The 47,274-nt window shown below is 44.7% G+C and carries 48 protein-coding genes, 1 riboswitch and 1 other annotated feature (1 of these 50 cut by a window edge); of the genes, 27 read left to right on the top strand and 21 right to left on the bottom strand.

Annotation, left to right across the window (positions count from 1 at the left end; translation table 11 throughout):
• Positions 1-143 (top strand): transposase (locus tag AB6E30_RS07265; RefSeq protein WP_229648106.1); only part of this gene is annotated, 143 nt, incomplete at its 5' end.
• Between the two features lie 173 nt (positions 144-316).
• Positions 317-583, top strand: coding sequence for a DksA/TraR family C4-type zinc finger protein (locus tag AB6E30_RS07260; protein ID WP_017060251.1), 267 nt, complete (start codon positions 317-319; stop codon positions 581-583).
• A gap of 124 nt (positions 584-707) precedes the next feature.
• Here AB6E30_RS07260 and bioA read toward each other — a convergent pair whose 3' ends face one another.
• Positions 708-1,985, bottom strand: coding sequence for an adenosylmethionine--8-amino-7-oxononanoate transaminase (bioA, locus tag AB6E30_RS07255; protein ID WP_372103089.1), 1,278 nt, complete (start codon positions 1,983-1,985; stop codon positions 708-710).
• Positions 1,986-2,146: 161 nt separating this feature from the next.
• Between bioA and bioB the strand changes: the two genes are divergently transcribed.
• The 4 genes from bioB to bioD are packed head-to-tail and all read left to right on the top strand — an operon-like array spanning position 2,147 to position 5,881.
• On the top strand, positions 2,147-3,199 hold the full coding sequence (gene bioB / locus AB6E30_RS07250) for a biotin synthase BioB (protein WP_016792500.1): 1,053 nt from the start codon (positions 2,147-2,149) through the stop codon (positions 3,197-3,199).
• A complete protein-coding gene (bioF, locus tag AB6E30_RS07245; RefSeq protein WP_372073140.1) occupies positions 3,186-4,397 on the top strand; it encodes an 8-amino-7-oxononanoate synthase in 1,212 nt (403 codons plus the stop codon). The genes bioB and bioF overlap by 14 nt, the downstream gene beginning before the upstream one ends.
• Positions 4,398-5,201: a malonyl-ACP O-methyltransferase BioC gene (gene bioC / locus AB6E30_RS07240; protein WP_017060254.1), complete on the top strand. Its 804-nt coding sequence runs from the start codon at positions 4,398-4,400 to the stop codon at positions 5,199-5,201.
• Positions 5,198-5,881 carry a dethiobiotin synthase gene (gene bioD / locus AB6E30_RS07235; protein ID WP_017060255.1) on the top strand — a complete coding sequence of 228 codons (684 nt, stop codon included), beginning with the start codon at positions 5,198-5,200 and terminating at the stop codon, positions 5,879-5,881. Before bioC ends, bioD begins: the two co-directional genes overlap by 4 nt.
• 114 nt (positions 5,882-5,995) lie before the next feature.
• Here the strand turns inward: bioD and AB6E30_RS07230 are convergent, their stop codons facing one another.
• The gene (locus AB6E30_RS07230) at positions 5,996-6,163 is read right to left on the bottom strand and encodes a hypothetical protein (protein WP_017060256.1); all 168 of its coding nucleotides are present in this window, start codon (positions 6,161-6,163) and stop codon (positions 5,996-5,998) included.
• Positions 6,164-6,440: 277 nt separating this feature from the next.
• Between AB6E30_RS07230 and htpX the strand changes: the two genes are divergently transcribed.
• On the top strand, positions 6,441-7,304 hold the full coding sequence (gene htpX / locus AB6E30_RS07225; RefSeq protein WP_372090168.1) for a protease HtpX: 864 nt from the start codon (positions 6,441-6,443) through the stop codon (positions 7,302-7,304).
• A gap of 314 nt (positions 7,305-7,618) precedes the next feature.
• Here the strand turns inward: htpX and purB are convergent, their stop codons facing one another.
• The 3 genes from purB to mnmA form a co-directional block, all read right to left on the bottom strand.
• Positions 7,619-8,989 (bottom strand): adenylosuccinate lyase, encoded by a 1,371-nt coding sequence (gene purB, locus AB6E30_RS07220; protein WP_372103086.1) that lies wholly within the window; start codon positions 8,987-8,989, stop codon positions 7,619-7,621.
• Between the two features lie 143 nt (positions 8,990-9,132).
• The gene (gene hflD, locus AB6E30_RS07215) at positions 9,133-9,750 is read right to left on the bottom strand and encodes a high frequency lysogenization protein HflD (protein ID WP_017060259.1); all 618 of its coding nucleotides are present in this window, start codon (positions 9,748-9,750) and stop codon (positions 9,133-9,135) included.
• 43 nt (positions 9,751-9,793) lie between these two features.
• Positions 9,794-10,930, bottom strand: a complete 1,137-nt coding sequence (mnmA, locus tag AB6E30_RS07210) for a tRNA 2-thiouridine(34) synthase MnmA (RefSeq protein WP_017060260.1) — start codon at positions 10,928-10,930, stop codon at positions 9,794-9,796.
• 204 nt (positions 10,931-11,134) lie between these two features.
• On the opposite strand from mnmA, the gene AB6E30_RS07205 reads away from it, so the two are divergent.
• Both AB6E30_RS07205 and AB6E30_RS07200 read left to right on the top strand, forming a co-directional pair.
• Positions 11,135-11,404: a hypothetical protein gene (locus AB6E30_RS07205; RefSeq protein WP_010439986.1), complete on the top strand. Its 270-nt coding sequence runs from the start codon at positions 11,135-11,137 to the stop codon at positions 11,402-11,404.
• A 102-nt stretch (positions 11,405-11,506) separates the two neighbouring features.
• Positions 11,507-12,811: an inosine/guanosine kinase gene (locus AB6E30_RS07200; protein ID WP_017060261.1), complete on the top strand. Its 1,305-nt coding sequence runs from the start codon at positions 11,507-11,509 to the stop codon at positions 12,809-12,811.
• 194 nt (positions 12,812-13,005) lie between these two features.
• On the opposite strand, the gene AB6E30_RS07195 is transcribed toward AB6E30_RS07200, so the two are convergent.
• Complete coding sequence (locus AB6E30_RS07195) at positions 13,006-13,416, bottom strand: H-NS family nucleoid-associated regulatory protein (protein WP_017060262.1); 411 nt, start codon at positions 13,414-13,416, stop codon at positions 13,006-13,008.
• Positions 13,417-13,781: 365 nt separating this feature from the next.
• Positions 13,782-13,959: riboswitch (Lysine riboswitch) on the top strand.
• A 112-nt stretch (positions 13,960-14,071) separates the two neighbouring features.
• Between AB6E30_RS07195 and AB6E30_RS07190 the strand changes: the two genes are divergently transcribed.
• The 9 genes from AB6E30_RS07190 (at position 14,072) to hisIE (ending at position 23,318) form a co-directional block, all read left to right on the top strand.
• On the top strand, positions 14,072-15,664 hold the full coding sequence (locus tag AB6E30_RS07190) for a Na+/H+ antiporter NhaC family protein (RefSeq protein WP_017060263.1): 1,593 nt from the start codon (positions 14,072-14,074) through the stop codon (positions 15,662-15,664).
• 190 nt (positions 15,665-15,854) lie between these two features.
• Positions 15,855-15,990 (top strand) — a sequence feature (His leader region).
• 53 nt (positions 15,991-16,043) lie between these two features.
• Positions 16,044-16,940 (top strand): ATP phosphoribosyltransferase, encoded by an 897-nt coding sequence (gene hisG / locus AB6E30_RS07185; protein ID WP_017060264.1) that lies wholly within the window; start codon positions 16,044-16,046, stop codon positions 16,938-16,940.
• Entirely contained in the window at positions 16,940-18,241 is a 1,302-nt protein-coding gene (gene hisD, locus AB6E30_RS07180) for a histidinol dehydrogenase (RefSeq protein ID WP_017065318.1), read from the top strand. The genes hisG and hisD overlap by 1 nt, the downstream gene beginning before the upstream one ends.
• 9 nt (positions 18,242-18,250) lie before the next feature.
• Positions 18,251-19,291, top strand: coding sequence for a histidinol-phosphate transaminase (hisC, locus tag AB6E30_RS07175; RefSeq protein WP_017068074.1), 1,041 nt, complete (start codon positions 18,251-18,253; stop codon positions 19,289-19,291).
• A 131-nt stretch (positions 19,292-19,422) separates the two neighbouring features.
• A complete protein-coding gene (gene hisB / locus AB6E30_RS07170; protein WP_017067390.1) occupies positions 19,423-20,511 on the top strand; it encodes a bifunctional histidinol-phosphatase/imidazoleglycerol-phosphate dehydratase HisB in 1,089 nt (362 codons plus the stop codon).
• A 9-nt stretch (positions 20,512-20,520) separates the two neighbouring features.
• Positions 20,521-21,135 (top strand): imidazole glycerol phosphate synthase subunit HisH, encoded by a 615-nt coding sequence (hisH, locus tag AB6E30_RS07165; RefSeq protein WP_017060268.1) that lies wholly within the window; start codon positions 20,521-20,523, stop codon positions 21,133-21,135.
• Positions 21,136-21,178: 43 nt separating this feature from the next.
• Positions 21,179-21,916 (top strand): 1-(5-phosphoribosyl)-5-[(5-phosphoribosylamino)methylideneamino]imidazole-4-carboxamide isomerase, encoded by a 738-nt coding sequence (gene hisA / locus AB6E30_RS07160; RefSeq protein WP_012604374.1) that lies wholly within the window; start codon positions 21,179-21,181, stop codon positions 21,914-21,916.
• Complete coding sequence (gene hisF, locus AB6E30_RS07155; protein WP_017060270.1) at positions 21,898-22,671, top strand: imidazole glycerol phosphate synthase subunit HisF; 774 nt, start codon at positions 21,898-21,900, stop codon at positions 22,669-22,671. The genes hisA and hisF overlap by 19 nt, the downstream gene beginning before the upstream one ends.
• A complete protein-coding gene (gene hisIE, locus AB6E30_RS07150; RefSeq protein ID WP_017060271.1) occupies positions 22,668-23,318 on the top strand; it encodes a bifunctional phosphoribosyl-AMP cyclohydrolase/phosphoribosyl-ATP diphosphatase HisIE in 651 nt (216 codons plus the stop codon). Before hisF ends, hisIE begins: the two co-directional genes overlap by 4 nt.
• Before the next feature lie 201 nt (positions 23,319-23,519).
• Here the strand turns inward: hisIE and AB6E30_RS07145 are convergent, their stop codons facing one another.
• From AB6E30_RS07145 to AB6E30_RS07130, 4 genes are all read right to left on the bottom strand, one after another.
• A complete protein-coding gene (locus AB6E30_RS07145; RefSeq protein ID WP_102319771.1) occupies positions 23,520-24,032 on the bottom strand; it encodes a YchJ family protein in 513 nt (170 codons plus the stop codon).
• A 127-nt stretch (positions 24,033-24,159) separates the two neighbouring features.
• Positions 24,160-25,377 (bottom strand): EAL and HDOD domain-containing protein, encoded by a 1,218-nt coding sequence (locus AB6E30_RS07140; protein WP_102319772.1) that lies wholly within the window; start codon positions 25,375-25,377, stop codon positions 24,160-24,162.
• A 123-nt stretch (positions 25,378-25,500) separates the two neighbouring features.
• Positions 25,501-26,235, bottom strand: a complete 735-nt coding sequence (gene lpxH, locus AB6E30_RS07135; protein WP_017060274.1) for a UDP-2,3-diacylglucosamine diphosphatase — start codon at positions 26,233-26,235, stop codon at positions 25,501-25,503.
• 77 nt (positions 26,236-26,312) lie between these two features.
• Positions 26,313-26,807 carry a peptidylprolyl isomerase gene (locus AB6E30_RS07130; RefSeq protein ID WP_017060275.1) on the bottom strand — a complete coding sequence of 165 codons (495 nt, stop codon included), beginning with the start codon at positions 26,805-26,807 and terminating at the stop codon, positions 26,313-26,315.
• Positions 26,808-26,996: 189 nt separating this feature from the next.
• On the opposite strand from AB6E30_RS07130, the gene cysS reads away from it, so the two are divergent.
• Positions 26,997-28,382: a cysteine--tRNA ligase gene (gene cysS / locus AB6E30_RS07125; protein ID WP_017060276.1), complete on the top strand. Its 1,386-nt coding sequence runs from the start codon at positions 26,997-26,999 to the stop codon at positions 28,380-28,382.
• A gap of 98 nt (positions 28,383-28,480) precedes the next feature.
• Entirely contained in the window at positions 28,481-29,059 is a 579-nt protein-coding gene (locus AB6E30_RS07120) for a thymidine kinase (RefSeq protein WP_017060277.1), read from the top strand.
• 149 nt (positions 29,060-29,208) lie between these two features.
• On the opposite strand, the gene AB6E30_RS07115 is transcribed toward AB6E30_RS07120, so the two are convergent.
• The 3 genes from AB6E30_RS07115 to AB6E30_RS07105 all read right to left on the bottom strand — a co-directional run bounded on the left by AB6E30_RS07115 (position 29,209) and on the right by AB6E30_RS07105 (position 31,066).
• The gene (locus tag AB6E30_RS07115) at positions 29,209-29,874 is read right to left on the bottom strand and encodes a YdcF family protein (protein ID WP_372103084.1); all 666 of its coding nucleotides are present in this window, start codon (positions 29,872-29,874) and stop codon (positions 29,209-29,211) included.
• Positions 29,867-30,721, bottom strand: coding sequence for an NAD(P)H-binding protein (locus AB6E30_RS07110; protein WP_017060279.1), 855 nt, complete (start codon positions 30,719-30,721; stop codon positions 29,867-29,869). Before AB6E30_RS07110 ends, AB6E30_RS07115 begins: the two co-directional genes overlap by 8 nt.
• 114 nt (positions 30,722-30,835) lie before the next feature.
• Complete coding sequence (locus AB6E30_RS07105; RefSeq protein ID WP_017060280.1) at positions 30,836-31,066, bottom strand: TIGR02647 family protein; 231 nt, start codon at positions 31,064-31,066, stop codon at positions 30,836-30,838.
• A 257-nt stretch (positions 31,067-31,323) separates the two neighbouring features.
• On the opposite strand from AB6E30_RS07105, the gene AB6E30_RS07100 reads away from it, so the two are divergent.
• Positions 31,324-32,631 carry an ATPase gene (locus AB6E30_RS07100; RefSeq protein ID WP_050650227.1) on the top strand — a complete coding sequence of 436 codons (1,308 nt, stop codon included), beginning with the start codon at positions 31,324-31,326 and terminating at the stop codon, positions 32,629-32,631.
• Between the two features lie 362 nt (positions 32,632-32,993).
• Positions 32,994-33,836, top strand: a complete 843-nt coding sequence (gene focA / locus AB6E30_RS07095) for a formate transporter FocA (RefSeq protein WP_017068071.1) — start codon at positions 32,994-32,996, stop codon at positions 33,834-33,836.
• 318 nt (positions 33,837-34,154) lie between these two features.
• Here focA and AB6E30_RS07090 read toward each other — a convergent pair whose 3' ends face one another.
• The gene (locus AB6E30_RS07090) at positions 34,155-34,949 is read right to left on the bottom strand and encodes an ABC transporter permease (RefSeq protein WP_136979658.1); all 795 of its coding nucleotides are present in this window, start codon (positions 34,947-34,949) and stop codon (positions 34,155-34,157) included.
• Between the two features lie 437 nt (positions 34,950-35,386).
• On the opposite strand from AB6E30_RS07090, the gene torE reads away from it, so the two are divergent.
• From torE to torA, 3 genes are read left to right on the top strand one after another with little or no spacing between them, the layout of a single operon-like run.
• Positions 35,387-35,569 carry a trimethylamine N-oxide reductase system protein TorE gene (torE, locus tag AB6E30_RS07085; RefSeq protein ID WP_017060298.1) on the top strand — a complete coding sequence of 61 codons (183 nt, stop codon included), beginning with the start codon at positions 35,387-35,389 and terminating at the stop codon, positions 35,567-35,569.
• 51 nt (positions 35,570-35,620) lie between these two features.
• The gene (gene torC / locus AB6E30_RS07080) at positions 35,621-36,802 is read left to right on the top strand and encodes a pentaheme c-type cytochrome TorC (RefSeq protein WP_017060299.1); all 1,182 of its coding nucleotides are present in this window, start codon (positions 35,621-35,623) and stop codon (positions 36,800-36,802) included.
• Positions 36,803-36,826: 24 nt separating this feature from the next.
• Positions 36,827-39,289, top strand: coding sequence for a trimethylamine-N-oxide reductase TorA (gene torA / locus AB6E30_RS07075; RefSeq protein WP_372103081.1), 2,463 nt, complete (start codon positions 36,827-36,829; stop codon positions 39,287-39,289).
• A gap of 294 nt (positions 39,290-39,583) precedes the next feature.
• Here the strand turns inward: torA and AB6E30_RS07070 are convergent, their stop codons facing one another.
• Positions 39,584-40,798 (bottom strand): putative manganese transporter, encoded by a 1,215-nt coding sequence (locus AB6E30_RS07070; RefSeq protein ID WP_102332940.1) that lies wholly within the window; start codon positions 40,796-40,798, stop codon positions 39,584-39,586.
• A 201-nt stretch (positions 40,799-40,999) separates the two neighbouring features.
• On the opposite strand from AB6E30_RS07070, the gene AB6E30_RS07065 reads away from it, so the two are divergent.
• Both AB6E30_RS07065 and AB6E30_RS07060 read left to right on the top strand, forming a co-directional pair.
• A complete protein-coding gene (locus AB6E30_RS07065; protein WP_017065328.1) occupies positions 41,000-41,905 on the top strand; it encodes a manganese-dependent inorganic pyrophosphatase in 906 nt (301 codons plus the stop codon).
• A 149-nt stretch (positions 41,906-42,054) separates the two neighbouring features.
• Positions 42,055-42,444, top strand: a complete 390-nt coding sequence (locus tag AB6E30_RS07060) for a DUF2750 domain-containing protein (RefSeq protein WP_004734596.1) — start codon at positions 42,055-42,057, stop codon at positions 42,442-42,444.
• A 98-nt stretch (positions 42,445-42,542) separates the two neighbouring features.
• Here AB6E30_RS07060 and AB6E30_RS07055 read toward each other — a convergent pair whose 3' ends face one another.
• The 6 genes in view from AB6E30_RS07055 to sapA are tightly spaced (at most 36 nt apart) and all read right to left on the bottom strand, a layout consistent with a single transcriptional unit that may run on beyond the window.
• The gene (locus AB6E30_RS07055; RefSeq protein ID WP_136979662.1) at positions 42,543-43,322 is read right to left on the bottom strand and encodes a DUF2927 domain-containing protein; all 780 of its coding nucleotides are present in this window, start codon (positions 43,320-43,322) and stop codon (positions 42,543-42,545) included.
• Between the two features lie 36 nt (positions 43,323-43,358).
• The gene (locus AB6E30_RS07050) at positions 43,359-44,141 is read right to left on the bottom strand and encodes an ATP-binding cassette domain-containing protein (protein ID WP_017060304.1); all 783 of its coding nucleotides are present in this window, start codon (positions 44,139-44,141) and stop codon (positions 43,359-43,361) included.
• Positions 44,138-45,139 (bottom strand): oligopeptide/dipeptide ABC transporter ATP-binding protein, encoded by a 1,002-nt coding sequence (locus AB6E30_RS07045; RefSeq protein ID WP_017060305.1) that lies wholly within the window; start codon positions 45,137-45,139, stop codon positions 44,138-44,140. The genes AB6E30_RS07050 and AB6E30_RS07045 overlap by 4 nt, the downstream gene beginning before the upstream one ends.
• The gene (gene sapC, locus AB6E30_RS07040; RefSeq protein WP_017065331.1) at positions 45,139-46,026 is read right to left on the bottom strand and encodes a putrescine export ABC transporter permease SapC; all 888 of its coding nucleotides are present in this window, start codon (positions 46,024-46,026) and stop codon (positions 45,139-45,141) included. The genes AB6E30_RS07045 and sapC overlap by 1 nt, the downstream gene beginning before the upstream one ends.
• Positions 46,013-46,975 (bottom strand): ABC transporter permease, encoded by a 963-nt coding sequence (locus tag AB6E30_RS07035; protein WP_372103078.1) that lies wholly within the window; start codon positions 46,973-46,975, stop codon positions 46,013-46,015. The genes sapC and AB6E30_RS07035 overlap by 14 nt, the downstream gene beginning before the upstream one ends.
• A protein-coding gene (sapA, locus tag AB6E30_RS07030; protein WP_017060308.1) for an ABC transporter substrate-binding protein SapA crosses the window boundary here: on the bottom strand, positions 46,975-47,274 show its final stretch. The gene runs 1,323 nt beyond the window's last position; only the last 300 of its 1,623 coding nucleotides appear in the window; its start codon lies off the right edge, out of view; the stop codon is at positions 46,975-46,977. The genes AB6E30_RS07035 and sapA overlap by 1 nt, the downstream gene beginning before the upstream one ends.

Below are 47,274 nucleotides of genomic sequence, written 5' to 3'. Positions count from 1 at the left end.
CGGCAAGTTATCCGCTAAACACCTGCACCCTAGAAGGGATAAACAACAAGATAAAGCTAATCAAGCGAATGGGGTATGGGTATCGAGATACCGACTACTTCTTCTTGAAGATAAAAGCGGCTTTCCCCGGAAAGCCGCGATGAACCTTTTTTATTGCCTATAGAATAGTGCAGTGGCGAGAAATAAATAATTTTTGTTACCTATGTGTAATAGTGTTTTATTGATTTTGATAATTATTACAATCCTTAAATGTGGCTATAATATGCTCTTACCGCGGTAGGTATAGATTTTCTCGTTCAAATACTGAGGAGGGCTTATGGCCGTAGGATGGGCTGGTGACGATAGTGTCAGCCAGCAAATACAAAATACCATTGATGATGAGATCTCTCGTGTAAGAGGAAACCTTCGAGGTGGTGAGGGTTTGCGTTATTGTGATGAGTGTGGTGATGAGATTCCGGAACAAAGACGACGCGCGATCAAAGGCGTTCGTTTGTGTATAGAATGTCAGTCAATATTAGAGCATGACGCACATCGACATTCATTGTTTAACCGTCGAGCAAGTAAAGATAGCCAATTACGTTAAACTGACGGTTACCTTCAAGCAGTTAAGGCCTTACTTTTATGTAAGGCCTTTTAGTTTAATTAAATGATTTATTAATGAAGATATATAGAAATAATCGTCGCTCTTGTTTAGAGCAATAAACGCCTTATTTAAAGCAATGAGTATTTTGTAATGCAGTGTCGATAGCAGCGACCAATTGCTCAATATGTTGTGGTTTGATAATAAACGGAGGCATCATATAAATTAGCTTACCAAACGGACGGATCCAAACGCCTTGCTCTACAAAGTGAGCTTGAATGGCTTCCATATCGACGGGTGTGTGAGTTTCAACGACGCCAATAGCGCCTAACCAACGCACGTCTTTAACCAGTTCATGTTCTCGCAACGGTGGTAACAACTCAGAAAAGAGCTGTTCAATCTGTTGAGTCTGATTTTTCCAATGGCCTTGCTCGATGATGGATAAACTTGCCGCACCGACTGCGCAAGCCAATGGGTTGCCCATAAAGGTTGGCCCATGCATAAAGCAGCCTGCTTCACCGCCACATACCGTGTCAGCAACTTCCTTACTCGCAAGCGTCGCTGACAATGTCATATAGCCACCAGTTAAAGCTTTGCCTACGCATAAGATGTCCGGTTGAACATCGGCATGCTCACAAGCGAATAGTTTCCCTGTACGGCCAAACCCGGTCGCAATCTCATCCAAGATCAGCAATACGTTGAATTCATCACACAGTAAGCGAACTTGTTTTAGGAACTCAGGGTGGTAGATGCGCATGCCACCAGCCCCTTGAACGATTGGCTCTAAGATCACCGCTGCGACTTCTTGATGGTGTGCTGCTAGCTTTTCTTTAAAACTATCGATGTCACTTGAGTTCCACTCATCCCAAAAGCCTGTTTTTGGCGAATCAGCGAAAATATGTTCCGGCAAAAAGCCTTTGTAGAGGCTGTGCATCGAATTGTCAGGGTCGGTCACTGACATCGCCGCAAAGGTATCACCGTGGTAGCCATCTCTTAGTGTGAGGAACTTTGAACGAGGTTGTCCTTTAGCGTGCCAATATTGCAATGCCATCTTGAGGCTAACCTCTACGGCAACTGAACCTGAATCGGCCAAAAATACATGCTCAAGATTACTTGGCGCGAGATTCAAAAGCTTCTTACATAGATCGATAGCGGGCTGGTGGGTGATGCCACCAAACATAACGTGTGAAACCTTATCGATTTGACTATGAGCTGCAGCGTTTAGCTCTGGATGATTGTAGCCGTGGATGGTTGACCACCAAGATGACATACCATCAATAATTCGTTTTCCGCCTTCTAATTCTAGGTAAACACCGTCTGCGTTGGTGACTGGGTAGCAGGTCAGAGGTGTTAACGTTGATGTGTAGGGATGCCAGATATGCTGGCGATCAAAGGCGAGATCCATAGTAACTTCCATTCTTGGTGTGATTAAAAAATAACCAGATGTAAACTTTTTATATTATCAATGTGTTGACAGTCTAAAGCTTGTCGGTAGACTAGCCAAGCATAAATGCAAACTCTAGACACAGAGTTGTAACATCAAAAAAATAAAAAAAGGATCGACACGTGGAAGTTCGTCATGACTGGACAGTTGCTGAAGTAACAGCGCTGCTTGAAAAACCGTTTATGGATTTAATGTTTGAAGCTCAAGTCGTTCATAGACAGTACCAAGAGCACAACCACGTGCAAGTGAGTACGCTTTTATCGATAAAGACAGGTGCTTGTCCTGAAGATTGTAAGTATTGCCCTCAAAGTGCTCACTACCGAACGGATGTCGACAAAGAACGCTTAATGGAAGTTGAGCGTGTTTTGGATGCGGCGCAAAAAGCCAAGAATGCGGGCTCAACTCGCTTCTGTATGGGCGCGGCATGGAAAAACCCGAAAGAGCGCGATATGCCTCACCTAACTGATATGATCAAAGGTGTGAAAGGCATGGGTCTAGAAACCTGTATGACATTGGGCATGTTAACGCCGGATCAAGCAGGCGAGCTAGCCGACGCAGGTTTGGACTACTACAACCATAACCTTGATACGTCTCCCGAGTTTTACGGCAGCATCATCACCACTCGTACTTACCAAGATCGTTTAGATACGCTATCTCACGTACGTGATGCCGGTATGAAGATCTGTTCTGGTGGCATTATTGGTATGGGCGAAAGCACCAATGACCGAGCAGGTCTTCTTGTAGAGCTGGCGAACCTTCCAGTGCACCCTGAAAGTGTACCAATCAACATGCTAGTAAAAGTGAAAGGCACACCGATGGAAAACGTCGATGATGTCGAATCTTTTGACTTCATCAAGTTGATTGCGATTGCTCGTATCATGATGCCAATGTCTGCGGTTCGTCTATCTGCAGGTCGTGAGAATATGAACGAACAGATGCAGGCGATGTGCTTCATGGCAGGCGCGAACTCAATTTTCTACGGTTGTAAGCTACTGACGACACCGAATCCAGATGAAGACACGGATATGCAGTTGTTTAAGAAGCTGGGTATCAACAGCCAACAAGTGGCTCAAAAGCCAGACGAAATTCAAGAAAACGAACTGTTAGATCAAGTGGTGGAGCGCGTTGCGGCTCGTCCAACGAAAGATGACATGTTCTACGATGCCACTGTTTAAATCCCGTATCAAAGATGCCCTTGTTCAACGCCGTGAGCAGGGGCTAACTCGTCAACTTAAAGTGCTCGAAAACAGTAATGGTCCTTTGCTTAATTGCGAAGGTTCTCGCTTTATTAATTTTTCGAGCAATGATTACTTAGGCTTGGCGAACGACCCTGAATTGGTGAATGCATGGCAAACAGGGCTCTCCCAATATGGTGCTGGAAGTGCTGCATCACCATTGGTCACAGGGTTTAGTTCCGCTCATCGAAATTTAGAGGCTCAGCTGTGTGAATGGTTGGGTTTCGAACGTGCCATTCTCTTTAGTTCTGGTTTCAGTGCTAACCAAGCCTTGTTGTTTTCTCTGCTCGAAAAAGACGACTCATTGCTGCAAGACAAACTTAACCACGCCTCTTTGATGGAAGCGGGGATGCTTTGTCCTGCAGCAATGAAACGCTTTAAACACAACGACACGCAGCATCTAGAGTCTCTATTAAGCCGATCTCTACAATCCTTGGTCGTCACTGAGGGCGTATTCAGCATGGACGGCGATCAAGCGCCTCTCAGCCAGATATCTAACCTGACTCATCAATACGACAGTTGGTTGGCGGTTGATGATGCCCACGGTATCGGCGTATTAGGTGATAAAGGAGCTGGGAGTTGCAGTGCAGCACAAATCTCCCCCGATATTTTGGTGGTGACCTTTGGCAAAGCATTTGGCGTTTCTGGTGCTGCGATTCTTTGTTCGTCAGAAGTGGGTGATTACTTAACTCAGTTTGCTCGTCATCATGTGTACTCGACGGCGATGCCACCTTCACAAGCGGTGGCTTTATCTCATGCCTGTAAGATGACTCAAACTCAAGAGTGGCGCCGAGAAAAGCTGACTGAGTTAGGGTCTCTCTATGCAGAGCAGGTGAGCGGCTTGAAAGGCTTTGTGGATACTCAGACTCCGATTAAGCCATTTGTGATAGGTGAAGCACAAGCGGCATTATCAATAGCTGAAGAGTTAAAGCAAAACCAAGTTTGGGTGACCGCAATAAGGCCGCCAGCCATACCTGCTGGAACTGCTCGATTACGAATCACGTTAACAGCTAACCATAGCCCAAAACAGATTCTCCAGTTAACCAGGTCGTTGCATCAAGCCATTGAACGAAACATCGACTTAAGCACTGAACCGGGTATCCATCCAAGCTTTGAATCAAATAAAGAGGCTCAGTAAATGTCACAAGAAGCAGTAGTGCATAATTACGTTGGCCAAGATAAGAGTGCGATTGCCGAAGCCTTTGGTAAAGCGGCAACAACCTATGACAAACACGCTGAATTTCAACGCGATGTTGGCCACCGATTACTGGATAAATTACCCAGCGATCTGTCAGGCTTTAAGGTGCTGGATCTAGGTTGTGGTACTGGCTATTTCTCCGAGCAACTTGTAAAACGAGGAGCCGAAGTGGTTTGCGCTGATCTTTCTGTTGGAATGCTAGCAACAGCAGAGAAGCGGTGTGGTGCATCTGTATCTTTATATCAACAAGCCGATGCCGAACAATTGCCGTTTGAAGATGGGTGCTTTGACATCGTTTTCTCTAGCCTTGCGTTGCAATGGTGTGACGATTTGTCGTCGCCTTTGAGAGAGATGAAGCGTGTTACAGCGGCTGGTGGGCGTGTTATTTTCTCAACTTTGCTTGATGGGTCGCTGTTTGAACTGAAAAAGTCGTGGTCCAAAATTGACGCACATCAACACGTTAACCATTTTATTACAATCAATAAGGTAAAAATTGCGTTAGCGCAATCTAGCTGTACCGTTCATCAACTAGACTTGCCCACCATCACCGTTTGGTACGACACTGCGTTTGAACTGATGCGCGACCTTAAAGGTATCGGCGCTAATCACGTAAGTGGTCGCTCACAAGGTTTAACAAGTCGTCGCATGTTGCAGCTTGTTGATCGGGAATATCGAGAGTTTAAGAACCATCAAGGTTTCTTACCAGCAACATATCAAGTTTGTTTAGGGGTTATTCAATTATGATTGATGCATTATTCATTGCAGGTACGGATACCGAAGTGGGAAAAACTGTGGTTTCAAAAGCGATTCTTCAAGCTTTGGCCGCACAAGATTTATCAACAATTGGTTACAAGCCAGTTGCTGCAGGGAGTGAAAAATCCCCTGAAGGACTACGTAATAGTGATGCACTGCATCTTCAAGAAGCGGCGACGCAAGATATTGCTTACGAAGACGTCAATCCATACGCGTTGTTGCTACCATCATCGCCTCACATCGCTGCTAAGCATGATGGTGTTGTAATTGATGAGGCGGTATTATCAGCGAAGCTAGAAGAGCATAAGAAAAACTCTGACATCGTGTTAGTTGAAGGTGCTGGTGGTTGGCGAGTCCCGGTTTCAGACGATGAATATCTTTCTAGCTGGGTTAAAAAAGAGCAACTGCCAGTGGTACTGACTGTGGGTATTAAACTTGGTTGTTTGAGCCACGCTCTATTAACGGCAGAAGCGATTCGTGCTGATGGCCTAAACCTAGTAGGTTGGGTCGCAAACCGTATCAATCCAGGTACTGAGCACTACGCAGATATTATTGCGATGCTTGAAGATAAGTTAGGTGCACCTAAGTTAGGTGAAATCCCTTACGTCCCAAAAGCGAAGTCTAAAAACATTGGTAAGTACATTGATGTGCAGCCTTTGCTTGCGCTTTAATTACCACGTTATGTACTAAATAAGAAAAGGGCTGCGATTGCAGCCCTTTTGCTATTTTAAGCCTTTAGACCTTGAGTTGATAAACAACCGGTCTTTTAATAAACAAGCTTAGAACTAATGTTCTTTAGTCAGTCCCATTAAAGCTTGCTGAGTTTCTGTGATTTTTGTCTGTGCCGTTTGCGGTGTTAGGATTCCAACCTGCTTTTTCGCTTCTTCTTCAGTAATCCCTAGGTGACAGCACAGTAAATCGATAGCCATTTGAGTGTTAGTACCTTCAACCATGATCCTTTCCTTTTTGTACATGGACTAGCCAATAAATCATCTAAAGTCACTGTAAACGGATTGTTATATCGACACCATACGACTTAGGTCTAATAGAGTGGATTTAATTCGGATACGGTCTCGTAATCAAATGTTGCAATTTAATGCTTAACCTTGTTTTCTTAATCTAAGACTATATGTATAAGTAAGTATAAGTCTTCAAGGTTGGAATCTATTGCTGTCTGCCTTGTCTATAACAATAAGTTTTATAAAAACAGCTTTCATGCGGAGATAAGTAATGAAGCGAGTAATGTTGTTCCTTGCAACTAACCTAGCGGTTGTATTGGTACTAAGTGTTGTTCTTAATGTTGTATACGCAGTTACAGGTATGCAACCCGGTAGCCTCTCAGGTTTATTGGTGATGGCTGCGGTATTTGGTTTTGGCGGCTCATTCATTTCATTAATGATGTCGAAGAAAATGGCGCTACGCTCGGTAGGCGGCATGGTCATTGAAAGCCCACGTAACGAAACAGAACATTGGTTGATGGAGACGGTAAGCCGTCAATCTCAACAAGTTGGTATTGGTATGCCAACAGTGGCGATCTACGATTCGCCAGACATCAACGCATTCGCGACAGGTGCTAAGCGTGACGATTCATTGGTAGCAGTATCAACAGGCCTGCTGCACAACATGACGCGTGATGAAGCTGAAGCAGTATTAGCGCATGAAGTGAGCCACATCGCGAACGGTGATATGGTGACCATGACGTTAATGCAAGGTGTAGTGAACACGTTCGTTATCTTCCTATCTCGTTTCATCGCCAACATTGTTGCGTCGAATGACAACGAAGAAGAGGGTGGCAGCAACATGATGGTGTACTTCGGTGTGTCTATGGTGTTGGAATTGGTATTTGGTTTCTTAGCAAGCTTCATTACGATGTGGTACAGCCGTCATCGTGAATTCCATGCCGATGCAGGTGCTGCGCACTTGGTAGGTAAAGAGAAGATGATTGCAGCGCTAGAGCGCCTAAAGGTGAGCCATGAGCCACAACTAGAAGGTTCTATGATGGCATTTGGTATCAACGGTAAGAAGTCTCTAACAGAGCTTCTAATGAGCCACCCGCCGCTAGACAAGCGTATTGCTTCTCTACGTAACATGTAATCGCTACGTATTCTTCAGTCGCTAATCGACAAGATACATTTGAAAGGCTTCCTTCGGGAGGTCTTTTTTGATCTTGGCATCTAAGACAGTAAGTATTCGAGGAATAGGTGTCTGGCGATAGAGGGTTACTGGTGATGAAGCATTACGATATTGATTGGTTGATATCGCACGGATTGAGATGAGTAGGGTAATGATACTGGGTTGCTTTGTATTATTTTGCTGACGTCTCTTGTGCTCAATACACTTTGTTCCGCTCAACAAAAAGGCTTCCACATGGGAAGCCTTAGTCTATTCTGTGATTCGAAATTCGAACCTTACAGTTTGTCAGTTAGCTCGATTGCTTGGCCGATGTAGTTCGCTGGAGTCATCTCTTTCAGGCGAACTTTCTCGTCTTCAGGGATCTCAAGACCATCGATGAATGCACGCATGCCTTCGCCATCTACACGTTTACCACGAGTTAGCTCTTTTAGCTTCTCGTATGGTTTTTCGATGCCGTAACGACGCATTACTGTTTGTACTGGTTCAGCCAATACTTCCCAGTTCTTGTCTAGTTCAGCAAGTAGCGCAGCGCGGTTAACTTCAAGCTTGCTAATACCTTTCAGAGTCGAAGTGTATGCAATGATTGCGTAGCCAACACCCACACCTAGGTTACGAAGAACCGTAGAGTCAGTAAGGTCACGCTGCCAGCGAGAAACTGGAAGTTTTTGTGCAAGGTGGCTGAATACTGCGTTAGCTAGGCCAAGGTTGCCTTCAGAGTTTTCGAAGTCAATTGGGTTTACTTTATGCGGCATTGTCGAAGAACCGATTTCGCCAGCAATAGTCTTCTGCTTGAAGTGACCAAGAGCGATGTAGCCCCAAACGTCACGGTCGAAGTCTAGAAGAATTGTATTGAAACGAGCAACAGCGTCGAATAGCTCAGCGATGTAATCGTGAGGTTCGATTTGAGTTGTGTACGGGTTCCAAGTTACGCCAAGAGATTCAGTGATGAACTCTTCGCTGAATTGGTGCCATTCAACTTCAGGGTATGCAGAAAGGTGAGCGTTGTAGTTACCTACAGCGCCGTTGATTTTCGCTAGGATCTCAACGCTTTCGATTTGCTTGAATTGACGTTCCATACGGTACGCAACGTTCGCCATCTCTTTACCCATAGTCGAAGGAGAAGCTGGCTGACCGTGTGTACGAGAAAGAAGAGGAATATCACGGTACTCGTTCGCAAGTGCTTTGATAGCATCGATTACGTTACGAATTTCTGGAAGAATCACTGTGTCACGAGCTTCTTTAAGCATAAGCGCGTGAGAGGTGTTGTTGATGTCTTCAGAAGTACATGCAAAGTGAATGAATTCGTTAACTGCGTGAAGCTCAGGAACGCCCGCAACTTTCTCTTTCAAGAAGTACTCAACCGCTTTAACGTCGTGGTTAGTCGTGCGCTCGATCTCTTTGATACGTAGAGCATCTTCTTCGCTGAAGTTAGCGGCTAGTTCATCAAGAAACTGGTTAGCTTCTGCACTGAACGCTGGTACTTCTTTGATTGCATCAGTTGCTGCAAGCTTTTGTAACCAACGAATTTCAACGATAGAGCGGTACTTTAGTAGTCCAAACTCACTAAAGATGCTGCGTAATGCAATAGTCTTACTTCCGTAACGGCCGTCTACTGGTGAAACAGCAGTCAATGCTGACAGTTCCATGGTGTTCTCCTGAATTGAGTTTTCTAAATTTTGAGAGGTTTATACCAGTAACAATCTCAATTGTCACGCACATTGCGCAATCGTTTGCGTGAGAGTTGTGTTGATACAAAAAACAAGCTCGCGACGAGGCGCGAGCTAATAAACTACATTCGAGCTAGTAGGATTTGAGCCTGCTCGATCATCTTCTTACGACCGAAGATAAGGTGGCGACGTTTACCGCCAACTTGACGCCATAACACAGCGCTTCGAATCCCTGATAGAAGCAGTGCGCGAACCTTATGTTGGCTCGATGTCTGCTGAAGTACAGACGGAGTACCAGAAACCTGAATGCGAGGGCCGATAGGGCTGACGACATCAAGGTAGATACTTGCAAGGTTGCTGATCATTTGCTCGTCAAACAGATCAAAGTGTTCAGTTTGGCGCTCTGCAGTTTGAATGCGGTCACCAAGCTGAGACATAGAGTCGTTGCGAGAAGACAGCTTACGCTCAAGCGCCATCAAGCTGATGATGTAACGCGTGATATCGCTACCTGCTGGAGTACTATCGATACCTTTTACTAAGCACTCAAGGCCAAGCTTTAGGTTCGCTTCACGTCCAAATACGCCCACGGTATTCGATGGGTTGGTATTTAAAATGGCACTGAGTGAAGCTTCAAAGGCATCTTTATCACAATGGCCGTCTTTCGCTACTTGTTGAACCAAAGCCACAGCTTGGCAAATTCCGGCGAAAGCAATAGTACGGTCATAAAGTGTATTAGCCACGTAGTAACTCCTAGTTGTCTTCTATTGTTTGTCGTTTGATTGATTAGATGCGCTTTTCGATGATACCACCACCAAGACATACTTCGCCTTGGTAGAACACTGCAGATTGACCTGGGGTCACTGCGATTTGTGGCTCATCAAAAATAACCTTAATGTTCTCATCATCAATTGGGATGATTGTACAAGGAATATCTGTTTGACGGTAACGTGTTTTTACCGTGCATGTCATAACTTCAGTAATTGGTGTGCGATTTACCCAATGAAGTTGAGATGCGATCAAGCCTTCTGATTTCAGAAGAGGGTGGTCTTTACCTTGTACTGCGATAAGTACATTACGCTTAAGGTCTTTTTCACCAACAAACCATGGTTCTTCGTTACCGCCACCACCTTTAGTGCCGCCAATATGAAGGCCTTTACGCTGACCTAGCGTGTGGTACATCAAACCTTGGTGTTGACCAATCACTTGGCCTTCAGGTGTTTCGATGTTACCCGGTTGTGCTGGTAGGTATTTGCCTAGGAACTCAGTGAACTTGCGCTCACCGATAAAGCAGATGCCTGTTGAATCTTTCTTCTTAGCTGTGATCAAGTCTTGCTCTTCAGCAATACGTCGCACTTCTGGCTTCTCTAATTCACCGACAGGGAATAGGCTGCGTGCCACTTGATCTGAGCTTAGCGTGTATAGGAAATAACTTTGGTCTTTGTTGCTGTCTAGACCGCGTAGCATTTCTGGTTTTACGCCAGCATCAAGCTCTTCTTGAGTTGGGAAAGTACGACGAACGTAGTGACCCATCGCAATGTAGTCTGCGTCTAGCACTTCATCCGCAAACTCTAAGAATGCTTTAAATTTGATTTCTTTGTTACAAAGAATATCTGGGTTAGGTGTACGACCTGCTTTGTACTCTTCAAGGAAGTATTCGAATACGTTGTCCCAGTATTCTGCAGCAAAGTTGATAGTGTGAAGGTGGATACCTAGTTTGTCACATACCGCTTGAGCATCAGCAAGATCTTCAGCTGCCGTGCAGTATTCTTCGTTATCGTCTTCTTCCCAGTTTTTCATGAAAAGGCCTTCTACCTGATAGCCTTGTTGCTGAAGAAGATACGCCGATACTGACGAATCTACACCGCCGGACATACCGACAATTACTTTCTTTTCGCTGTTTCCAGAGCTGATATCTGACATGTCTAAACACCGTTACTATTACTTGGTCGCAGATTCTAACAGAAAGAGAAACGCCGTGACAGATCCGAGACCGGAATCACAGTTTCATTTGCACAAATAGTGCGCTGACTTTGTTAGAGAATCGCATGAGAGCGAGGTGAGTCGCTAGGATGTCAGAAGTATATGTGGCATAGTCGCTCGAAATCCAAGACCTGAGATAAAAAAATGTCTGAACAAAATGAATTTATGCAAGAAGAAGAGCTGATTGAGATCATCGAGAACCAGCTTGAAGATGGCGAACCAGTGAAAGTGAAAGAGACGTTGATGCGTTTAATGATGACAGGCACTCCACGTGAAGAAGCAATTGCGGCTATGGCATGTGCACTGGCAATTGAAGTATTTGACGTTATGAAAAACGGCGCGGAGTTTAATCAAAAACGTTACGCGGAGCATTTGGGCATGCTGCCTGATTTAAGCTTTATGGAAGGCGAATAAAAAAAACCTTCAGCAAACGTTTGCTATAGTTTGAAAGATTGCCGCGTTAAATATAGCGCGGTAGAATCCGCCACCTATTTCCCCTTGACTTAGACTAGCCCTATGAAATTCCCTGGACAACGTAAATCAAAGCACTACTTTCCGGTTCACGCTCGTGATCCTCTAGTGAGCCAAGCTCAAAGCAGTAAAAGAATGTCACGCACTCATATTATCGGTATTGACCAAACATTGGTGGATATTGAAGCAAAGGTGAGTTCTGAACTTATTGAGAAGTATGGTTTGAGCAAGGGACATTCACTGGTTATTGGCGACGCAGCCGCTGAATCTTTGTATCAAGAATTAAAAGAGCAGTGCCTGATTACCAATGAATACGCTGGTGGCACAATTGGTAACACATTACACAACTATTCAGTGCTAGCGGATGACCGTTCTACACTGTTAGGTGTAATGAGCCAAGATATTAAGATTGGTAGTTACGGTTATCGCTATTTATGTAATACATCAAGCAGAATGGATCTGAACCATTTACAAGGGGTAGATGGCGCAATTGGTCGCTGCTTTGCATTAATTACAGAAGACGGTGAGCGTACTTTCGCAATTAGCGAAGGACAAATGAACCAATTAAAACCAGAAAGCATTCCTGAAAAAATCTTCAAAAGTGCTTCTGCTTTAGTTTTAACGGCTTATTTAGTTCGCTGTAAGCCAGGCGACCCGATGCCTGAAGCAACAATGAAAGCGATCGAATACGCGAAGAAATACGATGTGCCAGTCGTTCTTACACTAGGTACTAAGTTCGTTATTCAAGATGATCCAGAATTCTGGAAAGATTTCCTTGAGCAACACGTAACGGTTGTTGCAATGAATGAAGACGAAGCTGAAGCGTTAACGGGTGAAAGCGATCCACTGGCTGCATCAGATAAAGCGCTAGACTGGGTAGACCTTGTTCTATGTACTGCGGGACCTGTTGGCCTATTTATGGCTGGTTATACAGAAGATGCAGCTAAGCGTGAAACGTCACTGCCTTTACTTCCAGGTTCAATTGCGGAATTCAACCGTTTTGAATTTAGCCGTCCTGCGCATAAAGATTTATGTGAAAACCCAACTAAAGTGTATTCGCACATTGCGCCATACATGGGTGGACCAGAAAAGATCAAAAATACCAATGGTGCAGGTGATGCTGCGTTATCAGCTTTATTACATGATATGGCTGCTAATAAGTACCACAAAGAAAACGTGCCAAACTCAAGTAAACACCAACATTCATTCTTGACGTACTCTTCGTTCTCACAAGTTTGTAAATATTCTAACCGTGCTAGCTATGAAGTGTTGGTTCAACACTCTCCACGTTTATCTCGTGGCCTTCCTGAAAGAGAAGATAGCCTAGAAGAAGCGTACTGGGAAAGATAAGTTACTTTCTTTAATCAGTAGTACTATCAGTATCAGTTGGTTTCTAATACTGATAGTACAAATATAAAAAAGGCTCCGAAAGGAGCCTTTTTTGTTTCTGAATATATTGAAGTCGTAAATAATACTTTGGTCGACTTAAATATTAATTCTATCGCTTAGCGTGTAATTGATTACTCACTAAGTAAACTAAATGTTTAGATAGCAAACTCTTCTAGAGATTTACCAGCATCTAGCTGTTCTTGGATAGCTGAAGGCGTACGGCCTTGACCTGTCCAAGTCTTCTCGTCGCCGTTTGCGTCTACGTATTTGTATTTCGCTGGGCGAGGAGCGCGTTTAGCTTTTGTTGTTTTAGATTTTGCTTCACCAGAAAGTGCAGCAATAAGATCGGCAACATCAATTCCGTCTTTTGCAATTTGTTCAGCAATAGCAGAAAGCTTAGCTTCTTGCTCTGCTTTAGCAGCACGCTCTTCAGCTTCAGACTCTTGACGCTCTTGTACAACAATAGTCAGCTTGTCTAGCGCTTCTTCAAGTTGCTCAAGAGTTAATTCACGTGAGAACGCACGAAGGCTGCGGATATTTAATAGAGTTTTTGTTAATTCAGACATGATATTTTCCATCAAGGTAAACTAAATAATCTTCCTAATAATAAACAGAGCCTAGGAATAAAACAAATAGTATTTCTTCTATTACATATTTAAATATAAAAGTGAGATGAATAGTTGAAAATTCAGAGCAGTATTTCTATTGAATTTATAATAATTATTAAGAATATCTTAAAAAAATGATATGTGACAGGTGGAGTAGTCAACTTATGTAGACTATTCTTCTATTGATTAGTTCATTAACAAAAAGCTATTTTTCTCGGAATGATATGTTGCATTGTTGCTCTTGATGAGTACAATTGCGGCTACCTGATGCGAGGTGTTGGTTAATTTGTTGTTAAACTCTGGTTTACACGGTTAATAATGTTATCGCACGTAGAGGTGCAATTATAAAAAGTAACTTCCGTTGGGGTGATGCCAATGAACGGGAATGAAAGGTGTAATTGCCGAAGTAAATTGTATATCTAAGCAATTTGCTGGGGTTGTGCTCAATAGGTACAACACTGCCATAGTCTTAATTTTAAACTATGGAGCGCTACTGTAGGGTTGGGTGAAGTGTTCACTTCCCTTTCGCTTAGTTCAACATGAGCTTGGTCAGCCGTATCAAGTTTGTCTGCAGTAGATCTCTAGCCAAATAAAAAACTGGTTTTTGAAGATCATGAATTTAATAGATTTTGCAACATCACCTTTATCTTTGCTTCCGCCCCTTGTGGCTTTGAGCCTTGCTATTGTTACCCGCCGTGTATTGGTTTCTTTGGGTGTCGGTATCATCATGGGTGCGATTCTACTTGCTGATTACTCAGTAGGTAATGCAGCTAGCTACGTGTTTACTAAAGCATCTGGTGTTTTCATCGAAGATGGTGGCATCAACACTTGGAACATGAGCATCATTGCATTCCTAATTATTCTTGGAATGACAACGGCATTATTAACACTGTCTGGCGGTACTCGCGCATTCGCGGAGTGGGCACAGTCTCGCGTTAAGAGCAAACGTGGTTCAAAACTACTTGCTGCTTTCTTAGGTGTATTCATCTTTGTTGATGACTACTTTAACAGCCTAGCGGTTGGTGCTATCTCTCGTCCTGTAACAGACCGCTTCTATGTATCTCGCGCTAAGCTTGCTTATATCCTAGATTCAACTGCTGCTCCTATGTGTGTGATCATGCCTGCTTCTAGCTGGGGTGCTTACATCATCACGATCATTGGTGGCATCTTAGTGACACACGGTGTGACAGAGTATTCTGCACTGGGTGCTTACGTTCGTCTTATCCCAATGAACTTCTACGCTGTATTCGCACTACTAATGGTGTTCGCAGTAGCATGGTTCGGTCTAGACGTTGGTAAGATGCGTGAGCATGAGATCGAAGCATCTCAAGGCCGTGGCTTTGAAGGTGACAACGATCAAAAGCAAGCTCACGATCTAAACGAAGAGTTAGATATCGAAGAGAGCGAAAACGGTTCAGTTTCTGATCTTGTTATGCCAATCGTATCGCTAATTGTAGCGACAGTGGCTGCAATGCTTTACACAGGCGGCCAAGCGCTGGCTGCTGATGGCCAAGCATTCAACCTTCTAGGCGCATTCGAAAACACGGATGTAGGTAAGTCTCTTGTTTACGGTGGTGTTATTGGCTTACTAGTAGCACTAGCGACAGTATTCAAGCAAAAGCTATCTATGACTGATATCGCAAGAACAATGTGGATCGGTGCTAGCTCTATGTTTGGCGCGATTCTGATTCTTGTGTTTGCATGGACTATCGGTTCTGTTATCGGCGACATGAAAACGGGTTCTTACCTATCGTCTCTAGTAACAGGCAGCATTGATTACCACTGGTTACCGGTTATGTTGTTCCTTCTAGCGGGCGTTATGGCGTTCTCTACAGGTACATCTTGGGGTACGTTCGGTATCATGCTACCAATCGCGGGTGATATGGCTGCAGCATCGGATATCGCACTGATTCTTCCAATGCTAAGTGCGGTTCTAGCGGGTGCAGTATTTGGTGACCACTGTTCTCCAATCTCAGATACGACGATTCTGTCTTCTACTGGTGCTCGTTGTAACCACATCGACCACGTCTCGACTCAGCTTCCATACGCGTTGTCTGTAGCGTTCGTATCGTGCATTGGTTTCATCACTCTAGGTATGACATCTTCAATTGGCATCGCATTTGGCGCAGCGTCTCTAACGTTTGTTGCTGTATGTTTTGCATTGGCTTACTTCTCTCGCTGCAAAATGGCGACGTGCAAAAGCTAAAATTGAAAGTTAATCAGTAAACTATCAGGGAGGCGTTTGCCTCCCTTTTTTGTGCCTGTTAATTTAATTTTAAGTTTCGTGAAAAAAGTTCGAATAAATGGTTGAAAAAGGATGTCAGCTTAGTTAGTGTGGAGACAAGACAGCAAACAACCTAAGAGCTGATAAGTATGCGTAAATTAGTAATGAACATTCATCACCATCATCACCCTATCTAGTCTTTCGGGGAGATTTACGTATACCCGGGAGCAAGATTACTCCCGGAGGTTAAGTCAAAAGAATTTAGATTTAAACCCTCGGGATGACAAAGTCCCCGAGGGTTTTTTAGTTTTAGCGCTTTTAAATAATCAATAAATTCAAATATTTGCACAGGGATACAGCAATGCAGACACAACGCCTAAGAATCGCAATTCAAAAGAAAGGTCGCTTAAGTAAAGAGTGCCAAGACCTACTTAAAAAATGTGGTGTTAAATTTAATATCATGGGTGAGCGCCTAGTGGTTCACTCACTAAATATGCCAATCGACTTGTTACTCGTTCGTGATGACGACATCCCAGGTCTTATCATGGATGGTGTAGTTGACCTTGGTTTCATCGGTGAAAATGAACTAGAAGAAGTTCGTCTAGATCGTGTTGCTCTTAAAGAGCCTTCAGAGTTCCGCACACTACGTCGTTTAGACTTCGGTGGTTGCCGCCTTTCAATCGCTATTAATAAAGACGAAGAATACAACGGCCCACAAGACTTAGCGGGCAAACGTATTGCGACAACCTACCCACAACTACTTAAAGCCTACATGGACGAGCAGGGTGTTGAGTTCAGCACTTGTATGCTAACAGGTTCGGTTGAAGTCGCGCCTCGCGCTGGCCTTGCAGACGCTATCGCTGATTTAGTTTCTACAGGTGCAACGCTTGAAGCGAACGGCCTAAAAGAAGCAGAAGCTATCTTCCAATCGAAAGCAACACTGATTCAACGTGTTGGCGACTTCGACGCAGACAAGACCGCACTGATTGAAAAACTACTGACTCGTATGCAGGGTGTTCAACAAGCGAAAGAGTCGAAGTACATCATGCTTCACGCGCCAACCTCTCAACTAGAGCAAATCAAAGCACTACTGCCTGGTGCTGAAGATCCAACGGTTCTTCCTCTATCTACAGACAAAGACAAAGTTGCCGTGCACCTAGTAAGTACAGAGAACTTGTTCTGGGAAACAATGGAACAGCTGAAAGAGTTGGGTGCAAGCTCGATTCTAGTATTACCAATCGAAAAAATGATGGGGTAGTGACGATGAGAACCGTTGTTTGGCAATCTTTAAGTGAATCACAGCAAGACTCGGTATTAGAGCGTCCAGCTATTACTGAAGGTGCAAACATCACAGCGACTGTTTCTGATGTTATTGCAAAAGTACGAAATGAAGGCGATGCCGCGCTTAAAAAGCTGACTGCAAAGTTTGATGGTGTAACTCCAGAATCTATCCGAGTCAGTTCGGGTGAGATTGAAGAGGCGTGTGCTCGTCTAACACCAGAGATGAAGCAAGCGTTAGAGCAAGCTTATAGCAACATTGCTAAGTTTCACGAAGCTCAAAAGCCGCAGCCAATTAAGGTTGAGACACAGCCTGGTGTTGTGTGTGAGCAAGTGACGCGCGCGATTAATACTGTTGGCCTTTATATTCCCGGTGGCAGTGCGCCACTACCGTCAACGGTTCTTATGTTAGGTGTTCCTGCTCAAATCGCAGGTTGTCGTAAGGTTGTGCTTTGTTCACCTCCGCCAATCGCTGATGAAATCTTGTATGTCGCTAAGCTTTGTAAGATCGACGAAGTTTACAACGTTGGTGGTGGTCAAGCGGTTGCAGCAATGGCTTACGGTACCGAGAGTGTGGCTAAAGTCGATAAGATCTTCGGCCCAGGTAATGCCTACGTTACGGAAGCAAAGCGCCAAGTGAGTAATGACTTCCGCGGAGCAGCTATTGATATGCCAGCTGGCCCATCTGAAGTGTTAGTGATTGCTGATGAAACGGCTGATGCAGACTTCATTGCAGCGGATTTGTTGAGCCAAGCGGAACACGGGCCTGACTCTCAAGTAGTATTGGTAACTCCATCTCCAGTGGTTGCAGACCAAGTAACAGAAGCGGTTCAAAAGCAACTGAAAGAACTGTCTCGTGCGAACATCGCTCAGCAAGCATTGGCTTCAAGCTTAATCATCATTGCTGAATCGATCACTCAAGCGATTGCGATTTCGAATTTCTACGGTCCTGAGCACTTGATCGTTCAAACCAAGAACCCACGTGAATTGCTGCCATTGCTAGATAATGCAGGCTCAATTTTCCTTGGTGACTGGTCTCCAGAATCTGCAGGTGACTACGCATCCGGCACAAACCACGTTCTTCCGACTTACGGTTATACCAAGACGTATTCAAGCCTAGGTTTGGCTGATTTCTCTAAGCGAATGACGGTGCAGGAGCTAACAGCCGATGGGTTGAAAGGCCTAGCGCCAACAGTAGTAACAATGGCGGAAGCCGAAGGTTTGGATGCACACAAACGCGCTGTGACTATCCGAGTTGAAAAGTTAAATAAAGCGAAATAAGGGTAGGGCATGGAAAAGTTAGCAAGAAAACAAGTTCAGGCTCTAACACCTTACTTGTCTGCAAGACGCATAGGCGGTACTGGTGATGTATGGCTAAACGCCAACGAATCTCCGTTTGATAACGAGTACAACCTGAACTTGTCTCGTCTTAACCGTTACAGCGAATGTCAGCCAAAAGAGCTGATTGATGCTTACGCTCAATACGCAGGCGTGAAATCAGAGCAAACTCTGACAACGCGTGGTGCTGACGAAGGTATTGAATTACTGATTCGTGCTTTCTGTGAGCCGAACGAAGACGCTATTCTTTACTGCCCACCCACTTACGGTATGTACGCAATCAGTGCAGAGACGATTGGTGTTGAGCGTAAGGTTGTGCCTCTGACTTCTGAATGGCAATTGGATCTTCCAGCTATCGAAGCTCAGCTCGACAACGTAAAAGTGGTGTTTGTTTGTAGCCCAAATAACCCAACCGGTAATTTGGTTGATCGCAAAGACATCATCAAGTTGCTTGAAATGGCACAAGACAAAGCGATTGTGGTGATGGATGAAGCGTATATCGATTTTTGTCCAGAAGCGTCAACCGTTGATTTGCTTGAGCAATATCCAAACCTAGCGATTCTGCGCACCTTGTCGAAGGCCTTTGCTTTGGCGGGCTTACGTTGTGGCTTTACGCTAGCGAACAAAGAGCTTATCGATGTACTGTTGAAAGTGATTGCTCCTTATCCAGTGCCAATCCCTGTTGCTGACATTGCCGTTCAAGCACTTTCAGAGCAAGGACTCGCGCGAGCTAAGTTCCAAGTTCTGGATTTAAGTGCTAACCGAGCGTATTTGCAGGCGGGTCTATTAGGTATGCCTCAAGTGACGGTTTTTGATGGCTGGGGTAACTACTTACTGGTGAAATTCCCGAACGGCGATGAGTTATTTAAAGCGGCTTGGGATACGGGCATTATTTTGCGTAATTCACCTATTGAAGACTGTGTTCGTATTAGTATTGGTAACCGCGAAGAGTGCGAAAAGACACTTGGATTCATTCGTAACTTTTATCAGTAACGAAAGGCTTACCAGTAATAACATTTGCCAGTTTGAGTTGATTAATCGCAGATTGGCAAGTGAAACCAATATTTTGGGTTAGCGTTTGATTTTAGCTAGGCCACCAGATTTAAAATTAAAAGGAAGTTCAAGTGAGTAAACAACAGAAAATACTTTTTATAGACCGTGACGGCACCTTAATTGTAGAGCCGCCAGTTGACTTTCAAGTAGATCGTTTAGACAAGCTAAAATTCGAACCGCGAGTAATTCCTAGCCTGCTTGCTTTGCAAGATGCTGGTTACCGCTTAGTAATGGTCACTAACCAAGATGGTTTAGGTACCGATAGCTACCCACAAGAAGATTTCGATGCACCACACAATATGATGATGGAGTTCTTCGAATCTCAAGGCGTTAAGTTTGACGACGTGCTTATTTGCCCTCACTTTGACGAAGACAACTGCTCTTGCCGTAAGCCTAAACTGGGTATGGTTAAAGAGTACCTACAAGGCGGTAAAGTCGATTTCCAACACTCTGTTGTGATTGGCGACCGAATGACGGATCTTCAACTGGCAGAGAACATGGCAATCCGCGGTATTCAATATAGCCCGGATGCGGAAACTGAAGGCACGCTTAACTGGCCACAAATCGTTAAAGATCTGACGGTTAATGCGCGTATTGCTGAAGTAGTTCGTACCACTAAAGAAACAGATATCAAGGTTGCAGTAAACCTTGATGAAACCGGTGGCAACAAGATCGATACCGGCATGGGTTTCTTCGACCACATGCTTGATCAAATCGCGACACACGGTGGTTTCCAAATGAACCTGACTGTGAAGGGCGACCTGCACATTGATGATCACCACACAGTCGAAGATACCGCTCTGGCTTTAGGCCAAGCATTGAAAGATGCACTAGGCGACAAACGTGGTATTGGCCGTTTTGGTTTCAGCCTACCAATGGATGAGTGTTTGGCTCAGTGTGCGTTAGACCTTTCTGGTCGTCCATACCTGAAGTTCGATGCTAAATTCAGCCGTGAGCAAGTGGGTGATCTTTCAACCGAGATGGTGGTTCACTTCTTCCGTTCTCTAACTGACACATTGGCTTGCACGCTACACCTTTCTTCTGATGGCAATAATGATCACCACATCATTGAGAGCCTGTTCAAAGCGTTTGGCCGTACTCTTCGCCAAGCAATCAAAGTTGAAGGTAACGAGTTACCAAGCAGCAAAGGCGTTCTGTAAGGGTTCGGTATGAAAGAGCAAAAAGTCGTTATTATTGATACTGGTTGTGCCAACGTTTCATCGGTGAAGTTTGCGATTGAACGTTTGGGCTACGCAGTTGAAATTTCAAAAGAACCAGAAGTGGTTCTTGCTGCCGACAAGCTATTCCTACCCGGTGTAGGTACAGCAAGTGAGGCAATGAAGAACCTGCAAGAGCGTGACCTTGTTACCCTTGTCAAGCAAGTTGAGAAGCCTCTGCTGGGTATCTGTCTAGGTATGCAGCTGTTAGGCAAACTGTCTCAAGAGAAAGGTCAAAAGGCTGATGAGTTAGTTGAATGCCTAGGTTTGTGTGATGGCGAAGTTCGTTTACTTGAAACGGGCGACTTACCATTACCACACATGGGGTGGAACACAGTAACAGCAACGCCTAATCACCCGCTATTTAAAGACATTGAAGAAGGCGAATACTTCTACTTTGTTCATAGCTTCGCAATGCCAGTGGGCGACTACACAATCGCACAATGTGATTACGGTAATCCGTTCACTGCGGCGGTTCAAAGTGGCAATTATTATGGTGTTCAGTTCCACCCAGAGCGATCTTCGAAAGCTGGCTCTAAGCTGATTCAGAACTTCTTGGAATTGTAATAAGGATTAGGCAGCGGCTAACGTTGCCATATAAGGAATGTAAATGATTATTCCCGCGTTAGATTTAATTGAAGGCCAAGTAGTTCGCTTATTCCAAGGAGACTACGGGCAAGTAACAGAATACAAAGTAGACCCAGCAGAGCAGTTTAATCTGTACCACCAAGCTGGCGCTGGCTGGCTGCACCTTGTTGACTTAACGGGCGCAAAAGACACAACGGCTCGTCAGTTAGACTTGATTGCTAAGCTCCTTGCTAGCACGCCTGCGAACATCCAGATTGGTGGTGGCGTGCGTAACGAACAAGATGTCGTTGATCTGCTAGAAGCTGGCGCACAGCGCGTTGTGGTTGGTTCTACAGCCGTTAAGCAACCTGAGTTGGTGAAAGGTTGGATGGAGAAGTACGGCGCGGAAAAAATCGTGCTGGCTCTAGACATCAACATTGATGAAAGCGGCACACGTAAAGTGGCGATTTCAGGTTGGCAAGAAGATTCAGGTGTGACTATTGAAGCGCTGATTGAAGACTACCTCACGGTTGGCCTTAAACACGTGCTGTGTACCGATATTTCACGTGACGGCACGCTAGAAGGATCAAACGTAGAGCTCTATGTTGATCTTTGTAAGCAGTACCCACAAGTGCAATTCCAATCATCGGGCGGCATTGGCAGCCTAGCTGATATCGAAGCGCTTAAAGGCAGCGGTGTTGCGGGTGTGATTGTGGGTCGTGCGCTACTTGATGGCAAGTTTACCGCAGAGGAGGCATTTGCATGTTGGCAAAGCGAATAATCCCTTGTTTGGATGTCCGTGACGGACAAGTGGTTAAGGGCGTTCAGTTCCGTAACCACGAAATTATTGGTGACATCGTTCCGCTAGCACAACGCTATGCAGAAGAGGGCGCCGATGAATTGGTATTTTATGACATCACCGCATCAAGTGATGGCCGTGTGGTCGATAAAAGCTGGGTGAAACGCGTAGCTGAAGTGATCGATATCCCTTTCTGTGTCGCTGGTGGTATTAAATCAGCAGAAGATGCAGCGCGCATTCTTGAGTTTGGTGCGGATAAAGTGTCAATCAACTCACCGGCATTGGCTAATCCACAGCTGATTACTGACCTTGCTGATAAGTTTGGCGTTCAGTGTATCGTTGTCGGTATCGATTCATACTTCGACAAAGAAACCGGTAAATATCAGGTTTACCAATTTACAGGCGATGAAGCGCGTACTAAAGCAACCAAATGGGAAACCAAAGATTGGGTGCAGGAAGTACAGAAGCGTGGCGCAGGTGAGATTGTGTTAAACATGATGAACCAAGATGGCGTTCGTAACGGCTATGATATCGATCAGTTAAACATGGTGCGTGAAGTGTGTAATGTGCCATTGATTGCCTCTGGTGGCGCTGGTGCAATGGAGCACTTTGCTGAAGCTTATAAAAAGACCAACGTGGATGGAGCACTTGCGGCTTCGGTATTCCACAAACAAGTCATCAATATTGGTGAACTTAAACAGTATTTAAAACAACAAGATGTAGAGGTGCGACTATGAGTTTTGAACCCGTAAGCTTATCAAAAACAGAAGTAGGCGCATTGTCAGAGCGTATTAACTGGGAAAAAGTAGATGGCTTAGTGCCAGCGATTGTTCAAGATTACCAGTCAAGCCAAGTGCTAATGATGGGATACATGAACCCAGCCGCACTTGAGAAAACGGGTGAAACTGGCAATGTGACGTTTTTCTCTCGCACAAAAGAGCGTCTTTGGACGAAAGGTGAAACGTCGGGCAATGTATTGCAACTGCAAAACATCGCCTTGGACTGTGACAGCGACACCTTACTGGTTAAAGTTAATCCCATTGGTCCAACGTGCCACACAGGTACAACAACGTGTTGGGATGGAGACAAGCAAGAAGAGTCTCAGATGGTGTGGCTTCATCAGCTTGAGCAGCTATTGGCTGCCCGCAAGGACGCCGATCCTGAATCTTCTTATACTGCCAGTCTATATGCCCGTGGCACCAAGCGTATTTCGCAAAAAGTGGGCGAAGAAGGCGTTGAAGTCGCGCTTGCGGCGACGTCGGGCGATAAGGCGGAGTTAGTGTGTGAATCAGCAGATTTGATTTACCACCTAATGGTTCTTCTTCAAGACCAAGGCTTATCGATGGATGATGTGGTAAACAAGCTGAAAGAGCGTCATAAGTAAGCTCTCTTTAGATTAATAGAACCGCGTAAAAGACAGACAAAAGCCCCGCAAACAAACATGTTTACGGGGCTTTTTAGTTTTTTAATTTTCAAGATTTCTAAGCCCTACGTCACTTTTCTAACCTCTGACTTTGCGTCATTCCGAGGAGCCTAAGCGACATCAGGAATCTCTTCTCTCAATCTGACTTCTTAGTCGAACGAGTTACCCGCAGCACTTCTTGTATTTCTTACCACTGCCACAAATACACGGATCATTACGGCCGATTTTAAAGCTCTCAACGGTTTGATTTAAGCGTGGGTCAATTTCTGGTTGTGTAGTTTGTTCCTGCTCTGGGAAGGTACCATCAATGTAGTACCAAAGACCGTCTTCACGTATAAAGCGAGAGCGTTCTTGCATGCAGTATTGTGCGCCTTCTTCATTGAAGTAAGCTTTAAACTCAACAAAGCCTTCGTCTTGGTGCGAGCCTACCGCAGTATCGATGACTTCTAGTCCTGCCCAATCACTGTTGATAGATTCGGCAATGCCTTCTCTTTGTGCTTCTGCATTGCAGCTAGGGTGGTAAGTCGCAACAACATAGTCAACCAAACCCAGCACGTGTGCTGAATAACGAGAGCGCATTAATTGCTCTGGTGTTTCAACGGCACTGTGGTTAAGGTGCGCTGATTCACAGCACTGTTGGTAAGTATTGTTGCTACCGCATGGGCATAAAGACATAGTCAGGTCCTGTAAAAATGGCCTCTATTAAGAGGCCATAAATGAATGCGTGGGAGTTTACCAAGAAACGATCGCTCACCAAAGCTTAGTTTCTATTGAAACTATTAAAGCTATAGTACGAAGTATGTTATTTCAGGGCTGGAGCCAATAGCTCTTGGGCCCAAGTTGTCGCTTCGTCATAAGCTTGACCAAGTTGAGCTTCACTCAGTTTGAGAAGCTGGCGAATACGAGTCGCTTCATCCCAACGAGCTTGTTCATAAGCAACGACCATCGCCAATACAGCACCTAACACGCCTTTACGTTGGATAAGGGCCTGTTTAATCTCATCGTCGATTGGCACTGAGTCCAGTACTTGCTTCAACGGTTGGTCAAACAGTGAATCCAGTAGCGAGAACATACCGGTCAAAAAGGCTTGTCCTGGCTCAACCTTCACATTCATCTTCTCGACTAAGAGCTCACATTGACGCGCGCGTAATACCGCTAAACCGTAGAGTGAGTCCGGCTTGTCTTCTTTCGCTGATGCGATCGCCACAAGTGAAACGAACTTACGCAGCTTTTGTTCACCAAGGTAAATAAGCGCTTGGCGGAATGAACGAATCGTTGTTGGTGAACCGCCAGCGGAGTTTACGTAGGTAAGTAGCTTATACGACATGGTCACATCGAGCGTAATCAAACGCTCTACTTCACCAAAGTCGATAGGGTCGTGCGCAATCTCTTTTAACAGCTGAACAGTCGTCAGGAATGCCGGGTTGAGCGCACGCGTTTGGATCATCTCTGGCTTGCTAAAGAAATAACCTTGAAAGTAGGTGAAGCCTGCTTTTTTCGCTTCTTGGTATTCTTCGTACGTTTCTACTTTCTCAGCAAGGAACTTGATATCTAGCCCTTTGAGAGAGTTCATAAACATCGCTGCTTTGGCAATTGGCGTCAAACGGATATCGAACTTGATAATTGAAACGTAGGGTAAGAAGCGCTTCCAAGCTTTACTTGGCACAAAGTCGTCTAGCGCAATGGTATAACCCGCGTCAAAGATGGTTTTGATTGCTTCAAGTAATTCGTCTGTTGGTTCGCAGTCTTCAAGAACCTCAACAACGAGGCTTTCTTTGGGGAACAGAGTAGGGACTAAGTTGATTAGGCTTGCATATGGGAAGTTCACGAACCCAAGCTTATCACCCAACGTATTATAGTGGGTCGATAAGAAGTGATCGGAAAGCAAACGGCTAGTAGCGAGCTCCGGCTCTACTTCAGGGAAAGTGTTCTTAGGACCATCCCTGAATAGCAACTCGTAACCTATGGTTTTCTTGCCTGTGTCGAGTATTGGTTGACGCGCTACGTATGAATATTTCAACTTGGTACTGTGTTCGGTTTATTTCTGGTAGAGAGATAATAGCTAATTCACTAGAAATTACCATACACTTTCTAAGAAAGTCTGACCGACAATAATAATCAAAGTGAAAGTTTAAGCGTGATGTTAAAAGCTATTGCTAAACGCTCGATTCTGTAGTTCAAAACTTTGCGGCGTGAACACCAGCACTGAGCCTTGCGTATACCAATCGCCAAGTACGATACGGGTTTTAGTGCAATTGTTAGCATTAAATGTATGGATGTCTGGGCGGTGAGTATGGCCGTGGATCATCAGATCGACATTGTTTCGTTCCATCACATCTTCGACTTCTTGCTGTGTCACATCCATGATGTCGAGAGACTTGGTCTGCTTGTCATCTTTGATATCTGATTGAACCTTTGAAACAATTTTCTTCTTGATGAAAAATGGAATTCGGTTGAAGACCCATTGTAACCATGGCTGATGCACTTTTTCGCGAAAGGCGAGGTACTTTACATCTTCAGTACATAGAGTGTCTCCATGCAATACTACCGCTTTTTGCCCGTAGATATCGATCGTAGAAACTTCGTCGAGAAGTTGTACGCCCGTTTGCTTAGCAAATTTTTTGCCGACTAAGAAGTCGCGGTTCCCTTGAGTAAAGTAACAAGGCACGCCTGTTTTCACTAAGTCGATAAACGCTTGGCGGATAGAAGTCGCGAATTCACTCTTATCATCGTCACCAATCCAGAATTCGAAAAGGTCACCTAATACGTAAAGTGCATCCGCTTCTACGGCTTCTTTCTTCATAAAGGTTAAGAAGCAGTCTGTGATGTCTTCTCGTGACGGAGAAAGGTGCAGATCTGATATAAAATATGTTTTCATAGGTCTAAAAAAAGGGAGCGATTCGCTCCCTATATCCTGATTTTATCGGCTCATCAATACTAACCGAAAGCGATGAATTAAGCTTCGATTGTAGTACCAGTGATGATCACTTCTTCTAGAGGTACATCTTGGTGCATACCCATAGAACCAGTGCTAACACCTTTAATCTTGTTTACGATGTCCATGCCTTCAACAACTTCTGCGAATACACAGTAGCCCCAACCGTCTAGGCTTTCGCTACGGAAGTTTAGGAAAGAGTTGTCGTTAACGTTGATGAAGAACTGAGAGCTGGCTGAATGCGGTTCCATAGTACGAGCCATTGCTAGCGTACCAACTTTGTTCGCTAGACCGTTGTTTGCTTCGTTCTTGATCGTTGCACGAGTTGCCTTTTCTTTAAGGCCAGAAGTCATGCCGCCGCCTTGAATCATGAAACCATCGATAACACGGTGGAATAGTGTGTTGTCGTAGAAACCGTCACGGCAATACTGTAGAAAGTTTGCGCTTGTTTCTGGTGCTTTTTCTTCGTTAAGTTGAACTTTGATATCACCAAAATTTGTGTGAAGGATGATCATGATTGTTACCTTACTGTCTTTTTAATATGAAGTTCGAATTCTAGCGCATGTTGGCGGACTTTCAAATCATCAAATCATTCACTTAACTCAGATGTTTAAAGTAATTCCTGCTTTTGGGGATTACCTATTAAGGTATGACTTGTTATACTGCGAGCTTATTTTGATTAATCCATAAAATAGATAGAGATCATGCTGAAGATATATAACACGCTCACAAGACAGAAAGAGGAATTCAAACCAATTACAGCTGGCAAAGTCGGCATGTATGTCTGTGGGGTAACCATATACGATCTCTGTCATATTGGTCATGGTCGTACGTTCGTTTCTTTCGACGTAGTAACTCGTTACCTTCGTTACCTTGGTTACGATTTGAATTTCGTTCGTAACATCACAGATATCGATGACAAAATCATCAAACGCGCTAACGAAAACGGTGAGTCTTGTGACTCTCTGACTGAGCGTTTAATCGGTGAGATGCACGCTGACTTTGATGCATTGAACATGAAGCGTCCAGATGTTGAGCCTCGTGCGACAGAATACATCACTGAAATCATCGAGCTTGTTGAAAAGCTGATTGAACGTGGTTTCGCATACGTTGCAAGCAACGGCGACGTGATGTTTGAAGTAAAGAAATTCGACGAATACGGTAAGCTTTCAAAGCAAGACCTTGATCAGCTTCAAGCGGGTGCTCGCGTTGATGTTGAATCTGCAAAACGCAGCCCACTAGACTTCGTTCTTTGGAAGATGTCTAAGCCAGGTGAACCTACATGGGAATCGCCATGGGGCCCGGGTCGTCCAGGTTGGCACATCGAATGTTCAGCAATGAACTCGTCTATTCTTGGTAACCACTTCGATATCCACGGTGGTGGTTCAGATCTGCAGTTCCCTCACCACGAAAACGAAATCGCACAGTCTTGCTGCGCGCACGGCACTCAGTATGTAAATACTTGGATGCACAGTGGTATGGTGATGGTAGACAAAGAGAAGATGTCTAAGTCACTAGGTAACTTCTTCACTATCCGTGACGTGCTAGCACATTACGATGCTGAAACGGTACGTTACTTCCTAATGTCTGGTCACTACCGTAGCCAGCTAAACTACAGCGAAGATAACCTAAACCAAGCTCGCGCATCACTAGAGCGTCTATACACGTCACTTCGTGGCCTAGACCTTACAGCCGCTCCTGCCGGTGGCGAAGAGTACGTGACTCGATTCTCTACAGCGATGAACGATGATTTCAACACACCTGAAGCTTATTCAGTACTGTTTGAAATGGCTCGTGAAATCAACCGTATCAAGCCTGAAAGCATTGAAAAAGCAAGCGGACTGGGTGCATTGATGCGTGAACTAGCAGACATCATCGGTATTCTTCACCAAGAGCCAGAAGCCTTCCTACAAGGTGATGCGGCAGGTAACGACGACGAAGTGGCTGAAATCGAAGCGTTGATCAAACTGCGTAACGACTCTCGTGCTTCAAAGGATTGGGCAAATGCCGACCTTGCACGTGATAAGCTAAACGAGTTGGGTATTGTTCTGGAAGATGGCCCAGAAGGTACGACTTGGCGTCGTAAGTAAATCTTATAAAAAGGGCTGATTTTCAGCCCTTTTTTCTAGCACGAATTCTCTATTTTCACCTTTTCTATCTTCAACTTTTAATTAACAGGAATATTTCTGTGGCTCAGATGTATTTTTATTACTCGGCAATGAATGCGGGTAAATCAACAACGCTTCTTCAATCTTCATTCAACTACCAAGAACGTGGCATGACGCCAGTGATCTTTACGGCAGCTTTGGACGATCGCTATGGTATCGGTAAAGTGAGCTCACGAATTGGTCTGCAATCTGAAGCTCAGCTGTTTAAAAATGACACCAACATGTTTGATGCGATCAAAAAGCTCAATGAGGAAGAAAAGCGTCATTGTGTTTTGATCGATGAGTGCCAATTTTTATCGAAGGAGCAGGTGTACCAATTAACAGAAGTGGTTGATAAGCTGCACATCCCTGTACTTTGTTACGGCCTACGTACCGATTTCCTGGGTGAACTGTTTGAAGGTAGCCGTTACTTACTGTCTTGGGCAGATAAACTTGTTGAGCTTAAAACAATTTGTCACTGTGGCCGTAAAGCGAACATGGTAATTCGTACCGACGAGCACGGTGTGGCGATTGCTGAGGGCGACCAAGTGGCTATTGGCGGTAACGACAAATACGTTTCTGTTTGTCGTCTGCACTACAAAGAAGCGTTAGGTAAATAAGCAGCTCTATTTGCTAACGCGAAAGAACGAAAAACGGTGACCAAGTGTCACCGTTTTTGTTTATTGGGCCTGTGTTTTGCTTTCTTCCAAGCCGAGCTTTTGTTTTATTTCCTGCCGAGCTTTTACTTTGTTCAAAGTCTAACTTTTGCTTATTCGAAACCGAGCTTCTTCAATGCTCGATAGGCGTGGTCAACGTCGTCGGGGATCGGCATCTCAATCTGAAAGCCTTTCTCTGGGTAGGATTTGATTCGCTCGTAATCAGCAATTAATGCGCCTAACACCATATCTAACGGCAACTCTTCGTTAAAGTAATCATCCCAAGTTTGCCATTGCGACGTCACGGTAATCTCGGAAGTTTCGTCAGGCCATTGTTTACTGAAGGTTGCGTAGGTACGTTTCTCCATGAAGGGCTTCTGAACTAAGGTTAGCCTCTTCGGCGATAACCCTTTTTCTGTCAGCAACTCATGAGTGAATCGTACATTTTCCCCAGTATTTGTTGCGTGTTTCTCTATGATAATGTCAGAGTCAGGCACGCCACAATCCCGTGCGATAGAAGCGAATGTTTCTGCTTCTGAGCGTTCAAAGCTTCTTTCGGTAAAGCGCCCCACACCGCCAGAAAAAACGATGTAAGGCGCGATCTGTTGGTGATAAAGCTCGGCTGCATATTCAGCTACGCGAGTATCGTTGCTACACAATACAAAGATACAGTCGGAAGGCGTAACCTTGTGACCCATCGACATAAAGTTCCAAAGGGTGTCGACTGAGCGATGCAGTTTTATGTTGGGATTTTTGTTAGCAATAGATTGTTCAGTCATGAAGTGCGTCCAGTGTGGATTCGAATTTAAATGAATAACCTAAGTCGAGAATCTTCTTCGAAGAGATTAACTTGTCTGGGGTATCAACAACAGCGGGCAGAGGCTCACTGCTGTTGGCGCTTTTCAGTGCCGCGGCATAAAACTCCGCCTTACTGACTGTATTTGGTGTGGTCACGTTAACTATTTCATTGTGCAGTTGACTGATAGCGAAATCGACAGCACCAATTGCATCATCAAGGTGCAGCATGTTGGCTGGAGCTTGAGTGCTGACTTGTTTTAACTTGCTTGCGAAGCGTGATGGGTGACGGCTTGGGCCGATTAAGCCACTAAAGCGAAGAATGGTGTAGTCGATACCGGAATCAATCACTGACTGTTCAGCTTGCAGCATGATTCGTGCGTTATCGGAAAATAAAGACGCGTGCTCGTTATCTGAGGTCGAAAGAGGGAGTGATGCATCCAGCTCGTTCAGCACACCCGGCTTAGTTGGGTATACCGTAGTTGAACTAACCATAATGAGCTTTTTAATGTTGGCCTTTTGGCATGCATTGGTGAGTTGCTGCCAGTAGTCGGCATACTCTTGTCCTGCTCCTTTTCTAAAGCCAGGAGGGAAGCTGCCAATCACAATTTCAGTGTTGTTTTCGAGTAACAATGAATAGAGTCGCCCGATAGTCTGTTGTGGATCGGATGAATCAAAGCTAAACACTTCACATGGAATTTGTTCGCTACCAATGGCATCTGCTCCCGCTTGGGTCGTTTTCGTGACCACTACTCGGTTACCATGTTTTTCTAAATGTTCAGATAAAGGTGCACCTACCCATCCTGCACCGACAATAAATATAGAAGCCATGTGTTCCTCACAACTGCAAATGACGAATTTACAATAAGCCTAACAAAGCTTTGCCCAAAAATGAAAAAACTCCACGGCCGAAGCAAGTGGAGTTTTTACTAGAACAATGGAGCTTTAGTTTAGTACGCGAAGAAGCTTGTCTGCGCGCTCTGCCATCTCGATACCTTCATCTGTTAGGTAACCGCCGTCTGGCTGAGTACAAAGGTTTTTTTCGAATAGGCGCTTAACAGCGTCTTGAGTTTCTTGAGCAGCCTCTTGATGGACTTTAATTCCAGTAGCTGCACTACTTACATCAAATTGAAGAAGGAGGTTTAAATCAGCAATATGTTCAGCGTTGTACTTCATAATTAACCTATATATTCATAACGTTCTCTACCTTCACCTTAGTGCGCATTCTCGGCTCAGGCAATAGCAAATAAAGAGAATTGATAAGTGATACCAAATTGATTGATTAATCATCGAGTGATGAGTTTATTTTGGTTATATTGGGTGATTTGCACCCACTTAAATCATCAGTGATGTTTATTGCTAAGTGGTTGTAATATATTGTGACTAGAAATAATTTGCATTGAGCGAATATTGTATAAAAAGGATATGCATAAGTGAGAGCGAACAAAGTAGCATTAACGATCAGTATGCTATTTGCTATCTCAGGTTGTCAAAGCACACCCTCAGAGCAGACAGACGCGAACCAAACCACAAACAACAATAATGAATCGACAATAGAGGTCCGTTCATTTCAGTCTGTCCAAAGCGTTTACTCCGAATGGGAAGTTAAGCTTGAAGACCATGCTCAATTGTCTCTCTATGCACCAGAGAATTACAATGAACTATTAGACGCATGGGATGATGCTGAAAGCATTTATGCGGACTTACTTAAAGACGAAACTCGGATAACCAAGAGTTACTCCATTTTTTCGAGCCTAACTTACGCTGAAGCCTTCGATGAAAAAATCGCTTTGATCAAATCAAACTATGACTCGATCTTAGTGTTAAAGAAGAAGGCTGATCGAGTACTCGCGGATTCGATTGTCCAAATGGATTACCTGAAGTTTCTTGGCGCAGATACCATGTTTACCTCGAGCTACAAACGTTTGTATTCAGAATACAGCGAGTTGTTCGAGTATGTGCTGGTCGATGAGCTTGAAGACGCTCAAGAAGCTCAGGTGGAATTTCTTAACAATGCTCGCTTATTAGAAGTTAAAGTGGCGCATAAGAAATACATCGAACCTTTGAAGAACGAATTAGAGTTCTTGGAAGATGAAGATTTTGATGACGTTGCTCCGCTTACCTTTGCTAAGGCAGCATCTCAAATTGCGTTGGCCGAAAGCCAAGTGAAAGCTAGCCCTCGTGAAAAGTCGATCATTGAAGACGCGGTTCACGCTGCAGAGTTTGAATTGAACCACGTGCGCAGTGTCGCTCATGAAGTCAAAGTGCTGGCGAGCGTAAAAGGCGACCAGTTCGAACAGTCGGTTTTGAATGCCGAGAACCAGCTACTGAGCATTTCACAAATCGTTAATGATGAAGATTACCGTGATGTTGGTTTACGTCAGCAATCACAGAAGATAGTAGCGAGTGTTAAGGCGTTAAAAAGCTCTGATATGACAGGGCTTTTAAAGTCAGAGATTGAAACTTTGACTGAGCAATTGGCTAAGCTGGAGTCTGAAAACCAGAAGCAAGCGCAGCAACTGTCTGAAGCAACCAAGCACAGTGAGTTGCTCGGTGAGCAGATTACCAAGAGTGATGCTCACATTAAAAGCTTAGAAGAGTTAGTGGATAGTTTGAAAAGCTTAGGTGGCAAAGTTGCCAACGAAAGTGACTCTGGTGTGATGTCCCCGGCTGTTGAATCTACTCTAGAGGATTCAACCCTAGAACAATCATCAGAAGAAGTGATTGAACCTTCGGTTTAGCATCACTAATTTCTTTATTTGTGATTGAGTTAAAAGCGCCTTAGGGCGCTTTTTTACGTTCTGTTGATCTATGTCAAAATCTAGAAATAAAAGCGCTCTGTGAGCCATTTTAGTGTACGTTATTCTTTGATTTTTAACGTAACTTGTTGATATTTATAGATGTGTTATTTTATATGCTGATAACTAATCATTCAGCAGAGTTTTCTTTTTACTACTAAAGTCGTATGAATTTGGAATAACTCGGACTATTTGCTTTCAACAAGGCTGTGAGAGCTATTTTGTGCCTAAAATAGCTCTTGAATTCAGAAATGAAAGAGAGGATTATCGCGCTCCCGACGACATGTTTCAAAATGTAAATCATCATGAATCTAAACCAATTTGACTCATTATTACCGCCACAAATGGCTGAGCGCGCTGCAGATATTGGCGTAGGTAAAGCAACCAAAGATCCAATCAAATCTTTTCTCCTAGCGATTTCCGCTGGCATACATATCGGTATTGCGTTTGTGTTTTACACCATCGTAACGACTGGTGCTGGTGATTTGCCGTGGGGTATTACTCGCTTATTAGGTGGCCTTGCATTTAGCTTGGGCTTAATTCTCGTTGTTGTTACCGGTGGTGAGCTATTTACCAGTTCGGTGCTGACTCTGGTTGCTCGTGCAAGTGGCAAGATTACTTGGCGCACGCTCGTTAAGAACTGGGCTACGGTTTATGTAGGTAACTTGATTGGCGCATTGCTGCTGGTGGCTTGTATGTTACTGACCAAACAGTACATGTTCGACCACGGCCAAGTGGGTTTGAATGCAATGGCGATCTCTCAACATAAGATGCACCATGATTTTATCCAAGCTATCGCGCTCGGCATCATGTGTAATGTATTAGTTTGTATCGCGGTATGGATGACGTTTAGTGGACGTACTCTGACTGACAAAATTGCGGTAATGATTTTACCTGTAGCGATGTTCGTATCGGCTGGTTTTGAGCACTGTATTGCAAATATGTTCCAAGTGCCTTTAGCTATCGGCATCAAAACATTTGCTCCAGCTGAATTTTGGACAATGACGGGCGCTAATCCTGCGGACTATGTTGATCTGAACATGGCGGACTTTTTGATGAACAACTTGCTGCCCGTTACCATCGGTAACATCATTGGCGGCGGTATCTTTGTTGGTATGTGGTACTGGTTGATCTACCTACGTGACTAACTCAGTTGACGAAATGAGTTAACGCTCTGTGGAAACACTGAACTGACTTATGACATTTACAAGACGGCCTGCATTGCAGGCCGTTTTTTATTTGTGGAAAACCTACTTCTTCATCTCTCTAATGATCATCTGAAAATTCAACAGCGCTGATTACCATGTGTGTATATGTCTTTGAAATCACCCAAAGATCGAAGGCGATGATCTTTCCTTGGGTCGAAATGGACAAAAAAGGATCTATATTGATTTGGTTATCCACAGTTTCTGTGGATAACCTGTCTCAAATTCAGTGAGTAACCAGATCTAAGTGGAGTAGGGAGGTTATTTCGAAGGCTGTATTTGAGCGAGAACTCGCCCTTCTTTGGTCAGAGATGTCTTCAATGAGAGGTGAAGTACAAGGGCTAGAGAGCAGCTCATCATCACGAAAATCGCCAGCATGATCATCAGTTGATACTTAATCGCGATCATCGGTGAAGCACCACCTAAGATCTGTCCAGTCATCATTCCCGGCAGCGTTACTAAGCCTGTGGTTGCCATAGAGGCCATGATAGGGGACATCGCTTTCTGTATTGCATTACGTACAAAAGGCGCAGCAGCATAAGTAGGAGACGCGCCTAACGCGATTGCTGCTTCATATTCTGATTTCTGTGTTTCAAAGGCACCAAACAGGTTCTGTAATGCCACGATATTACTGCTTAAGCTATTACCCAATAACATCCCTGCGATTGGGATAAGGTACTGCGCGTTAAAAACCGGTGTCGGCTTAATGATGAAAAAGCAGATGAACAAGACAATAGGTACACAAGTTACCGCAAGGCTAACGGCGACAGGAGCCGAAAGTAGGTTTCTTGGCAGTCTAGATTTTTCAACAATCGAGCTTGCACCGACGATAATCATAGTAAATAACCACAGCAAATTGACCCACAAACTATTCAAAGTGAACAAGTATTCTAGGTAAAGTCCCACCAGAAATAGCTGAATAACCATACGAATGATGCTGATAGAAGCCTCTTTGCCAAGGCCGAGTTTTAACTTGTGGTTGATGGTAATGGGTAGCAAGAGAAGTGAGCTGAAGAACAATAACTGCCACCAAGATATATCAATAACGTCTTGCATAATGTTTCCTTTTAAGTAGGTCCCCATCATATCTGAAAGTGCCAAATGATGCATTTCAGCTTCTCAGCCGTTGCTTTAAAAAATACTCAATAATTTAACAATCAAACCACAGAATATTGGTTTTTTGAGGCATTTTTGGCTACTACTTAGTAGGTAAAACGTTAAAATTGGTTACAATATGGTTGCGCCGGTGTTGGAATTTAACATTTGTGAAATATACTTAATTCTTCACATTTGTTAATACTTTTTAATAACTTTGTTTAACTAAAAACAACTTTGGATGAGCTCAAAAAAGTATTGATTAGCAAGGGTTATAACGGGAGATTTGATTGAACCCTACTTTGAGTATGGTCTAAAATTTGTCGTTAGATACTTAAGAACTTTAGCCCCATAGAATGGGTTACTCGAAATTACTAAATACAAAATAGGCAAAATGTATGAGTGATGTTAATAAAATTGAAACTAGCGAAAAACATTCGCTGGAGTGGAAGTCTTTCCTCTTCATCGCGGTGGTTCTCTTCCCAATATTAAGTGTGGCTTTTGTAGGCGGTTACGGCTTCCTAGTTTGGGCACTGCAAGTGTTTGTATTCGGACCTCCAGGTGCTCACGGCGGCATGTAATGCCCTCTAAGTAACAACATTTTTTAAAATCAATATTTAAGAGAGCTAAACATGAAATCATTTTTAGTTAAATTATGGCGCACAATGACTCGCCCAGCAGTACACATCAGTCTTGGTGTACTAACTATGGGTGGCTTTATCGCCGGTGTTATTTTCTGGGGCGGTTTTAACACAGCTCTAGAGCACACAAATACAGAAGAATTCTGTGTAAGCTGTCACACCATGCGTGACAACGTATACGTAGAACTACAGGAAACGGTTCACTGGAAAAACACTTCTGGTGTACGTGCTACTTGTCCTGACTGTCACGTTCCACATGAATGGACAGCAAAAATCGCTCGTAAGATGCAAGCTTCTAAAGAAGTATTCGCTCAAGTATTTGGTGACCTAGATACGCCTGAGAAATTCGAAGCTCGTCGTATCGAACTGGCTAAACACGAATGGGATCGCTTCTCTTCGAACAAATCTCTAGAGTGTAAAAACTGCCACAACTACGATTCAATGGATTTCGAAAACATGCGCCCAACAGCGCGTATCCAGATGAAGAACGCGGCAGAGCGTGATCAAAGCTGTGTTGACTGTCACAAAGGTATTGCTCACAACCTTCCATTAGATATGGCATCAGCGAGCGGTATTGTTGGCGAGCTAGAAAACGTAGCAAGCAGCACATCTTACGCAAATGGTTCAGACGTGATCTCTATTCGTCACCTACCAATGTACACAGATGAAACAGCTGAAGTTGAAGCGGGTCTATTAAGCCCTGCAAGTAAAGTTGCTGTGATCGACGAAAAAGGCGACATGATCAAGATTCAAATCGACGGTTGGCGTAAAGCGAAAGGCTTCGGACGTGTAATCCAAGAAGACTTCGGTATGAACATCTCGACTGCAATATTGACGAAAGAAGTATCTCAAAGTGACGTAATCACTGTTGGTGAGAAGAAAGAAGATGAGCTAACTGGTCTTCCTTGGGAAGAAGTTAACCTAGCACTTTGGATGAAGAAAGAGTCTATGGTTGATAACTTCGATCCAATCTGGAACGCAGCTGGTCAAGCGTACCAATCTAACTGTTCAACGTGTCACTCACAGCCAGATGAAGCTCACTTCAGCGCTAACGGTTGGGTAGGCATGCTAGATGGTATGATTGCATTCGTTAACTTCGATACAGATACAGAAGCACTTGTTCTTAAGTATCTACAGAAGCACTCATCAGATTTTTCTGAAGGCCATCACTAATAAGACGTCAATTGGAGTAACACAATGGCAATTACAAGAAGAAGTTTTCTGAAAGGTGTCGCGACGACAAGTGCGGCATCGGTTATCGGTCCAAGCTTATTGGCGTCGGCTTCAGCATCTGCTGCAGAAACAGACGGCGCGTGGAAAGTCTCTGGTTCTCACTGGGGTGCATTCCGAGCTCGCGTTTACGCGGGTAAAGTACAAGAAATTAAACCTCTAGAAATCGATCAACACCCAACTGAGATGTTGAAAGGTATTAAAGGTATTATCTACAGCCCATCACGTGTGCGTTACCCAATGGTTCGCCTAGATTGGTTGAAGAAGCATAAATACAGCGCAGACACGCGTGGTAACAACCGTTTTATTCGTGTGACTTGGGATGAGGCACTAGACCTTGTTTACCGCGAGCTAGAGCGCGTACAGAAAGATTACGGTCCATGGGCGCTTCACACAGGTCAAACTGGTTGGAGACAAACTGGTCAGTTCCACAGCTGTACTAACCACATGCAACGTGCAATGGCACTTCACGGTTACTCTGTGAAGAAAATCGGTGACTACTCAACAGGTGCTGGTCAAACGATCATGCCTTACGTGCTAGGTTCGACTGAAGTTTACGCGCAAGGTACATCTTGGGAACTTATCCTAGAAAACAGTGACAACATTGTTCTTTGGGGTAACGATCCAGTTAAAAACCTGCAAGTAGGTTGGACATGTGAGACGCACGAGTCGTTCGCATACCTAGAACAGCTGAAAGAAAAAGTTGCTAAGAAAGAGATCAACGTTGTTTCTGTTGACCCTGTTAAAAACAAAACAGGCCGTTACCTAGAAAACGAGCAAATGTACATCAACCCACAAACTGATGTGGCGTTCATGCTTGGTGTTGCTCACGTGCTTTACAACGAAGGCCTATACGACAAGAAGTTCATCGAAACTTACTGTCTAGGTTTTGAAGACTTCATCAAGTACGTTCAAGGTGAAACGAAAGACAGAGTTGAGAAGACACCTGAGTGGGCTTCTGCTATCTGTGGCGCAAGCGCGGACTCTATCCGTGACTTCGCTAAGATGCTGGTTAACGGTCGTACACAGATTCTTGTGGGTTGGAGTATCCAACGTCAAGAGCACGGTGAACAGCCTTACTGGATGTGTGCAGTTATCGCAGCAATGGTTGGCCAAATTGGTCTACCGGGCGGTGGTATCTCTTACGGTCACCACTACTCTGGTATCGGTGTATCTTCAACTGGCTTCGCTGCTCCGGGTTCTTTCCCGCTGAACATCGACCAAGGTCAATCACCTAAGTACACCAACACAGATTACAACGGCTACAGCCGCGTAATCCCTGTTGCTCGTTGGGTAGATAGCCTGTTAGAGCCAGGTAAGAAGATCAAAGCAAACGGCGCAACAGTGACACTGCCTGACATCAAGATGATGGTATTCAGTGGTAACAACCCGTGGCACCACCACCAAGATCGCAACAAGATGCGTAAAGCATTCAAGAGCCTACAAACTGTAGTGGCTGTTGATTTTGCTTGGACTGCAACTTGTCGTCACTCTGACATCGTGCTTCCTGCATGTACTCAGTGGGAACGAAACGATATTGATGGTTATGGCGCATACTCTGGTCGTGGTTTGATCGCGATGCACAAGCTAGTGGATCCTCTGTTCCAGTCTAAGACTGACTTCGAGATCATGTCTAGCCTGACTAAGCGTTGGGGTCGTTACGACGATTACACGCGTGGTATGGACGAAATGCAGTGGGTTAAATCACTGTACGACGAATGTCGCGCTTCAAATGAAGGCAGCTTTGAAATGCCTGAATTTGCTGAGTTCTGGGAGAAAGGTTTCCTAGACTTCGGTAAAGGTAAGCCATGGACTCGTCACGCTTCATTCCGTGAAGATCCAGAGATCAACGCACTAGGTACACCTTCTGGTTTCATCGAAATCACAAGCCGTACTGTTGGCAATATGGGCTACGAGCACTGTCAAGAACACCCAATGTGGTTCGAGAAATCTGAACGTTCACACGGTGGTCCAGGCTCTGACAAACACCCGTACTGGCTACAATCTTGTCACCCAGACAAGCGTCTTCACTCTCAGATGTGTGAATCTGAAGAGTGGCGTGCGACTTACGCGGTACAAGGCCGTGAGCCAATCTACATCAACCCAGTAGATGCTAAGAAGAAAGGCATCAAAGATGGCGATGTAGTACGTGTGTTCAACGACCGTGGTCAACTACTAGCGGGTGCTGTTCTAATGGATAGCTACGCTCCTGGTGTTGTTCGTATCGAAGAAGGTGCTTGGTACGGTCCGATCAACGAGAAAGTGGGCGCGCTAGATACATACGGCGATCCAAACACACTGACTCAAGATATCGGTACGTCTGAACTTGCTCAAGCAACGTCAGCAAACACATGTTTGGTTGATTTCGAGAAGTTCCAAGGCAAACTGCCTCCAGTAACTTCATTCGGTGGTCCAATCGAAGTTTCTTAAGTCTTGTCTTAAGAACCAAGATTAAAGCTTGAATTAAAGCCCCTGTAAGCACTCTTACAGGGGCTTTTTGTATTTTTGATATCAGTGTTGGTGTTTCTAAATAAGCCTTATACAGGGCTAATAGAGGGCGTTTTTGAGACAGGCTGTAACGCGCTGTTTGAGAGAGGTGGTAGAAGCAGTGAAGCAGGAAGGGAATGTAAAAAGAACCTGTGGAAAGACTTAAGCAGGCGGAAACAAAAAGGCCGATACAAAGTACCGACCTTACAGAAGCCTATGGAGTTAACTCTACTCAAGTTAGATCTCAAATATAAACCAGTAGCTATAAGCACAGATTAGTGCGGGCACACTAGAGTATAAGGTCGCGACCAGTGCCGCTTTGGGAGCCATCGCAATCGCAGGGAATAGCGCGTCACCATCATTTGAAATTGCGTTACCTACCTGAGCCGAAAGTGGCAGGGCGCCTGAAAGGTATAAGCTAGTGACCAATAATTGCGGTCCACAGCCCGGTAGCAAACCCATCAACACGCCAGCCAGGGGGAGCATGATGCCCCAGCTTGAGAATAGCGTCGCAAAATCAACATTTGCTATCACAGAGCCAAATTCAAAGAAAAGAAAGGCAACCACCACCCAAGCGGTGACAAAGTTTGTATCTTGAGCGGTCTTTTGCAATGGGTGAGAGCCTATACACTTTTCGTCCTCACTCACGGCTGATTTGTAATCCTCAATTTCACGGGTTAGCCCCCACAGAAACATCGAGCTGATCAGCAAAACTGTCCCCGCCCATTCCATCGACATTTCAGGCAAAGCGAGCAGCTCGTTCACATCGACTTGAAAAGAGCCAAGTAGGGCAACGGCAGCACCCGGAATAATCAGTACAGACCACAGGTAACCTTGCAGGTTTATCGCTTTTTTAGAGACCGATTCTTTGTCTTGAGATTGAGAAGCACAGCTGCTCACCACTTCATTTTTCTCTGCTTTTTTTGGGCGTAAGAAGTCGTCTGCGTGAAACAAGTTAATGATTCGGCCTGACGCAGTACCCACGATCACGCCCATCGCCATCATGGCTAAACCTGTCTTAGGCTCGCTCGCTATGAGCAGGAACGCCGCGTCACCCATGGTTGAGACGAGCACCGCAACTACCGCACCAAATCCGAGTTTTCCCGAGATAAATTGTGTGGTTACCACTATCGCACCGCCACAGCCGGGCAACGCGCCCATGAGAGCCGCGAATACCACTTGGTTTGAACGAGATTGATGGACGAGCTTATTGAAGACGTTATCTTTGTTTATGTACAGACTTAACCAGTGGTAAATAGCCAAGGTTAAAGCAACATAACAAGACACTGCCCAAAACGCGTCTGACAAAGTAGTCACCGTCAGCTCTCGTGTAGCTGGGGCTGCAACCAAAGCTGCAAGTGAGACAGGCAAAAGCAGGCGCTTAAATGACAGTGAAAACTGAGTTGTTTTCGCAGCACTACTGCTTGGCAAAAAAGAGATTAGTCGATCCATAGGTGTTACTCAAAATTAGTGGCTTAAGATAAATATATACGAATGATAATAATTATCAATTGCATTTGTTGTTTTTTTATCTATTGTTACTATTGGCTAAACCCACGAAACATGACCAATCTAAAAAAATGAGGTAAAGTATGGCTAATAAAGAGAGGCTCTAAAGGTAGAGTCATAATTGTTAGTGTAATAGGAAGAAACATGATTTTAGTTGTTGGTCACAAAAACCCTGATAGTGACAGTATTTGTAGTGCGTTAGTTGCAACTGAGCTTCTTAAGGCTCGTGGCGAGGAAGCGACACCAATTCGCCAAGGCGAGATCAACCGCGAAACTCAACACATTCTAGAAGTCGCTGGTGCTGAAAAGCCAGAGCTTCGTACTTCTGTTGCTGGTGAGAAAATCTGGCTAGTAGACTACTCAGATCTAGCACAAGCACCAGATGATGTTGCTGATGCAGAGATCGTAGGTATTGTTGATCACCACCGTCTAGGCGACGTGATGACAGTAAACCCAATGGAAGCTTGGATCTGGCCTGTTGGTTGTACAAACACTGTACTTTTCAACATGTTCAAGATTGAAGGTCACGCAATCTCTCAACAAATCGCTAAACTGATGATGTCTGCAATTCTTTCAGACACAGTTGGTTTCGCTTCTCCAACATGTACTCAAAAAGACAAAGACGCGGTTGCTGAGCTTGCTGAAATTGCTGGCGTAACTGACGTTGATGCATTCATCAAAGCGCTTCTAATCGCAAAAACAAACATCGAAGGCCTATCTGCTGCACAGCTAGTAGAAAAAGACCTTAAAGGCTACCCATTCAACGGTCGTGATGTTGTTGTTGGTCAAGTTGAACTTGCGACTCTTGAGCAAGTAGACGGCATGATCGAAGCGCTAGAAGCTGATCTTGAAGAGCGTTGTGAGAAAGACGGTCTAGCGTTCGCTGCGGTAATGCTAACAGATATCACTACTGCTCAAACTCGTCTTCTATACAAAGGTGAGTGGGCTGAGAAATTGGTTAAGCACGAGAAAGGCGGCGTATTAATGATGGAAAATACACTAAGCCGTAAGAAGCAAGGCTGGCCTTGGCTACAAGGTGAGCTTGTTTAATCAAGTCGCTTAATATTAAACGCCTGCTTATTTAGCAGGCGTTTTTCTTTGAAGTAGACTTTCTTCTTCATCGATAATGTTTGAAGTTAACAACACTCGGCATAAAATAGCTTTAAGAGCAAAGTTACTGACTAAAGTAGGAAATTAAGATGACTACACAGCTAGACGATAAAAAAATCGCTGAAATCAACAAGTATACGGGCGAGCAACGCCTGAAATACTGTGTGAAAGAAATCGTAGCAAACCGTGAAGTATGGATCTTAACCGATGAACACGGTTGTGTAATGCTGAACACAGAAGATGAAGATTGTGTTCCAGTATGGCCAAACCAAGAGTTCGCAGAATCATGGGCAACGGGTGATTGGTCTGAGTGTAAAGCTGAGTCTATTTCGTTGAACAAATGGCACAGTCGCTGGACGAACGGTCTAGAAGACGACGAACTTGCTGTTGTAGTATTCCCGAACGAGCAAGAAGAAGGCGTTATCTTGTTCCCGGATGAGTTCGACTTCGAATTGAAAAAGCAGGCAGCTAAGCGCTAGTTCTTTCGTAATACAGTAACATCGTAAGTCAGCGTTGCCTTTCTTAGGCAGCGCTATCATTCAATTATCCCATCTAAGTTACTTCCAACGTATATTCGTCAATACCCAATCAACTGATACAAAGGCGCTTGCTGTGCGGCTTTAGAAGCTTGCTGAAGCACACCTGTTTTGCTGTATCTCTTGAGTATCTTTCGAACGATAGGTTTTACTTCAGATTTTGTCATTCCAGCTTTCAATTCTGGTTCATACAGCAATTGCAGTAGCACTACGTCTAACGGCGATAATAAGTCTTCTGGCGTGTGGTCGTTGAAAATAGAAGGGTAGGCTTTATCTGAATCATTCGGCAGGCCTAGAACTTGTGTGATCTCTTCCACGATACAGGCGACCAGCTTACCTCGCGATCTTGCCTGATCAACCGGGATTACAATCCCAGCGTATACAATCTCGCCTTTAGAATTGGTTCTATAGCCCGCCGTGCAGATGGCGCTATTTAAATGTTGAGTTGATTTGAGCTTGAGCACCGATTTCGCCTCAGATACCCACTGGCTCTGCCTTGTGTATATCCATTTAACGTTCGCTTCGGACTCTTTACTGACGATTGTTATTGGATGTTGGGTGACTTCAGATAAGTGTTTGATATGAAGATCTGTGATCTCTTGATGCAGTTCCTCATCGCCCACTCGATGATCGATCCAAATCTTGATCGGTTGTTTCCACTTGGCGAGCGGTTTGTTGCCTTGGGAGTATTCGTGTTGAAGCGCGACGTTATAAAAGGCAGTTTCGACGAAGCTTCTATCTAGCCATGTGAGCGGTGTGCTTGTCGCGTTAAAGGACAACAGCACCAACAAGAGGGGAAGCATTGAAGCTGTTCGATACATACTTTTCCCCTCTGCTAAATGTAGCGTGATTCCAGGTTAGTGGTTCGGCGCTTTGGAGAAATGGCTCTCAACCAATCTTTGGGTGATTTGGTGAGTTGGATTGGTTAGCACTTGATCTGTTTCCCCACTCTCAACCACATTGCCTTCATGCATGACAATAATCTTGTCGGTAATGTGCTTAACAATACCGAGGTGTTGAGATACATAAACGAACGATACGCCCATCTCTTCTTGTAACTCTAAGAACAGATTGATGATTTGCGAGCGCATTGCCATGTCCAAACCATTTAAAGCTTCATCAGCAACAATGATGGATGGCTGAAGTATTAAGGCACGAGCCAAACAAACCCTTTGTTTCTGGCCTGCAGCAAGCATCTGAGGGTAGAAATACGCATGTTCCGGTAGAAGGCCTACGCGCAGTAGTGTGTCTTTCACACGACGCATACGAGCTTCTGGAGGCATGTTGGTGTTTCGCTTTAATGGACCTTCAAGAATTCGACCGATCTGAATGCGTGGGTTTAGCGAGGTATTTGGATCTTGGAAGATCATTCGAATCAGCTTACAGCGAGTCGAGTAGTCCTTGTGCTCTAGCTTTTCACCGTTCACACGAATCTCGCCCGCAGTTGGCTCTACCATGCCCGCTAGCATTCTTGCTAATGTCGACTTTCCTGAACCATTCTGACCGATAAAACCAATTGTCTGGCCTGCTTCAAGAGAAAAGCTAACTGGCTTCACCGCCTGATGAATCTTTTTACGGAAAAGACCAGAGCGAGTCGTAAAGTCTTTAGACAAATCACTGACTTCTAATAATGCACTCATGATTTCTTTTTCTTCTCCATATTCAGAGGGAAGTGACAGTTGAACTTATGGTTCTTGATACGTTTCGTATGTGGGATCTCGACACACTGCCTTTGTGCGTATGGGCAGCGAGGCCCTAATCGACAACCAATAGGAAGATGTTGCAGCGGTGGAATTGACCCCGGCAAAGACTGGAGCTTCTCCTTGTGGGGAATCCAGTCGTTAAAGTCTGGCATCGCTTTTAACAAAGCAACGGTGTACGGGTGCTTTGGTGCATCCAACAGCTTCGGTGTATCAGCGGATTCTACCGATTGACCACAGTACATCACGGTAATGCGAGTCGCCCATTGGGTAATGGTGGTTAAGTCATGGCCGATCAACACGATGGTGGTGTTATTGATCTGGTTCATACGACTCAAAAGACGCAATATTTGAGACTGTGTAATTGGGTCTAAATCGTTGGTTGGCTCGTCAGCAATCAAGACTTTTGGCTTGGCAGCGATCGCCATTGCGATCATGACTTTTTGACACTCACCATCTGTCAGCTCATAAGAGTAACTGTCCATTAGGCGAGAGTGGTCTTTGATGCCGACTTTGTGTAGTAATGCGATCGCTTGCTTCTTACGCCACTTAAATCGTTGCCACCAACGACCTTCAAACGAATGGGAAGGGATCGCTTCAACGAGCTGGTTACCTACTTTTTCAGAAGGGTCAAGACACGTTGATGGCTCTTGGAAGATCATTGCGATATCGCGGGCGATCACTCGGCGTCTTTCTTTCGGCGTCAGTTGCAGTAGGTCGATATTACCTAAGCGCATTCGGTCTGCAGAAACCTTCCAGTTTTCTTTACATACTCCGACGATCGCTTTTGCAACCAAACTCTTACCTGAGCCTGATTCACCTACTAAGCCACGAATTTCCCCTTCATTGAGGGTAATACTCATTCGATCTACGGCTTTAACCATCCCTTGAGGGGTCTCAATCTCGATGGTTAGATGTCGAATATCAAGTAACGGCATTATTCGATTCCTGCATTTAGCGCTTGGCGAACACCTTCACCGACGAGGTTAATCACGATAACTGTAAACATAATAGCTAAGCCGGGTAGGGTAACTGTCCATGGCGCAAGGTAAATCAACTCGACCGAATCACCCAAGATGGAGCCCCATTCGGTACTCGGTGCTTGAGCGCCAAGCCCTAGGAAACCTAAAGCCGTGATATCAAGAATTGCGACTGACAGTGCCAGCGTAACTTCAAGAGCGATCACGGTAAGGATGTTCGGAAGGATTGAGTTCCATAGCAGGTAAAAATCGTTCGCACCATCAAGGCGAGAAGCCAGAATATAGTCTTTTTCTACTTCAGCATGCACGGCAATGTACACCGAGCGTATAAAGCGCGGGATCAGTGCCAAGCACAAGGCGAGCAAGATATTAAACTCCCCAAAGCCAAGGAATGCCACGAAGATAATCGCCAGCAGAAGAGATGGAATCGACATAACAGTATCAAGCAGGTGGTTTAGCGTGCTTGATAGTAAACCGCGCGTCATACCAGCAAGTACGCCAATCAGACAACCAATGACGGCTGCGATAAAGGTAATCACCACCGCGGCGCCGAAGGTTAACTGAGAGCCAATTATTAGGCGAGAGAGAATATCTCTGCCTAAGTCATCCGTACCCAAAAAGTATTCTACCGTTCCCGCAGGATCCCAAGAGGGCGGCGTTAATAGGTGACCGGTTTGTTCTTGTGCATCATGCGGGGCTAGCCACGGTGAAGTGACGGTGACCAGAATGATAAGCACCAAACACCACAAGCCAAACATAGCTAGATTATTGCTGCGGAAGCTGCGCCAGAAACGTTCGAACTGGGTTGGAATCTGTTCTTCTTGGTAGACGTTATTTGTTAGCATACCATTCCTTCCTTACCAGTGGATTGATCATCGCGCCCAGTAGATCGGACAGAATATTAGCGGTCAAAACTAAGGTAGCCACCACAATTACACCAGCTTGAATTGAAACGTAATCTTGATTCGATAAGGCATCCAATAACCAGCGGCCAATGCCCGGCCAGTTAAAGATAGACTCGGTAACAATAGCAAGCGTTAACATACTCGATAGCTGAACACCGACCTTAGGAATAATCGGAGGTATCGCGTTTCTTAGCACGTGCTGCGTGATGATCTCTCTAGTGGAAAGACCTTTAATTCGCGCAGCGCGGATGTAGTTTTGCGTCATTACTTCAGCCACTGACGCTCTCATCAATCGGATGACCTGAGTCGTTGGCGCCAGTGCTAAAACAAGACAAGGCAACGCCATGTGCTCGATAACACTTTGTAGTGCGTGCGCACGGTAGCGACCCTCGGCAAAAAAGGCGTCAATCATCGCGAATCCAGTCACGTGTTCAATCTCGTAAAGTAGGTCGTATCGGCCACCAACTGGGAACATTTCAAAGTGCAGTGAAAACACCATGATCATCAGCAACGCGACCCAAAATATAGGCGCAGAGTAACCGGCCATTGAGGTGAACGATATGGTGGTATCAACAAATTTACCTTGTCTCATACCAGCAATGGTGCCGAAAGGGATACCGATGATGAGTGCCAACACAAAGGCAAAGAAGCACAGCTCTAGCGTTGCAGGGAACACCAGGACCAACTCATCGATGATAGGCACACCGTGTTTGCTTAGGCCAAACTTTAGCGTCGATAATTCAGTGATATAGCTAATCCAACCGGGCCAAAAATCTTGAATTGCCCAAGGTGAGGTTTGGTCTAATCGAAGCAGGGAAAAACCTACCAAGGTCAGAATTCCTAGCGTAATAACGAATAAGTTTACACGTCTTAATGTATACCAAAACATTACTGCACCTCTCTTCTGACTTGATCAAAAGGTTGGGCATTGAAAGGACTTGCTTTAAAGCCTGTTAGCGAACGATCGTGCACGCGAAATTGCACGCCATGAGCTAAAGGAATCACAGGAACTTCTTCATTGAGAATGTTTTGGGCTTGTCGGTACAAGTTCACACGGTGCCTTTGTTGATTGATCTCTAATGCTAAGTCGAGAAGGAAATCAAAGTCTGAATTACACCACATCGAGACGTTTAACCCTGCACGCTCAGAGCTGCATGAGAGCAGCGGACGTAAGAAGTTGTCCGGGTC

Origin of the sequence: Vibrio sp. 10N.247.311.12 (genome assembly GCF_041467515.1) — a bacterium.
Taxonomy (GTDB): Bacteria; Pseudomonadota; Gammaproteobacteria; order Enterobacterales; family Vibrionaceae; genus Vibrio; species Vibrio crassostreae_C.
Note: the sequence above shows the minus strand (reverse complement) of the source record. Positions and strands in the feature narration are given on the sequence as shown.

Coding starts and splice junctions, on each gene's coding strand:
- AB6E30_RS07260 (WP_017060251.1), top strand. CDS start 317: ATGGCCGTAGGATGGGCTGGTGACGATAGTGTCAGCCAGCAAATACAA.
- bioA (WP_372103089.1), bottom strand. CDS start 1,985: ATGGATCTCGCCTTTGATCGCCAGCATATCTGGCATCCCTACACATCA.
- bioF (WP_372073140.1), top strand. CDS start 3,186: ATGCCACTGTTTAAATCCCGTATCAAAGATGCCCTTGTTCAACGCCGT.
- bioC (WP_017060254.1), top strand. CDS start 4,398: ATGTCACAAGAAGCAGTAGTGCATAATTACGTTGGCCAAGATAAGAGT.
- bioD (WP_017060255.1), top strand. CDS start 5,198: ATGATTGATGCATTATTCATTGCAGGTACGGATACCGAAGTGGGAAAA.
- AB6E30_RS07230 (WP_017060256.1), bottom strand. CDS start 6,163: ATGGTTGAAGGTACTAACACTCAAATGGCTATCGATTTACTGTGCTGT.
- htpX (WP_372090168.1), top strand. CDS start 6,441: ATGAAGCGAGTAATGTTGTTCCTTGCAACTAACCTAGCGGTTGTATTG.
- purB (WP_372103086.1), bottom strand. CDS start 8,989: ATGGAACTGTCAGCATTGACTGCTGTTTCACCAGTAGACGGCCGTTAC.
- mnmA (WP_017060260.1), bottom strand. CDS start 10,930: ATGTCAGATATCAGCTCTGGAAACAGCGAAAAGAAAGTAATTGTCGGT.
- AB6E30_RS07205 (WP_010439986.1), top strand. CDS start 11,135: ATGTCTGAACAAAATGAATTTATGCAAGAAGAAGAGCTGATTGAGATC.
- AB6E30_RS07200 (WP_017060261.1), top strand. CDS start 11,507: ATGAAATTCCCTGGACAACGTAAATCAAAGCACTACTTTCCGGTTCAC.
- AB6E30_RS07195 (WP_017060262.1), bottom strand. CDS start 13,416: ATGTCTGAATTAACAAAAACTCTATTAAATATCCGCAGCCTTCGTGCG.
- AB6E30_RS07190 (WP_017060263.1), top strand. CDS start 14,072: ATGAATTTAATAGATTTTGCAACATCACCTTTATCTTTGCTTCCGCCC.
- hisG (WP_017060264.1), top strand. CDS start 16,044: ATGCAGACACAACGCCTAAGAATCGCAATTCAAAAGAAAGGTCGCTTA.
- hisC (WP_017068074.1), top strand. CDS start 18,251: ATGGAAAAGTTAGCAAGAAAACAAGTTCAGGCTCTAACACCTTACTTG.
- hisH (WP_017060268.1), top strand. CDS start 20,521: ATGAAAGAGCAAAAAGTCGTTATTATTGATACTGGTTGTGCCAACGTT.
- hisA (WP_012604374.1), top strand. CDS start 21,179: ATGATTATTCCCGCGTTAGATTTAATTGAAGGCCAAGTAGTTCGCTTA.
- hisF (WP_017060270.1), top strand. CDS start 21,898: ATGTTGGCAAAGCGAATAATCCCTTGTTTGGATGTCCGTGACGGACAA.
- hisIE (WP_017060271.1), top strand. CDS start 22,668: ATGAGTTTTGAACCCGTAAGCTTATCAAAAACAGAAGTAGGCGCATTG.
- AB6E30_RS07145 (WP_102319771.1), bottom strand. CDS start 24,032: ATGTCTTTATGCCCATGCGGTAGCAACAATACTTACCAACAGTGCTGT.
- lpxH (WP_017060274.1), bottom strand. CDS start 26,235: ATGAAAACATATTTTATATCAGATCTGCACCTTTCTCCGTCACGAGAA.
- AB6E30_RS07130 (WP_017060275.1), bottom strand. CDS start 26,807: ATGATCATCCTTCACACAAATTTTGGTGATATCAAAGTTCAACTTAAC.
- cysS (WP_017060276.1), top strand. CDS start 26,997: ATGCTGAAGATATATAACACGCTCACAAGACAGAAAGAGGAATTCAAA.
- AB6E30_RS07115 (WP_372103084.1), bottom strand. CDS start 29,874: ATGACTGAACAATCTATTGCTAACAAAAATCCCAACATAAAACTGCAT.
- AB6E30_RS07110 (WP_017060279.1), bottom strand. CDS start 30,721: ATGGCTTCTATATTTATTGTCGGTGCAGGATGGGTAGGTGCACCTTTA.
- AB6E30_RS07105 (WP_017060280.1), bottom strand. CDS start 31,066: ATGAAGTACAACGCTGAACATATTGCTGATTTAAACCTCCTTCTTCAA.
- focA (WP_017068071.1), top strand. CDS start 32,994: ATGAATCTAAACCAATTTGACTCATTATTACCGCCACAAATGGCTGAG.
- AB6E30_RS07090 (WP_136979658.1), bottom strand. CDS start 34,949: ATGCAAGACGTTATTGATATATCTTGGTGGCAGTTATTGTTCTTCAGC.
- torE (WP_017060298.1), top strand. CDS start 35,387: ATGAGTGATGTTAATAAAATTGAAACTAGCGAAAAACATTCGCTGGAG.
- torC (WP_017060299.1), top strand. CDS start 35,621: ATGAAATCATTTTTAGTTAAATTATGGCGCACAATGACTCGCCCAGCA.
- torA (WP_372103081.1), top strand. CDS start 36,827: ATGGCAATTACAAGAAGAAGTTTTCTGAAAGGTGTCGCGACGACAAGT.
- AB6E30_RS07070 (WP_102332940.1), bottom strand. CDS start 40,798: ATGGATCGACTAATCTCTTTTTTGCCAAGCAGTAGTGCTGCGAAAACA.
- AB6E30_RS07065 (WP_017065328.1), top strand. CDS start 41,000: ATGATTTTAGTTGTTGGTCACAAAAACCCTGATAGTGACAGTATTTGT.
- AB6E30_RS07060 (WP_004734596.1), top strand. CDS start 42,055: ATGACTACACAGCTAGACGATAAAAAAATCGCTGAAATCAACAAGTAT.
- AB6E30_RS07055 (WP_136979662.1), bottom strand. CDS start 43,322: ATGTATCGAACAGCTTCAATGCTTCCCCTCTTGTTGGTGCTGTTGTCC.
- AB6E30_RS07050 (WP_017060304.1), bottom strand. CDS start 44,141: ATGAGTGCATTATTAGAAGTCAGTGATTTGTCTAAAGACTTTACGACT.
- AB6E30_RS07045 (WP_017060305.1), bottom strand. CDS start 45,139: ATGCCGTTACTTGATATTCGACATCTAACCATCGAGATTGAGACCCCT.
- sapC (WP_017065331.1), bottom strand. CDS start 46,026: ATGCTAACAAATAACGTCTACCAAGAAGAACAGATTCCAACCCAGTTC.
- AB6E30_RS07035 (WP_372103078.1), bottom strand. CDS start 46,975: ATGTTTTGGTATACATTAAGACGTGTAAACTTATTCGTTATTACGCTA.